This window comes from Natronincola peptidivorans, from assembly GCF_900111615.1.
GTDB classification, from domain to species: domain Bacteria; phylum Bacillota; class Clostridia; order Peptostreptococcales; family Natronincolaceae; genus Natronincola_A; species Natronincola_A peptidivorans.
Window position 1 is genome coordinate 1 of record NZ_FOHU01000019.1, and the last position, 49,438, is coordinate 49,438.

Genomic DNA, 49,438 nt, shown 5'->3' on the forward strand with positions numbered 1-49,438 from the left:
AGATACCGTTCTATCGACGCTTGGACACCAAATCCAGTATTAACAGAGGAAGGGTTGGACAGATTACAGGATGTTATGACAGAGGCTGGGGAGTTAAGCAAAAGAGTACCTTATGATGCAATTGTTGTCACAGAATTTGCTGAAGCTGCTATGAGGAATATACAATAGCTTCAATAAACAGCAAAAATCCACCTATCCATAAGGGTAGGTGGATTTTTATTTGTCTTTATATGATTTTGCTGCTGCAAAGTAATTGATAGGTTTTATGGTATCTAAGAAAGATTAGGTGCCGTATCCTTTGGTAGCGTAAGTCTCTGTGCCTGCCCGAATGGTAAATATCAATAATTCATCGGGTCGGCATGGAAACCGACCCCTACCGTTCTTCCTTAAGGACACTGCACTACACCGTGGGCCCAAAGGCATGCTCCACACACAGGCGCTTTATTTCCAAAGCAGTCTTCTTTATTTGATTCCACATTATCGCATCCTCCACAGCTTTGGCATGGAGAAAAATTAAATGTGTCTACACTATCTCTAAATGAAGAATACTCTTCAGAATTCCATATATCTAATAATGCCTGTTGGGTAATATCTCCTAATACATGCGCGTCTATTTTTCTATCACATCGTTCTAAATAGGTCACATGGTCATGCAGCAGCCCCATGCAGGGTGCTACCTTTCCATCCCATCGAATAAAAGTGCATCTCTCCTTTATAAACCTACAGCCTCTCTCTTGATTATGGATCGTATGGCCCATGGGGTTGATATTCCTATTACACCTATAAAGTAAATGCAATGCATCCTTTGTCGTCTCATTATAATCAAATTTAGGAACCCGTATTTCTGGTTCATTATGCGAAGTATAAGACACTCCCTCAGAGACAACTCTAGTACATAGCATCTCATCCAGCATATTACGATCATAAGGCAATACATTGCTGATTAAGGCCTTTTTAGCCCCTACCCTTGATATAAGTCGATGAAGATTCGCCAGCTCCTTCACATTTGATTTCATCGCTACAAAGGCTATCCCCAGCTGAATTTCGTGATCATAAGAATTGCTTATTCTTTTAAGCAGCTTTAATCTTTCTAAGACATCAGTAAAGCTTGCACCTTCTCTTACTTCATCAAATTTTTCATCATCCGTACCATCAAAGGAAATCCATAAAGTATCTAACTGCCCTTCAAACAATCCTCTAATCATCTCTTCATCTAAAAGGGTACCATTGGTGGTGATCTCAACCTTTACTCCAAGGGCTTTAGCTTTTTTTATCATATAGATTATCCTGCTATGATGTGTTGGCTCCCCAAATCCACCAAACATAATGGTTTGCAGGCCATTAAACTTTTTAAGCTGCTGAATGAGGCTGTCAAATACTTCTATATCCATTTCTCCCATTGTTTCGTTCCAAGTATTCCTAATACATGTCTTACAGCTTAGATTGCATTTAGCCGTAGGTTCAATGTATACCTTTGCTAAGCTGTGAATATTGGGAAGTATTTCTACTTGATTTCCCTTTACCATTATTTTAACATCATTTAAATCCGATAATCCCAGTTGGTTTAAAACTGCTTCTGGTAATACCAAATTACCTTTTTTATCCAGAGCTGCAGTTTCTTGAATTAGTCTTTTCTCTCCCAAAATCATGACCCCTCTCTTCCAATCATTAATGCTTGTCAATCCTTTCTTTATCCATTGAATTAGCTGCTTATTATTAAAACTAATTTTATTATATCATAGTTTTTTACTCAACATTAGTTTTATTTCGAAAACTATTCTGAATATTCTGTTGCAATTTTTGAACAAAGTCTTCCTTTGGAAGCTTTAATAGCATATCCACCTATTTGTATAATAGGTGGATATGTTATTTTTCTGACTCTTTTTTTGTTTTCAATAACCGCCATAAAAAGTATCCAAAGGCTGTAAACCCAACAATAATAATAATAGTACTATAGGACATAATAAGAAAGCTGGTCATTGCTATCACCTCAATAATCTAATTTATTCTACCCATCAAAAACAAATGATATAGTAATAGCATCTCCATATTCTATAGAATCATTTATAGATGATTTTGATGATTTTTTATAAGCCTGCTGGGGTTGGCACAGAGACCAACCCCTACGATGTAAAATCTATACTGCAAATCATATAATAATTAAGTTGAAATATAACACATTGAATGAAAACCAATAGTGTGCTATACTATATGTTAATTACATAATAGGTGATGGAGTTCACCTTTAAACACTGACATTAGAATTCTTTTAGAGATTCTATTTATCGAATGCAGTTAATGACTCCTATAAAACAATGATAATCTGTTTTATAGGAGTTTTTTGTTGTTTTAAAGAAAATGATATTGAACAGTGCTTGTCATGCTTATACTACTTATTAAAGCTAATTACATAAAGGAGACAGCTTTTGAAGCTGAAAATCTACATAGGATTGTATGTATATTACTGCCATTTGTAAAAAATAATATCGAGGTGATAATCATGCTTAAGGATTTAAAGAATCATTTGAATTTGTATATCAACTGCCTACATCAGATGAAAGATTTAGGAAAAGCTACTAGAAACAAACCTATAGTAAAAAAATGTGATGATCTCCTAGAACGTATCGAAGGATTAGAGTTTCATGTGGCAGTGATTGGACAGTTTAAAAGGGGTAAATCTACTTTGCTCAATTATTTTATTGGTGAAAATCTCCTGCCAACAGGAGTTGTTCCTATCACTTCTATTATTACAAAAGTAAAATATGGCACTAAGCCTCAGGCAAGAATTATATTTGAAGAAGATATAAAGGAGAATGTAGATATTCACCATATTGATCAATACATTTCAGAGCAAAAAAATCCTAAAAATATTAAAAAGGTTGCTGAGATGGAATTACTATTCCCAGCTGAAATACTAAAAAATGGGCTTGTTCTAGTGGATACTCCAGGTATAGGATCTACCTATAAGCATAATACAGAGGTATCCTATGGTTTTCTATCTGAAGCTGATGCAGCAATTTTTGTAATATCCTCCGATGCTCCTATTTCAGAGATAGAAATACAATTGCTAAGAGAAGTAAAAAAATATATGAATAAATTATTCTTTATTCAAAATAAAACTGACTATCTTTCTAAAAAGGAGCTAGAGGAAAGTCTGTCTTTTTCTATAAAAGTTATTGAAGATGCTATTGGGATAGAGCCTATAATTTATCCTGTTTCAGCAAAATTGGCCTTTGAAGGAAAAATCGAAAATAATCAAGAGAAGCTAAGGAATAGCGGGATGATACTGTTTGAAGAGGCATTAGGTGAGTTTTTATTAAATGACCGGGGAAACTACTTAATGAATAGCTATAAAACGAAGCTTATATCCTTCATGGATGATTTAGCTGAGAATATACATTTTAAACTAAACTTATTAAATGACAGTATTGACGCTCTAGAGGAAAAAATTATCCTATTTAAAGAAAGACTAAAGGCCACTTCATCCATGAAAAGAGAGACTATGGCAGTTGTTGAAGCTGAGTTAAAAGAAATAATCAAAATCTTTGAAGGGGAGCTGGTGTCCTTTAGGCAGGAACAATCAGAACTCATTAAGAAAAAACTGAAAAAAGCTGCAGAAGATCATAAGGAAATAGATTCAAAGGAGCTAGATAACCTGTTGAATCAACAATTAGAATTAGAGATAGAACAAGCTTATGAAACCTGGAATAAACAACAGGAAACCAAAATAAGAAAATCATATGAGGAAATAACCTCCCGCTTCACAGATAAACTCAATGAAACGATAGAGGAGATTAATCATGTTATCTATGATCTGTTTAAAATAAAAGTAGTTCAATCCATTGAAGATTTTCAATTAATCCAAAAAGATACCTTTTATTTCAAGTTTGGGGATTCAAGTCATCTTTTCTTTACCCCAAAGCTGAAGGATTTTTTATTTCTGCTTCCTAAGCAAATGAGAAATAAAAAAATTATTTCAGATATAGTTAATAGGGTGGAAAAGGAAATTGAAAAAAACGGAAATAACCTTAAATGGGATTACACCTGTAAAATTCGGGATAGTAAATATATCTTTGAAAGTGCTTTTGAGCAGCACATTCAATCTATTACTGAGGAACTAGTATCCACGATAGAAGCAACGGTAGAATTAAAGCAAAAGCAGGACCATAATGTAGCAGAAGAAATCCAGCTTTGCCTAGAAAGAAAAAGGATGCTCGAACAAATAAAGAATCAGATAGTAAGCTGAGCTTTTGCGCGTCCTATAAGCTCTAACGGATTCCTTGCCTTTGTTTAATAAATCCTGCCAGCATCATAAGGAGCACGCCAAATAGCGTTATAAAGAATCCCGTTTGTACATAAGTCATGCTAAATCCAAAGGATCTTTCCCATGTAATATTCATGATTCTAGGAAAGTTCATAAACTGAACAGCCATAAGAATAGCTATGGCAATACTTGATGCAATGATCCTATAGCCAGCTATTCTTTTAATCATGGTTAGATAGATTAAGATGCAAAAAATAATCATACCGGTGCTATCTAATATCCCTCTAGAATGCTTCCACTCTATACGAACCCAAGGTGAAAATAGTCCAATCATGGTAGTAGATATTCCAATTAGTAATAGTAATCTGCCTTCAATAAATTCCATAAATTTATTCTTATGAAGTGCCATTATTATTTTCCCTTCTAAAGATATTCTATCCTTTGATTTTATCTAATACTACATACATCAAAATCAGCCTTTATCGCCTCAATAATTTTTTCTAATGCTTCAGAATCATAGGGATGAAACTTACCCTGTCCCGCTAATACTGTTTCCCCATCCTTAAAATTTTGTAAATAGTATCGTTTACTCCCCTTCAAATATCCTGCTATTTCTAGGATATCCTCCTCAGTCAACAGCTCTTTGCATATGGTTGTTCTAAATTCATAGTCGATGATTGAACCCCGAATCATATCAATACTGGTCTTGATATTTTCAATAGATACCTTTCCTCCTGTAATCATCTCATACTTATGGAAGGGTGCTTTTATATCCATCGCAACATAATCAATAAGCTTTTCATCGATTAATGTCTGTAGCAGATGAGGATTTGTCCCATTAGTATCCAGCTTAATGAAAAAACCTTTCTCCTTGATTTTTTTTATAAAATTATATAAGGAGGCATATAGCGTTGGCTCTCCTCCAGAAATACATACCGCATCAATATATTTTTTTCTTTTTTCTAAAAAAGCAAAAATTTCTTCTTCATCAATCCTTTCTCCCTGACCCTTTACGATAGGCTCATTATGGCAGTATCCACATTGAAAATTGCAGGATGCTACAAAATACATAGTGCAAATTTTTCCTGGATAATCAATAAAAGAAGTTTTCTCATGACCAATAATACGCATTTTTAAACGCTCCTTAATTTCTCTCTAATAGTATTATAGAAAATCCATCCTTCTCATAGAAGTTAGTCTTGGTATTTTGGTGGTGGTGAAACAATGGAAGCTATTGCTGCTAGTATAGGAAATATCATCATCAATAGTAGAATTTCTTTATATCCTCCAAGTATGTCATACGCAAATCCAAAGGGTAGAGGTCCTAAAGCGGATCCAACAACCATAGCTGTCATAGCAATACCGCGGATGCTGCCAAGGTGCTTTCTTCCAAAATAATTAGGCCATAAAACGCCTGTGGTGACAGAATCAAAGGCTACAAATACACCATTAAATACTGCATATGCCATCAAAAGCTCCTTTGATGAACCATAAAGGATTACACCTATTGCTATTAAAAAAACAATAAAGTTTATGGCTTTAATATAATGCACCTTAATACGGTCTGCCAGATAACCAGCTAAAAAAGTGAAGGGAAACTGTATTATTGCTGTCAATCCCAATAATGATGCTGCAAAGGTGGAATTAAAGCCCTTACCCTCCATGATAGACACCATATGGAAGGTAATGCCAGTATTGACCATAGAGGGAACCACCATACAGAAAAGCATTAACCAAAAAGCTCTTGTTTTCATTGCCTCCTGTGTGCTCCAAGAAAAATCTAATGGTTGTTTTTCCCTTTCAGCATCCGTCAGGGCTTCTTTTGTACCTATTACCTCACCATCTGGTAACAAGCCTATATCCTCTGGTTTATTACGAATAAAAACCCAGCTAATGGGCGCCATAAATCCAATAAGTAAAAATGTCCATACTCTCCAAGCAATAGCAGTGCCAAATTGTAAAATTAGCCAATTATTTAGGGGTGGTATAGCAGCAGACCCTAACACACCTCCAAGAGCCATTAAACTCAAAGCTACTCCTCTTTTTCGTATAAACCATTGCGGCACTAGGGTTGCTGGCAATAATGACATAGACCCTTGCCCAAAAAGTCGCAGAAATAAAAACCCCACCAAAAGCATCAATGGATGCCGTACAAAGCTCATCCATAAACATGCTATACCTAATAAAGTAGCTATACAAATGAACATCTTACGATGTCCTTTTTTATCTATCACCTTGCCTATAAGAGGCAGTAAAAATCCTGCAATCAATGTTCCAGCTGAGTAAAAGCTAGAAACAAGAGAGCGACTCCACCCAAAGGTTTCTATATAAGAATTAATAAATATTGATACACTATAGGTTTGGCCAGGACCCGAAAAAAATAAACCTAATGCTGCCAATGCTACAATCAACCATCCATAGTCTAAGGAAGTTTTTCTATAGCTGGGTTTGTTTAATGTTTTTACCTGCAAGCTGTCTCCTCCTAAAGGGTTATAATAAAAAATTCTAAATATGTTTTATCCAAAAATCAATTATCAATATTACTAAGTATATATAATTGTAGAGAGGAAAACAAGTTGAAGCTTATCAGCCCTGATTTGTTTTTTCTCTTGTGAGAGAGACCGTTACCTCATTTTTACTATATTAGAAATTCACACAAAAGATTTCCTCAAAAAAGCTAGCTAAATAAAATATATCTAGCTAGCTCAAAGATTATATATTATGAAATTGCAGCTTCAAAAAATTCTTCTGCCTTTTCATCCTCCAATTTTAACGAAACTGCACAATCAAACTCTTTTCGGTCCTTGTATTCTTCTCTTTTGCCTTTGTTCCATGCCTGCACTGGCCTATGAAAGCCAACAACTCGTGTCCATATTTCTGTCTCTGATCCACATGTTGGGCATATCGGCTGTTCTCCTGTCAAGTAGCCATGGTCTGAGCATATAGAGAAGGTTGGTGTTATGGTTATGTATGGGATGCTACTGTTTTCCATGACTTTTTTGATTAAGGTTTTACAGGTTTCTACATCTTCAATTGCTTCTCCTAAAAAGCCATGTAGTACTGTTCCGCCAGTATATAAGGTTTGTAGCTTTTCTTGCAGCTCTAGAGCTTCAAAGATATCCTTTGTATGTCCAACTGGCAATTGGGTAGAGTTTGTGTAATAAGGTTCATCTTCTCCTTGAGTATATATTTTGGGATATATCTTTTTATCCAGTCTTGCAAATCTATAGGAAGCTCCTTCTGCTGGAGAAGCCTCTAGGTTCCATAGGCTGCCGGTTTCTTCTTGAAAAATCTGAATAACACGATTCATGAACTCCATGATTTCTACTGCAAATTCATTTCCTTCTTCTGTAGTAATATCTACACCAATGAGGTTCATACATGCTTCGTTCATTCCATTCAATCCTATTGTTGAGAAGTGATTTTTAAAGTACTCATCTGTGGCATCCTTCACTCCCTGTAAATAATATCTAGAATATGGATATAATCCAGCGTCCATGTATCTTTCCAATACCAATCGTTTTGATTCGCAGATTTCCTTGGATAGCTCCATAAGCTCTCTTACTCTTTTCTTAAATTCCTCTACAGTGTTGGCTGCATAGCCTATTCTTGCCATGTTTAAAGTTACGACGTTAATAGATCCTGTTAGTGGATTAGCACCGAATAATCCTCCACCACGCTTTCGTAATTCCCTATTATCCAACCGTAATCGGCAACACATTGATCGAATGTCTTCTGGTGCTAGATCAGAATTCAAGAAGTTTGCAAAGTAAGGGGTGCCAAATTTTCTTGTCATCTCCATGATACAGTTTACTACTTCAGTATCCCAAGGAAAATCCTCTGTTATGTTTACAGTAGGGATCGGGAAGCTAAAGGCTCTTCCTGCTCCATCTCCCTCCATCATTACTTCACAGAAGGCTTTATTAAACATATCCATTTCCTGCTGGAACTCTCCATAGGTTTTTTCCATGTTTTTGCCTCCAATAATAGCAGGCTGTTTTTTTAATAATGGATGAGGTGAAATATCTAAAGTAATATTGGTAAAAGGCGTTTGAAAACCAACTCTTGTTGGTACATTTAAATTAAATACAAATCGCTGCAAGCTTTTCTTTACCTGTTCATAATTTAATTCATCATAGTAAATAAAGGGTGCCAAGTAAGTATCCAGACTAGATACTGCCTGGGCTCCAGCCGCTTCACCTTGAAGAGTATACAGCAAATTCACCAGTTGTCCCAAGGCTGATTCAAAATGTTTTGGAGGTTTAGATTCTATCTTTCCTTTTGCTCCCTTAAAGCCTTGTCTTAAAAATGCTTCTAAATCCCAACCACAGCAATAAGGTGCCAATAAGCCTAAATCATGTATATGTAAATCTCCTCTAATGTGAGCATCCCTTAGTTCCTTATTATATATTTTGTTTAACCAATATTTTGTACTGATGCTTTCTACGATATGATTATTTAGACCTTGTAAAGAAAATCCCATATTGGCATTTTCATTTACTCGCCAATCCTCAAGATTTACATACTCTTCTATCATTTCTTCAGCATCCATAAAAAGGTTTTTTACTTCTCTTATCTCCTCATGCTTCTTTCTATAGATAATATATGATTTTGCCGTCTTTGCATGGCCCTCTTCAATTAGAACTTTTTCTACTATATCTTGAATATCTTCTACTGAAGGAATACCGGCTCTATAGGTTTCACTTATAATATCTACTACTATCTTTGTTAGTTTAGTAGCAGTCATTTCATCTTTGCCTCCAACAGATTGTGCAGCAGCAAATATTGCATTTTTTATTTTATTGCTGTCAAAATTTACAATCTCACCATTTCTCTTTTGAACTTTTATTACCCCCATAGTAACCTCCTATTGTACTTTATTTTTTCTTTTCTACTATATATTGTATATAATACATTATTTACTTTTTTTTAACAATAGAACTTTAGACACAAAAATAACAAATTTTTCATATTTTCTACAGTATCCGTCTTTATTCTCATTATCTTATTGTTTTATCGTTTGATTTTTGTTTTTTCTAAGGAAATCTTGTAGAACTTTGTAATTCACATAAAGAAAGGGTGTATAGTACACCCTTTATTCCCATTTTGGTCGATGAAACTCATCATTATTCTCCATAATTCTTTGTCCTTCTGTTTCAGAAACTATATAAACATCTATTCCATGCTCTTGATATTGTTTTACTTTTTCAATAGCTTCATCTCTTGACATTACATTCTCTAGTACTCCATTCTGTGTGTAAAGCATATATCTGTCCTTCACTGCAATTCCTCCTTTATTATATACTTAATCTTAGTATTCCTCAAATTCTATAATATAGACCTAGATATAAAAAAGTCCACTTACCTTATTTTTACTCCAGGTAATGGACTTTTTTGAAGAATACTCATTTATTCGTCTTCTCTAGGTCCTTCTTCTAAAGCTATCTCTACTGCATCTTTAAAATCACTTGTTGTTGCTGTTGCTCCAGTTACTACATCTACTGCTTCAATGTCCTGCACCTGAATAAGCTGATCCTCTAATGCAGGATAGGCTTCCTCAGCACTTATTCCTGCTACGCCTTCCCATCTTTCATTATACTCTTCATCCTCTGATTTTAGTTTGCCTTCTTCATCTACTTCATCATAGTCAACTTCAACAATTCTTCCATCTTCTACAACGAATTCAACAAAGCTTGTCCATCCTTTTTCATTAACCTCTAGTTCTCCTCTATAATTACCATCCTCATAATCCATTTCTCTTGCTTCAGGCGTTTCTTCTGGTGTTTCTTCTGGGGTTTCTTCAGGTGTTTCTGTTGGAGCTGGAGGAGCTTCCTCTGGTGCGCATCCTACTGTAGCAACAACAACCATAAGTATTACTAGTAGTAAAACAAACACTCTTTTTGTCATTATGACCACCTCTTAAAGTATTATTTTTAGAAAATAACTCTTTAATGGTAGTTTGTACAAAACTGCTTCCTCTATGCGTAAATGCAATTGTCTATATAAGGTATTTATGGATTATTTAAAAAATAATTGCTTTTCTTTCAAATTGAAAGCTCCTATTAAAAACATCATGAATCCATAAGTTATCATGCCAAAAAGTATGGCTAATAGTGTGGCTGCAGCCTCATATTGAAACCAAATATAGCTGTGATGGAAGCTAAGTATAACAGCTGCTGCCATAGCAAGGGTGCTAAAAACAGGCTTTATAATCACTTCTTTGATAGAAATTTTCAAAGTAATGCTTTTTCTGATTTCTAGATAATTTAGAAACATTACAGTGCAATAACCGCATACGGTTCCAATAACCGCTCCTATGATATGGAGATAGGTAGCTAAAAGAAAATAACTGACGATTACTTTTATAGTCACTCCAATGAATAAATTTCTTACAGGGACAAAAACTTTATTCATTCCCTGCAAAATACTAGTTAAAACTTGAGCAACAGAAATAAAAAGCACATTGAAAGCTAAAATTTTTAATATATCTCCCCCAGCTTCAGTTTTCCCCCATAATAAATGGATAATTGGAGAAGCTAAAAGAGCTAGCCCTACTGTTGCTGGCAAAGCAATCATCAAAGTTATTTTAATACCAGTTTCCGCCTTTTCCCTTAACTCCTTGATATTTTTTTTGCTATTTGCTTCTGATATAGCTGGTACAAGGCTGGCGGCCATTGCCATACTAAAGGTAAGAGGTACATTCATCAAGGTTCCTGCTTTGCCCGTCAATCTCCCATAGAGAATGGTAGCTCCTTCTGGTGTATATCCTCCTTGCAGTAATCTTCCCGGTACAATGATAGAATCCATTAACCCCATCACAGAGCTTAATATAGCACCTATGGTGATGGGTATAGCCAACCAGATGAGTCTTTTCATAATGGATGTCACTTTTTCTTTGTTCTTATTATAGGTATAGGTAGAGTAATCTATTAGGTTTTTTCTCCTCTTTAGATAGTAAAACAACAGCAGAAGAGCTCCTAAAAATGCTCCTGCAGTGGCTCCAAAGGAAGCTGCACCGGCAGCGTAGCCAATTCCTTTGTCAATGTATAGATAGGCCAATCCTACCCCAATAATCACCCTTCCTATCTGCTCTATAATCTGGGATAGAGCTGTTGGCATCATAATTTGCATCCCTTGAAAATATCCTCTGAAGCAGGACATAATCGATACAAAAAAAGGTGCTAAGGATAAGCCTACTAAGGAATAATAGGTTTCCTCTGGCCAATCCAGTAGTTGGATAATAGATTTTGCTCCAAAGTATAAAAAGCATGAAGAAAAGATTCCAACGGAGATAATCATAAAAAAAGAAACCCTAAATACCTTTCTGACGCCTGCAAAGTCTTTCATTGCCATTTTCTCAGAGATCACTTTTGAAACTGCTGCTGGCAAGCCAATAATAGAAATTGATAGCATAATCGTATAGATAGGGTACGGTAAACCAAATAATCCCATCCCTTCATCATGAATCAATCTTTGTAATGGAATCTTAAAAAAAATGCCTAAAAACTTAGCAGTTATTCCTGCAACTCCCAGTACAACTGCCCCTTTAATCAATCTATTATTTGACATAAATGTACTCCCTCACAATGAAATATTCTATTTATATATATTCCAGTGGGGAGTACCATTATGATTTTCTTTAATTTTCTTTAATCTTCTTTAATTTTTTTCCAATGATAAAACCAGAATCCACCGCCTACAATCATGGCTGCACTGCTATAGGATAAATCCCTTATGTTACGAGCTTTTCTTCTAGCATTTTCTTGTTCTAGATACGCCTCATAACGTTTTTCTATTTCCTCCTGAGATAGTTGGGGTTCTTGTCTTTCTCTGTCAGGTCCATAAACAACAAACCTTTGTTGAAAATCCTCTAATGTTTGGTAATAGTGGGCATCCTCTATAAGTAAATCAACAACCCTATGAATCGTAAAAATTGTACCAAATATAAATATTACTAATGTGACGAGGCATACTAGATAAAGATAAAGACTCCTTAAGCTTAAATTTTTTGTCATGCCCAATAATCCACCTCCTACTATTATAATAACAATAATAATGCCAATACCCAGTAATAGTAATAAAGAGAACGCTATATGACCACCTACTTTCTTTACTGTTCTATGATGTCATTGTATCTCTTGGTATATTTTATGTCAATGCAATTTATGGTAAATACAGCATGCAATAAAAGGAAGGAGCTATGTATAACAATGCTGGAAAACATTATTATAAAGCAAAAAAAACTGCTGCTTGCTTCTCTTCAGCAATTGATTCAAATAAATAGTGTCGAGGCAGAAGGAAAAAAAGGAATGCCCTTTGGCCAGGGTGTAGATGATGCATTGAGATTTGCTATTGAGTTAGGCGAGAGCTTTGGCTTTTCTACCGTATATAATGAAGGGTATTACGGTTATATTGAGATGGGTGAAGGTAAGGAACTGGTAGGTATGCTAGGTCACCTAGACGTAGTACCAGTAGAAAAACCTGAGCTTTGGACCTTTCCTCCCTTTGGTGGTGAAATTGCCAATAATAGAGTCTATGGCCGAGGTTCCCTTGACGATAAAGGTCCCATCATAGCTGCTCTTTATGCTATGCATGCCGTAAAAGAAGCTGCTATTCCTTTAAAGAAAAGAGTTCGATTGATACTAGGTACCAATGAAGAAACCGGTTGGAAATGTATCAAGAAGTATCTTGAAGAAGAAGAAATACCTCAGTATGGTTTTGTTCCTGACTCTGATTTTCCATTAATCCATGGGGAAAAAGGACTTCTCCAAATTAAGCTTCAAATAGATGAAGGAGCTTCTTTTTCTATGGTGGGGGGCGGGGCATTAAATAGTGTTCCTGATAGCTGCAGCTATACTGGAAATCAAATAGAGAAGCTGGTAGAAGCTCTAAAAGCTACTGATTATAGCTATACTCAGCAGGGAGATACTATTACCCTTCAAGGGAAAACAGCCCACACAGCTAAGTGCTGGGAAGGTATAAATGCCATTACTCAAGCTGCTTTGCTTTTGAATCAGGAGAATATAAGTGCACCCATCATTGACTTTATTGCAAAGGAGGTGGGAGAGGATATTTATGCTAAAAATATGTTTGGCAATTATTATGATGATATTTCTGGAAAGCTGACCTTTAATGTGGCTAAAGTTAAAGTTGATAATCAGCAGCAGCAGGTATATGTTGATCTTCGAATTCCTGTTACCAAGGAAAAAGAAGAGGTATTATCCATATTAGAAAAAGTAGTTTCTTCCTATGGATTACAAATGGAGGTTTTATCTTTTCTTTCTCCGCTCTATGTATCAGAGGATCATTTTCTGATAAAAGCCCTAAGAAATGTTTATGAGGAAGTAACGGGACTAAACAGTACCCCTCTCACCACTGGAGGAGCCACTTATGCTAGAAGCCTTCAAAACTTCGTTGCCTTTGGTCCTCTTTTTCCTGGAGAAATAAAAATGGCCCATAAGACCAATGAGTACATCGATATTGACAGCTTAATGAAATGTACTTTGATTTATGCAAAAGCTATAAGTCGCTTAGGACAATGAAACAGATACAAATTAATTGAATGAAAAAAAAACAGCAGCCACAGCGTATGTAAAAATACGTAAGGGTGCTGGTTTTTAATAGTAACAAATTTGGACTTAAATTTTTCTAATCAGTGCTCCGCTGCATTGGTTATGGTAACCACCATGCTTACTTCTCCAGAACGCTGAGCTTCGTCAAATAGTCTTTTTAAGCCATTCCATACTTGCTCTTGATTCCCATGAAGATGCGTAGCCATTGACCCTACATTATACTCTACACCTGCTTGATTTAGTGTGTCGATGGAATTATTAATCACTGCACTTGCATCTTTAGTTTTCAAAGGATATAAGGTAACTTCTGCATGAATCATAGTTCAACACTCCTTTTGTTATTATTCTCTAATAGTATGGAAGGAAAAGTGTCTCTTTATCCATGCTTTCCTACAAAAATTTTACCCATTTACTAGGTTTCTAGTCCAACAAGCTCTTTAAACTCTTTTACTTTATTTCTACTGATAGGTATTGGTTTATCCTCGTATCCTCTCATTTTTACCTGTAGGCTGTTGTTAAACCAAAGGACCACTTCATTGATCTCATCAAGATTCATCAAGTAGCTTCTATGAGGTCTGAAAAAACCATGCTTTGTTAGACGGTCCTCCCATTCTACCATAGAAAAGGAGGTGGTGAATTTTCCTCTTTTACTGACTACTTTGGTATTTCTATCCTCTGTCTCGATATAAACAATATCCTTTAAGGACAAAACAAATAATTTGTCATCCTTTTCTAAGGTAATCTTTTGATTTTTATGTTCCATCAACAAATGTCTTTCCAGTAGCTCCTGCACTTGATTTAATGCCATCTCAGGAGAAGCCTTTAAATCTTTTTTAAGCTTTTCTACTGTTTTCATGAAGCGATTTTCATCCACTGGCTTTAGTAAATAATCAACTGCAGAGTATTCAAAGGCATCAAGAGCATATTGATTATAAGCAGTAACAAAAACAATCTTAGGTACCTTAGATAGCTTTATTAGTTTCGCTGCTACATCAAAGCCTGTCATATCCTGCAATTGAATATCTAGAAATACTATGTCCGGCAACTTTTCTTTACATAAAATAATGGTATCCTCTCCATCTGAGGCTTGTCCTATCACTTCAAAGGCTGAATACTGATTTAAGAGATTGATGAGATTTAGTCTAGCCGGCATTTCATCATCTGCTATGATAACTTTATAGCTCATGCTACTATTTCCTCCTTTACCTCAGAAGAATAGCGGCCCTTTACGTAAGGGATTTTTATTAATACACTGGTTCCTTCGTTATAAGTGCTCTTAATTTGCAATTTATATTCTTCGCCGTATAAATTAATTAAACGTCTATTTACATTCATTAAGCCTATACAATTGGTATCTGATTGTTGATTTAGCAGCCCCTTTAATTCTTCTGCTTCCATACCAATCCCATCATCAATTACTTCTAGCAGGATATCCTCATGATTTTTTCTGCATCTTATTGTAACAGACCCTCCACTTTTCTTAGGCAATATACCATGTACTACTGCATTTTCTACAATTGGCTGTAAAATTAATGGAGGAAGCTTGCAGACAACGTTCTTCTGAATATCATATTTCACTTGTAGTTTATCACCAAATCTTGCCTTTTCTATTTCTAAATAGGAGGCGATATGCTTCAGCTCCACATCCATATCTACCATATCCTGATTATTGCTTAAGCTTTTTCTAAAAAGCTCCGCTAAAGATATCAATAACTGCTTTGCTTTTCCTGAATCAAATTGTATAAAAGAAACGATGGTGTTGATGGCGTTAAACAAAAAATGTGGATTGATTTGGGCCTGCAATGATTTTAGCTCTGCTTCTGTAATAAGCTTGTTTTGATGCTCTACTCTACTTAACTCAATTTGTGTAGAAAACAGCTGTGCCAATCCCAATGCTAGCTCTGTATCAATGGAGGTGATACTATTTTCCTCTGTTCTATAAAGCTTCAGTATCCCCACCACCCTATCTCTTTCTTTCAAGGGGACAACAATAGCAGACTTTAATGTACAATCGTTTTTTATACATTTTATACTGTCTTTATCATTAATAATCTTGTATTGTCCAGTTTGAATCACTTCTTTTGTAGCTTCTGTCTGTAAATCAAAGCCTTGGCAGTGATGATCCTCCCCTATACCCTTATGGGCTAAGATTTCATGACGATTGGTAATGGTTACAGCAGCTACATCAACAGATTCTTTTATAATACCAACAACCTTCTGAGCTACTTCATAATTTAATCCCTGTCTTAGATAGGGCAGGGTTAAGTTAGCAATTTTCAGGGTTTTTTCTGCTTGACTTGCAGCAATCCTATCATATTCAGTATAGATATTTTCTATAATGCCGATAAATATGGCAATACCGAAGGAGTTTACTACCACCATAGGGAATAATATTATTTTTACTAGCTGCAGGGCATCACCAAAAGGACGAGCGATAAGTAAAATAATGATCATCTGAATAAATTCTGAGATCACACCTAGCAAAAATGCCCACTCCCACTTTGGAGATTTGTTTCTAATATAATAATGGGCATAGCCTCCAAATAATCCTTCCACTATAGTAGCAACTCCACAGGCTACGGCTGTAAATCCTCCAATATCAATTAAAAATCTGTGGCCACCTGCGATTAACCCTGCCATAAAACCTACCATAGGTCCACCTAATAAAGCTCCCACCATCACCCCAACGATTCTGGTGTTGGCTAAAGCCCCATTAATAGGCACGCTGGAGTAGGTTCCCATGATACCAATGGCACCAAATACAATAGATAAAAAGATTTTATCCATGAAGGTGATATTCTTTTTAATAATCAACTTTCTAAAAATGCCAATTTTTGAAATAATAACAGCCAAGATAATGATGATACCTAGTTTGTTTAATAAGGAAAGCATCATTTCGCCAATAATTAAAATCATCTCATCACCCTCCTTCATAGATTTATTATACTATATTTTCTATAGAGAGCATTACTATTATTAAAACCGTCAGATATTTTTTTGTCAAATATATGTTATCTCTCCCTGCCAGCCAAGCTGCTTCAGATGCTCCTCTAGTAACCTTCTACATAAAGCCAGCATCTCCTTTGTATGGTTAGAGTTTATTAACATAACCTCTGTAGACCCTTGATTCTTAGCTTTCCTTAGCAGATTTTGTTTTTGTAATAATCTTTTCAATTGGTTTGCAGTTCCTTTATTTCCATCCACTAAATCCACTGATTTGCCCAATGCTTTAATGATCTCCTCTTTGATAAAGATATAATGGGTGCATCCTAAAACTATAGCTGCTATCCTTTCATTTTTAATGGAGGTAAAAAGATCTTCTAAATAAGCTTGAAGTGTTTCTCCTTTGCCTCCATTTCTTTCAATGATTTCTACTAAGCCTGGGCAGGGCAGCTTGATAATCTCGTTTTTATTATGAAAGCATTGAATTAAGTCATTAAATTTTTTCTCCCTCAAAGTAACTGGTGTAGCCATTACAACAATCTTTCCTTCATTTTTTAAAGCTATCGCTGGTTTTAAAGCCGGCTCCATTCCAACGATAGGTATATCTATAGTGTTTCTCATATCCTCGATGGCACCACTGGTAGCAGTGTTACAGGCAACTACTAAGCCTTTGATTCCCTTTTCTAAGATTTTATTGGTCACATCAAAGGATAATGCCTTTACCTCCTCTGTCGGTCTTACTCCATAGGGGGCATTTTTTGAATCTCCATAATAAATATATTTTTCTCCCGGCAAGGTAAAAATTAATTCTGCTAAAACACTTATGCCTCCAACACCCGAATCAAATACGCCTATGGCTAAATTGCTATCTAACTCCATCGTTGCCTTCACCTACCTATCTATGGTTTTCTAAAATATATGCCAATCAGAAGTACTGCTCTATTGTACTACTCTATTATTGTCTTCTTCAATTATTTTAATCTCTTTAGCATTTCTTCCCTTTGTTTTTCAAAACCTGCTTTGCCTAAAAGTGCAAACATGTTTTTTTTGTAGGTCTCTACTCCAGGCTGATCAAAGGGATTTACCCCTAGTAAATAACCGCTGATCCCACAGGCCTTTTCAAAGAAATACACAAGATAACCAAAATAATAAGGACTTATCTCAGGAATACCAATGATTAGATTGGGTACACCACCATCATTATGGGCTAAAAGTGTGGCTTCAAATATGTTTTTATTAACATCATCTACTGTTTTTCCTGTCAAATAGTTTAATCCATCTAGATCCTTTTCTTCTTGGTGGATGTGAATCTCCTCTTCTATATTTTCTATATGCATAACTGTCTCAAAAATATTCCTTCTGCCTTCCTGTATGTACTGTCCCATAGAATGTAAATCAGTGGAAAAGCTTACTGCCGCAGGAAAAATCCCCTTTTGATCCTTTCCTTCACTTTCTCCAAACAGCTGTTTCCACCATTCCCCTATAAAAAATAAGGATGGTTCATAATTTACCAGTATTTCTACTGTTTTTCCTTTATTGTATAGAATATTTCTAACAGCAGCATATTGATAGCAATGATTTTCTTCAAGATTTAGGTTATCAAAGGTTTTATAGGCGTCATAAGAGCCCTTCATAATAGCTTCTATATCTATCCCTACCACAGCCATAGGAAGCAAGCCTACTGCTGTTAAAACAGAATATCTTCCCCCCACATCATCAGGGATAACAAAGGTTTCATAGCCTTCTTCATTGGCTAGAGTTTTTAGCGCTCCCTTCTCCGCATCCGTGGTGGCATAAATCCTGTTTTTTGCACCTTCTTTACCATATTTCTTTTCCATATACTCCTTCAACACTCTAAAGGCAATGGCAGGCTCTGTTGTAGTCCCAGACTTTGATATCACATTTAAAGAGATATCTTTATCTTCAATCACCTCTAATAAATCTTTTAAATATCTAGCACTCATGTTATGTCCAGCAAAGTAAACTTCAGGGGTTTTTCTTTGATGGCTAGGTAAAAGATTATAAAAGCTATGGTTTAACATTTCAATTGCAGCCTTAGCTCCTAAATAGGATCCTCCAATTCCTACAACAATCAGCACCTCAGAGTTTTCTTGAATCTTCTTTGCTGCCTTTTGAATTCTTTGAAATTCCTTTTTATCATAGTTTTCTGGAAGATCTAACCACCCTAAAAAATCCTTCCCTGCTCCGGTTTTTTCATGCAGCATTTTATGTGCTACATGTATCATAGGCTCCAATGCGGTCAGTTCCTGTTTTCCTACATAATCCAAAGCCTTGGCATAGTCAAAAGTTATTTTTCCCACGATACTACCTCCTAATAATTGTTAATTATTTTATATAATAGTTTTCCCCTTCAGTGTATTGCTAAAACTCTCCCTTAAACCTGCCACAGTTCAAGCACTACATCCACCAAATATCCTGGGCTACAATCCAGAGAAAAAAGCTCCCTCTAGATAACCAAACTAAGTGACTAACTCAAAAGTTATAAATCAAACTTTTGGTTATCTACTTATGAATTAAGTCTCATTTTATTATACCAAAAAAAAGGAAAAATCCTACAACTAATGTAGGATTTTCAATATTTTTATAATTTTTCTCCACCAAGACCTATCTTTAGTTTATTCACCTTTACTTCTTTTTTTGACCTAGCTACAGCCATGTCAACCGCTTGCACAATTCCTTGGCAGCATGGAACCTCCATATAGGCTACTGTAACTGATTTAAGGTTATTTACTGAAATAATATTAGTCAATTTATCTATATAAAACTGAAGATCATCTAGCTTAGGACAGCCTACCACGACTGCTTTTCCTTTTAATAAGTCTAAATGATAGTTTGGATATGCAAAGGGTACACAATCTGCTGTTACTAATAAATCAGCATTTTCAAAATAAGGTGCATTTACTGGAACCAGTTTTAATTGTACTGGCCATTGTTTTAATTGTGGTTTGATTTTCACTTCAACGTCTCCACTGCTTACTACAGCCTCTGCAGCAGCAGGTTCTTCATTTAGCTTCATCGCTCTACTGCCAGGACATCCACCACCATGGCCATGTTGGTGTTGTCTGCTAGTACTAGGTGCTGGTGTTTTCATATCATTGTTGGAGCATCCACAATCGTGATCCTTAGAGTGACTATGAGAAGCTGCTTCATTGGATTTCAAGCTCCTCCCTTGAGTATTCAAAAACTCTTCTACCGCCTCTTCATCAAATTCTTCTGCATCTCTTTCTATAATTTTTAATGCATCCTGAGGGCAATGTCCTAAACAAGCTCCTAATCCATCACAATAAATATCACTAACTAGCTTAGCTTTACCATCGATGATCTGTATAGCTCCTTCAGCACAGTTTGGTACACATAAACCACAACCATCACATTTTTCCTCATTAATTTCTATGATTTTTCTAAGTGCCATTTTAATCCTCTCCTCTACTTTTTATCTTATGCTTATTTTACTATAGGAATAGATGATGGTATGTGATGATTCTCACAAAAACTAGTGCATTCTATCACTTTTTTCTGATTTTTTTATTGCTCTCTAATATATTTACCACATAGGGGACAGTAAACTATTTCTTCATCAAACTCTTCCTTACATTTTGAACAATATTTAATCCTTTGAATTTTTATCACTAGCCTACGCAAGGTTTCAATATCATTTTGCAGATAATTTATTTGATCAAAATATTTGTCTAAATCTTGTACGTTGATGTAATTTTCTCCCCGCAAATGTTGATAAACATGGCGCCCTAGCTCTTCATATAATCCTTGAATCTCTCTTTCTCGCTTACTTATATTTAGGTTCAGCTTGTTTACTTCTATGATCTCTGAGGATTTTTTTCCCAGTTGTTCTACGGATTGTGAAACAGCATCAGAAAGTTTGTCTATTATATTCATTGACCTCCCTCCTATCTTATCCTTTATTATATTTTTATTCAAAATTTCTACTTTTGTACCTTAAAGTTCACCTTTTACTTTAAGAAAAAAATCTTTTTCTTTCAACCTTTAACAGTTCGAGTTAAACCTTTACTTTAACTCTAGAAATTTTTACAAAAAAAAAGAAAATCCTTTTCCTTAAGGATTTTCAAAACTTGTTTTTAAAAAGTTACCTGTTTTTCTATTTTATTAACTCTCTGATATCTTTTGTTTCGTGATTTTCATATTCTATTACTTTTCCTTCCCAGGTTCGAATCGTTACATAATCTCTGCCTCTAGAAATTAGATAATCTGGAAATAGCGGTGTTTTTCCTAGTCCCTTTGGAGCATTTAAAATAAAGGTAGGAATTGCCATGCCTGAGGTATATCCTCTTAAATATTCCATTATTTCAAGGCCGTCGTCTACAGAGGTATTAAAATGTGTGGTTCCTGCTACATGCTTAGCATGAAATATGTAGTATGGTCTTACTCGACATTTTAACATCTCATGATTTAAAACCCTCATTACATATTTATCATTGTTGACGCCGTTTAACAAAACTGCTTGATTTCCAAGAGGTACACCTGCATTAGCCAATCTTTCACATGCAGCCTTTGATTCAGCTGTTATTTCAATGGGATGATTGAAATGGGTGTTTAAATAAACCGGATGGTATTTTTTAATCATTTCACAAAATTCTTCTGTTATTCTTTGAGGCATTGTTACCAAAGTTCTGGTACCTAATCTCACGTATTCAACATGAGGAATTTCCTTTAGCTGCTTCAATATCCACTCTAGGGTCTCATCTGTAAGACATAAAGAATCCCCTCCAGTTACCAAAACATCTCTTATCTCTTCACTTCGTCTAATATAATCTATGGATTCTTGAATGATTGCCCTTGTCTTAGATACATCTTTTTCTCCAATATTTCTTCTTCTTTGACAGTGTCTACAATACATAGCACATTCATTAGTAACATTAATGATTAATCTATCAGGATACCTCCTGGTGATGCTTCCTGCTGGATTAGTAAATTCCTCTGCCATTGGATCAAAATCATTACATAGATCTTCCATCTCTTTATAGGTAGGGATTGACATTAGCTTAATGGGATCATATTTATCTTTAGGATTAATTAAGCTTAAGTAATATGGAGAGATACCCCATCTGAATTTTTTTCCTACTTCTAATATCTGTTTTTTCTCTTCTTCAGTTAAATCTATTATTTTGCTCAAGGTTCCCACATCAGCTATTCTGTTTTTTAACTGCCAATGATAATCCTTCCAATCTTCTTCTGTTCCACCTAAGAGTTCAAGTATTTTTTTCTTTCTAGCTTCTAAAGCCTCTTGCATTTCTAATCCTTTGTCAATTTCTTTTCTAGCTTCTAAATAATCATCGATTCTACCTTTTAACTCAGCGGCTCTTTTTAAAGATGTTTCCCTTCCTTCAGTATTCACTCTTAGCACCCTTTCTATTTTCTATAATATTTATATAATGCTTAGTATAACCATAAAAAAATGTTTTTGCAAGTAAAATTTCATTTTAAATTTTTTATGAAATTTATATTTCATTTATTGCAGATATCGTTTTCAAATTAACAATGTTTTTTCTCTAAACAATCTAGAAGATATTTAAACTGTTGAAAAAGTGAAATAATACAGGAAAAAATTAAGATTGTCATTCTGAGTTCTAGGGAAAAATCTTAGTATTTAAAAGGCTTTACAAATTCTTCATTGCACTGCGTTCCATTCATAATTACTGGAATATGCGCCTTTTTTGCAAAATAAAAAGTGACTTTCCGCCACTTTTTTTGTTTTGTTACTTTAATTTATTTACTAGCTCCCCGATTTTCTCTATGGTGCAGGTAATAACATCACCAGTTTTTAAATATTTAGGTGGATTAAAGCCCATCCCTACTCCACCTGGTGTACCAGTGGCAATGATGTCTCCAGCTTTTAAGGTCATCCCCTTAGATAGATCACTGATGATATAGGGAATATTAAAGATTAAATTGCTGGTGTTAGAGTTTTGTCTTATCTCATCATTGACCTTGCAAGCAATCTTTAAGTTCAACGGCAAGGGTAATGTACTTTTATGTATGATATAAGGTCCCATAGCTGTAAAAGTGTCTAAGCTTTTTCCTTTAATCCATTGAGCATGCTTCTTTTGTAAATCTCTAGCAGAAAGGTCGTTCAGGATGGTATATCCAAATATATAGTTCTCGGCTTCTTCAATGGGAATATTCATCCCTGTTTTTCCGATAATAATGGCTAGCTCTACTTCATAGTCAATTTCTGAGGTTGCATTTGGATGACTATTGATTTCATCCATAGGTCCGATAATATCTGTCGCCATTTTCCCAAAATAAACAGGTGCCTTTGGTGTCTGAGCTTGATCTCCCATAGAGGCTTTTAGTTCTTCCACATGGTCTTTATAATTTAATCCAAGACAGATAACACTTCTTCTTGGTTGTGGGATAGGGGCACATAATTTTACATCTCCAATTTTTTCCATACCTTCAGCATCTTTATTTTCCTGTAAATAACCATTGATTTTTTCTAGCATTACTTCATCACAATTCTCAATAAAATCCAGCATACTTACAGAGAAGTCCTCCCCTAATATGCTGGCTACATCTATGATTTTACTTCCTTCATCGTATAATACACCTAATCTTTCCTTGCCTTCTTTTAAATAAGTTGCAAAATACATTTGATTCTTGTCCCCCTTTTTTTGTATATTTTAATTAATTGTACATGAAGGATGGTGTATCTTCAAGTCTATTTTTCAAATAATTCTTACATTACTAAGGTACCGTCTTCCTGCTCCACCATAAGTAGGACCTGTCTTTGCTCCCCATCCCTTGCATCAATATACACTAAGTAGTTATCCTCTCCAAATTGGACTTTAAACTCATAGCATAATATCTCTTTTTTCCCTGGAGTAGGAATCATAGCTAGTCTAGCATTTTCTACCTCAACTGCACTGGAGAGTCTTTCTCTTGCTTCCTCCTCTGAAATCTCAGGTTCAGGAATATCCCTTTCATGGTGATTGATTAGGAATCCCTCAGTTTCAAAGCCTATGATGTCTCCATTATCCAGTGCTACTTTAACTTTGATTAAGTCTGTATATACAATAACATCCTCCTGTTCATATGCAAAATTAATCACACTTTGTCCTTCATAGGTGGTTGTATAGGTGGCTACCATGTCTTCATACCCTTTTTCTACTAAAAACTCTTCTGCCGTATTGATGGCTTCCTCCAGTCCTAATTGACTTTCTCCAATATCTCTAGGATTAAGATACCAGACAATTTTTCCCCCTGTCTTGCTGATGGCCATGGACACCTCTTGTTCACCATTTCCATTTCTAGTGCCCCTTAGATAATATGCAGGAATTGATGTGTTTTCTATTTCTCCTACTACTTCAACATCTCTGACCTTTTCCTCTCTAAAGCTGTCTGCTACAATTTCTAATGCTTGATTTTGGTCAATAGTTTCTCCTTCTAATCTTGGTTGAACATCCTTTAGATGTTCAGAGAATGGTCCATCATAGATTAGTTCAGGATACTCCTGAGTTCTTTCCTGGAAATTTATTAAATTAAATTTTTCCATTCTGTCGTTTAATTGTGCCAGATCTCTATTACCCTCTCTTCTTAAGTCTCCAAAGTTTATTCCACCTGCTGCTATATCCTGCTGCAGCTCTATCAGCTGTCGTGACAGCATATTGGCATAGCCATGAAGCTCCGTTAATGTTCCCATCTCATCTTCATCTAGGACAATGCCCTCTAGACTTTTATTTACCATAGCAGTACAATAATCCCCCAGCTGATTTAAAAATCTTTCTGTTTGACGGATTGCTCCATGATCAAAGGGTAATTGGGTTAATTTGTCCTGTGCCATATAGGCTTGAAAAACTGTCTCATTTAAATATTTTACTAAATCGTTGCTGGAACCTGATACCATAGCCTTTGCTAAATCCACCTGTGCATTTTCTACATGTCCTATCAAATCATAATATTGTCTTTGAAACTGTAAATCCAAGTATGTATGATAATCATTTCTTTCATTATATTGATAGTAGCCCCAAACACCCGTTGCCATAAGAGCTACTGCTAGAACCGTAGGTAAAATATATCGTCTCATCCTATCACTCCTTTCTAATTGCCAAATACATGCCTGCCGATTCTCAGGGTAATGGTTCTTGTCCATATCCATCGGCTAGTTGCTGTGGCAGGGTTCCAAAAATATAAAGCTCCGCCAGTTGGATCCCATCCATTTAAAGCATCCCTTGCAGCTCTATAGGCAGAATCATTTGGCGCTTCATTGATGGTACCTCTTTTTACAGGTTCAAAAGCGCATGGTTGATATACCACCCCTGCAAGGGTATTCGGGAAGTCAGCGCTTCTTATTCTGTTCAATATCACTGCTCCTACTGCCACCTGCCCTTCATAGGGCTCTCCTTTAGATTCTGCATGGATGGTTCTAGCTAATAATTCTACATCATCACTTCTTGAAACACCTCTACTAACTGGTGCGGCAGGGGCAGATGCTGTTGCTGCCATCCCCAAAGCATTTCTTGTTTGAGGTCCCACGATGCCATCTACTGTTAATCCATTTTGTCTTTGAAAAAATCGAACTGCTTCATAGGTTTGAGGACCAAAGGTACCACTTATAGGACCGTCATAGTACCCCCATCGACTTAATCTGTTTTGTAATTCTGTAACCTCTGCCCCACTTGATCCCCAGGATAAATTTTGTGCATAGGTATTTTTCGGTACAAATATAGTCACAGCTAGTACAATCAATATCATGATTAAAGGAATAATCTTTCTCCTTTTCATTTTTTTCCTCCTTTACTTTTTCATTGGAATACTACTATTTTTATCTGAAGTAGCGTAAATTATCCAAAAAAAAAGTAGACCATCAGATGATCCTTTGAAAAAATAAAAAAACTCAGCTTTTCCAGCCTATATTACTATAAGTTAGAAAGCCGAACTTTTTTTATAACCCTATAATAGCGATAGCAATGCTAAAATATACAATCAATGCTAAAGCATCTACAATCGTAGTAATCATTGGTCCTGCCATAATAGCAGGATCTAGCTTCATTTTTTTTGCTGCAATTGGCAGTGTCCCTCCTACAACCTTAGCCATGATAATGGTTAATACCAATGTGATAGACACTGTAATAGCAACAGCTACACCAACTTGACTAATGAACAGCATCCTAAAGAAGTTGATTGTACCTAGGGAAACCCCCACCACTAAGCTGACTCTAAATTCTCTCCAAAAGACTTTAAGATAATCCTCCAGCTCTATTTCCCCAAGAGCCATCCCTCTGATAATCAATGTGGAGGATTGAGAGCCGGCATTACCAGCGGTATCCATCAGCATAGGAATAGAGGCGGCTAAAACAGCTACTGCAGTTAATATATCCTCAAACCGGCCAATGATTCCCTCGGTAAACATAGCAGTTATCATCAATATAAATAACCAAGGGATTCTTCGTCTTGCTAGAGAAAAGATCCTTGAATGAAGATACTCCTCCTCACTGGGTTCCATTGCCGCCATTTTTTGAAAGTCCTCTGTCGTCTCTTGATCAATAACATCCATTATATCATCAATGGTTATTATGCCAACAAGTCTATCTTCTTTATCTACAACTGGCAGTGTTAATAAGTCGTATTTTTTAAAGATACTAGCGATCTCCTCTTGATCATCTAGGGTTTTGGTAGCAATAAAATCTTCATTCATTACTTCAGAGATTAGTAAATTATCATCAAATAGTACCAGCTTTCTTAAGGATACAAGTCCCTCTAGCTTTCTTTTTTCATTCAATACATAGCATGTATAGATTGTTTCCTTATCGGGACCGGTTTTTTTAATATGCTCTAATGCTTCCTTCACTGTCATTTCTTTTTTTAAGTCAACATACTCGATGGTCATCAAGCTGCCAGCAGAGTTCTCAGGATATTTTAAGAACTGGTTGATTAGCTTTCTTTCTTCTTCAGTAGCGGAGGTTAATACCTTCTTTACAAAATTTGCAGGCATTTCTTCCAGGAAGTCAATCATATCATCAAAGTATAACTCATCAATAATTTCATTTAATTGATTTTCATGCATAACATCTACAATATGCATCCTTTGTTGAGTGGATAAATGGGAAAAAATTTCTGCTGCTTCATCCTTCCCCAACAATCGAAATAAAATAATACTATTTTTCTTATCTAGTTCGTCAAACGCTTCCGCTACATCTGCGGCCCTCATTTCTTTTAGCTCTTCTTTAAGTAATGCAAGCTTTTTCTCTTCAATTAATTCCAAAAATCTTTCATGCATTTTCTCACCTCTCTTGGTTTAGAGAAGGAGGTCCACCAAAAGTGGTGAAAATTCCCTCCCATTGTTGATTTTTATTGTCTTAAATAAAGCACTTTGACTCCCGTCGGGGATTGAGTCCATTTCCACCACCACCTTTAATTTATATTCTTTTCTTTTCCAATCTTTTCTAATCTTTAGAAATTTATCTTATCCTTTCTCATATTTACATTTAAGATCAAGCCTAATGCTATCATATTAGAAAGCATAAAGGTTCCTCCATAGCTTACAAAAGGCAAGGGTTTCCCTGTCACCGGCATTAATCCAATGGTCATAGCGATATTGGCAAAAATGTGAAAGGCTAGCATAAAGGTAAGACCTATAACTAAATAAGCACCAAAATCATCTTTTGCATCCTTTGCAATATTAATACATTTTATAAGCATAATAGCATATAAAAGGACCAACACACCTGCTCCTAAAAATCCCAGTTCTTCTGCCAAAACAGAAAAGATAAAGTCTGTATGTTTTTCTGGTAAAAATCCATATTGACTTTGGGTACCATTAAACAGTCCTTTTCCAAAAAACATTCCGTTCCCTACTGCTAATCTAGACTGTATTGCATGATAGCCCTTGCCCATAGGGTCAAGCTCAGGATTTAAAAATGTTAAAATTCTATCTTTTTGATAATCCTTTAAAAAGCCAAACCAGGCAAGAGGCACACTAATCATGCCGATAACCCCGGTAGCAAATATATATTTGGTGTTTAACCCTGCAATAAAAATCATGCCAAGGGTAAAAAATGCAAAAGCCATAGTGGTTCCTAAGTCTGGCTGACGTGCAATTAATACCATGGGTACAGCTGCAAAAGCTAATATTTTTCCTAAAGTAGATAGCTGGTGCATAGTTTCTTTGTTATCGTCTATTATTCTTGCAAGAAAGATAATAACACCAAGCTTAGCAAAATCTGATGGCTGAAACTGCAAGCCTCCTATTCTAAGCCATCTATTGGCACCCCATAGTTCTTGACCTGTACCAAATAATAAAACCGCCACTAATAAAAGGTTGGAAAAAATATATATTGGTATATATAATTTACCCAGTGTACTATAGTCAATGAATAAAATAAAAATGATTGCTGTTAATCCCATAATAATAGATGAAATCTGTGTTCTCATAAATCTCTCATAGCCTAAACTATAGGTAGCACTACTTATCATTATTATACCAATGATACATATCATTAAAACAACGGCTATTAAACTATAATTGATTTTCTTTATTAATTTATTCTCAATCTTCAAGATTCATTCATCCTCTTCTATTATAATTACATTAAATTAGTCCATAGAATACTTGTCATTACAAGTATAGGTTACATAATTAGTTTACTCTAATGATTATTTTTTTTCAACCTATATTTTTGCAAAAACAAAAGCGGAGCACTGGCTCCGCTTTTGTTTTTTATTTGTCACTAAACATAAGGTTTATTATCTACCACTCATATTTCTTTCAGCTTGCTCGATTAATTTCTTAACCATATATCCGCCAACATAACCATTTTGTCTAGCTGTCAAGTTACCTTTATCTGTTGCCTCATAGTTAGTTAAACCTAATTCATTAGCAATTTCAGTCTTCATTTGATTTAATGCTTGGCGAGCTTCTGGAACTACTAATTGATTTCTTCCAGTATTGTTATTATTTGTAGCCATTTTATGCCATCCTCCTTCCTTGATAGTGAATTTGTAGTGTTTAACTACAATACTATTATCTGTAGTCTCTATGCTTTTACTCATTGAAATATTTAGAACCAAACCTAATATTTTAAAACAATGGAATAATATGTATTTAAAGAAACTCAAAAAAAGAACAGGTGCCAATGTAACTAGCACCTATCAAAGGATTTCTATGGTTTCTTGTTTAATAGAATTTAAAGGAACCACTGAATAGTAATATTACCACTACAAACACTAAAATTAGGTTTTCATCAAATTTGCCCCAGAATCCTCCTAATCCTCCTTGACCTATTAGTAAGAAGATTAAAAGGATTATTAAAATGCTATTTTTTCCTCCGAAAATTCCACCAAAAAAGTTGCTTAATACATCGTTATTTTTAGTCATTTCACTCATTATATTCACTCCTTTAAAGTAAAATTAATCTCGTTCTTATTCTATAGTATGTTTTTTCAGCAAAGATGTGATAGTTACAAAGACTTTTTTATAATTTTATTTTATTTGTGACTTTTGTCATTTTAAAAACATTTGTAAATGGTTATTATAAATATAACTTACTTTATCATTGCTTTTTATGAAATGGTTATTGCTCTGATTTTTTTATATTAAAAACTATATTAGGAGGTAATAAAATGAGTGCATTTTTAGGTCCGATTCACCATTGGTTGTTTAAAAAAATCTTACTGTTTGAGGAGTTAGAAAAAAAAATCATTATGTCTTTATCTTCAGCCTATGATAAAAATATTATAGATGAAATCAGTAAGGAGATGCAGCAGCAATATGGTGCTTTCATTCCACAAGAACCATTAGAAGCATTAATTGATACAAATAATATTCATGGATGGCTACAGGAAAGAATCACTGTTGTTGAGTTAAGACAATCAGCTGTTATAAAAGCTTTTCTTTCTAAGTTGGGGGAAGAAGCTCTAGCGATTATAGAGAAAGAATACATACATCAGGGAAAGCAGCTTGGTATGGGTTTAGCTCATTCATCAGCTGTATCAAATGCCCCTTCTATCTATAAAGAAATAAATAATTATTTGCTAGAAGGTATGCCCTGTGACAATGTAAACAATGTAGTATCTTCAACAGAAGAAGCGATACAGTGGAAGATCACTCAATGCCTACATAAGCCTTATTGGGATAAAGCAGCAATGGATGCTGAGATTATGTATAACCTTCGCTTTCATTGGATAAAGGCATTTGTTGAAGCGGCTAATCCTAGGTATACTTATACTGTAGATAGCTCCAATCTCAATGGTGTTTCTCTTCATTCTATCATTTTGCTATAAATCCTTATTAAATCCACGTTAGAAAGCCTTCATTTAAGTATTGAAGGCTTTTTTATTTGCTTTTTTTTACAAATATAATTCCTTCACCTTTTGTAGATACTATAAAATGAAAGAAGACTATACTTTAAAAAATCAGATGGAGGTATTGAATATGACAACCATTAATAAATTAGAGCAGGCTTTAAACAGTGCTAGAAGCTTACAGTCTGATTTAAAAACCTTTTCTATGGATACAGAGGATCAACAGGCAAAACAGATGTTCAATCAATTGTCCACCAATCTAGAAAATACTGTGCAAATGCTGCAATCCCGTGTGGATTTTGTAAATAGTGAAGAACCTCAGTATTTACAGCAATCCATGGGTATGCAGCAACAGAACAAGCAGCAGCAAAATCAACAAAAAAATCAGCAAAGCAAACAACAACAAAATAAGCTTCAATAAATAATAGAATGGAGGTTGCCATGGCAGCCTCCATTTTATTATTTATCTACTATTTCTATTCCAACGCTTGAAACCTATCATAAATTTGCTGAAAATCTAAAGGACCAACGATAATATCAATGATTTTTCCTTCTGTATTAATAAGATAGGTGGTTGGAGTAAATCGCACTTTATATTCAAAGCCACTTTCAGCAGTCTTATCCATCAATACTGGGAAACTATAATCTCCTTTTTCAACAAATGTATTCACAATTTTTTCATCTTCTAAGAGACTTACAGCTATTACTACAGTATTGTTGTTTTTATTAGCTTGATGAAACTCATCAAGTTGCGGCATTTCTGCTGCACAAGGAGGTCAGGTTGACCTAAAAAAGTTCAACACAATATTTTTTCCTCTATAGTCCCACAAACTTTCCTCTTGATTTTTTGTGTTTTTCAGTGTAAAGTCTGGGGCAATATTTCCGATTGTAACACCTATAACCTCATCCCTTTCAAGCCCTTCCCCTGCTGTCTGTTGGTTATGGGTTATCCCTTGATTGTCTATAATCTCCAGATTATCGGATTCTTCTATAGTTCTATTACTGGTATTGAAATAAACTAATCCTCCAATAATCATTAATGCAATCATAGAAAAGAAAATCAGCGTTTTTTTCATTCTGTATCGCCTCTCTTTATTGTATTGTTATGAACAAACCATAACTTTCATCGTATCTTTTCTCTCAAAGGCTAAGCTTCATTATTTTTAGGTTCTATAATACTATATAGTGATGATTAAATAAATATGATTCTAAAAGCAAAGAAAAATCTTTATCAATAATTAGCTTTTTCTTTGCAATAAAGATGATAGGTTTGCTGTAATCTATTAAAAGCATGGATAGCTAAGTCAATGTCTTCTGGCTTTGGCTCTAAAACAGTGATCCATTGGAATATGTTTATATATTTATCCCATTTTGTAGTTTTTGAAGCAATTATTTTTGCTGCCTGAATAGCTAATAAAAAGATAACAAGAAGAGATAATAAAGAATCAATATTTAACAACCATAAAACAGAATACAATACTACTGTAATAACCGCTAGATTTGTACCGCATTTTTTATTGAATCTAGAGGATCTCTTTACTAAAAAATGATTTATATAGCCAAACTCTAAGTAGCAATTGATTACTTTATGCTCCGCACCATGATATTGAAGAACTTTTACTATTCTTTTTTTGTACAATAAAATACCTGCTGCCAGTATAGCATATAGCCAATAACGAGAGATAGACAGCGAAAAAAAGCTGTCTAAGGATGGAAGGTGAAAGATTTCATCTAGTACAATCAGGGTAAGACAGGTCCCCATCAATACTTTATGTTTTATATTCATAATCTTCCATTGATAGTACATCACCAACAAACCACCTAAGAAGAACCGACCTTCCAGTTTTCTTAACCAGCCTTTAGGTAGAATCCAATCTATTTCATAGGTAATTGCTTTTTTTCTTTTTATTGCTCTTATTTTTATTACATCACAAAAAAAAGTGATGCCATTAGTATGGGAATAACCGCCTAGTTTCATCTTCTCACTCCGAGCTTAATATTAAAATATATCATTACCATTATAGCCTATAATAATATTTTTCAAAAGTCTTTAAGTATTTTGACTTATATCACAGCTGAAAATGCTATCGATGGTTATACTATAATTAATAAATCTATTAATTATTAGGAGGTATTTACAATGAAAGCAGTAAAAGTACTTATGGATGAGCATCAAAATATTTTAAGAATGCTAAAGGTGATAAGAAAGCTATCTCTACAAACTTTTGAGACAAAGGAAGTATATTATAAGGGTTACTATGATGCCATTGATTTTATTAGGAATTATGCTGATAAGTTTCATCATGGTAAAGAGGAAGATATTTTGTTTGATAAAATGTCCAGTGAATTAGGTACTGCTATAAAGCAAGGACCTATCTTTGGTATGCTGGCGGAGCATGATTTAGGTAGATTGTTTGTTAAAACCTTAGAGGAGGCTTTAGATGCAGCCAAACAAGGCTCAGAGGAGGCCAAGCTGGACATTGTAGCAAATGCCATTGCCTATACCGACCTACTCTATCGTCATATTGATAAAGAGGATACAGCTATTTTTACCTTTGCTGATAACAGCCTTGATTCTGACATGCATCAAGAAATCGACAACCTCTTCGAAGCAGCTAAAGAAAGGCTGGATAGCGAAGCTACAGAGAAAAAGTATGTAGGTATGCTGGAGGATTTAGAAAAATATGTTGATAATTTAGACGTATAACAAGGGCGACCAAAGGTCGCCCCTACTGAAGACAAAGCATGAAGTTCTAAATCATTTTATAAGCTATTGGTCCATTTGCCACAGCGGTCTCCCCACATGGCTATTACTTGCTTGTCTAACTCTACTTTAATCACTTCACAATTATTGGAGCATCCTCCGCATTCAAAGGTGGAAGGAATAAAATCTAAATCAGCTGCCTTAAATCCTCTAAAATTGGTAGGATTTTCACTTTCTGCAATAAATTCTTTTGCTAAAATCGCTGCACCTAAAGCCCCCATAATGTTAAAATGCTTCGGTATGATTACTTCATGGCCAATTTCCTTTTCAAAGGCAGTTTTTATGCCTTTATTTGCTGCTACACCACCCTGAAAAACAAACGGTGGTTCTAATCTTTTCCCTCTTCCCAGGTTGTTAATGTAGTTTCTTACTAGAGCCTCACAAAGACCTTTGATAATTTCTGCTTTTGAAAAACCAAATTGCTGCTTTGCAATCATATCTGATTCTGCAAAAACTGTACATCTCCCAGCAATTCGTACATCTCTCTCAGCAGATAAGGCCATATCACCAAATCTTTCAATGGGGATTCCCAGTCTTTCTGCTTGATGGTCCAGAAATGAACCCGTACCTGCAGCACAGACAGTATTCATGGCAAAATCTATAACCATTTGATTTTCTATAATAATAATTTTAGAATCTTGACCGCCAATTTCAAAGATGGTTTTAACATCAGGCACCACTTGAGCTGTTGCTGTGGCATGGGCAGTTATTTCATTTTTTATTACATCTGCCCCCACCATAACCCCTACCAGCTGTCGTCCGCTGCCAGTGGTTCCTACCCCATTTACCTTTGCATCCTGCGGCAAATGCTTTTCCAGCTCCTTCAATCCATTTTTTACTGATTCTAGAGGTTGTCCATTTGTTCGAATATACTGGCTGTGGACAACTTCATTATGATGATCTAAAGCAACGATATTGGTGCTTACAGAACCCACATCTATTCCTAAATATATTTCCTGCAACCGATTCATCCCCTTATGATATTTTCTTCATTTTTTTCCCTTTGATTAAATCTAAAAATGCTTCTATCCTCGTTAAATTATTGGCAGTTCCTGCTTGTTCATCAATAGATAAAGTTAGAACCGGTATCCCAAAATCCTCTGTTATTTTAGGGACAATGCTTTGTGATATCAATTCTGGCAGACAGCCAAAGGGCATTAAATGAATGACTCCGTCAAACCCTCTTTCACTAAAATCTACGATATGCCCTACTGTTTGCTTAGCATGACCCCCTATTTGTATAGGGATATATCTTTCACCCTTTTTTAGTATCTCTATCTCATGGGTACGATTAATAAACTTTGGTAAAGCATTATAGTTTATCCACTGGGTTAAATATTGAGAACGCTCTACCTCTGCCCCTAATGAACCTAGCAATTCTTCAATTTTCATGTTGATGGAGGCCTCCATAACAACATAAATCTCTCCTACGATGCCGATTCTTATTCTCTTTTCTTCTATTCTATTGATCTGTTTGATTCCATCCAGCAATGCTTTTCCTTGAATAAAGGCTTCCTCTATCTCTTTACTGCTATAAGCTTTATCAAAGATATCCTGTATTTTTTCCCATACCTTAGTGGTCTCACCTTTTTTAAGCTCATAGGCTCTTATGACCTGTACCTGTTTTTCTAAAATGTCCATTTTTTTCAGCATAGTATAAACCAGCTTAAACGATTTTCCTAACCTATACCATGAGCTACTACCTTTGACTTTTAAAACATTCAGAAAAAACTTTTTATAATCCCTAAACATAGAATCAAAGACAATGAATTCTACATTATAATCTTCTTCCTCCAAAATACGACTATGAACCCTTTCATAGAAGCCTGCCCTGCATGGACCATGGCCTCCAGAGGTAATAATGGCTTCTGCTCCTTTTTCTACTGCTTCCATATAGCTGCCCATGATTACCTTCAGTGGAAAGCAAGCAAACTCTGGACTATATTTTACACCTAGATTTATGGTTCTTTGACTAGGCTTCGGAGGCATGATTACTTCATGTCCTAGCAGCTCTAACAGCTTTTTATATATTACTGTCGTCCCCATATACGGAAATGACACCTTCATCCTCATGCACCTCTTTGCACATTAATTTTTTTTCTTTTTATCATGTCTACAAATGCTTCTATCCTGGTTTGGAGATGATTTTCTCCTGAATGTTCATCCACCCTTACTGTCATAAAGGGCTTCTTGTAAATAGAAGAATCCAGCTCCAGAAGTTTACCCAGCAAAGAATCTGGTCCACATCCAAAGGCAGTTACATGAATCATACCGTCGCATTCTTCATCATGATAGAAATGATACCCTGCAGCCAGCAGCTTATCGCTAAATGTCCAAAACAATGTCTTAGGCATACACTCCAGCTGACGATTCATATCTTTTTCCTCTAGCATTTCAAAGGTCTTTACCTTTACTCCCATCGCTCTTAGCTTATTAAGGATATCCATACTGATGAAAGGATCATAGATGTTATATACATAGCCTAACAAGCCTATGGTTACATCCACCTTCCCCTCATTTAATGTTTTATATTTTTCTTCATCTGCCTGATTCAAGACAATAGCAGCAGCCTCAGTAGCTGAATATCCTTTTCTACAATATTCTCTAAACCTTAACCATACTGCTTCTGCCTTGGCTAATGCATTTTTATTTTGTCTGTGATTTAATGATAGTTTTGTACCAAATATATTTTTTTTGAACGACTCTGCAATATTGTCACTTCTGGTATCGATATAAGGCATAATCAACTTTTCTTCAATACCCTCCATAGAGTGGCGAATCATATCTGGCAATCCCATAAACTTAGGACAAAAAAATTGTCCTTTCTTTATAGATACAAATCTTGGAACAAAAATCCAATCTACCTCTTGCTCCAGCAGTGTAATAACATGCCCAAGATATACCTTGATGGGTACGCAGATTTCTGGTACTGAAGCTTTTATTCCCTTGTCTATAATAGATTTTGTAGTAGCAGGTGTCAGTACTACCTCTAACCCCAGTTCCTCAAAATATGTTTTCCAAAAGGGGTAATAGTAAGCATAGAGCAAGCTTTGGGGAATCCCTATTTTCACAATGCAAACCTCCAGTCATTTTCTCTTGAATCATCCCAGTGTCAAAATACCATTAATAATCCTATATATATTCAATATACATATTGAGAAGCAATAATATGTCTTTATTTCTTTTGAATCCCTTCCTTCTAAAGTAATATAGATAATTGATATTTTAATAAAGAAGTATTCCACACAAATTTTTTATTTCCTCTCGGCGAAGAGGAAAATTTTGAAAAAAATTTATTCTGTTCCTACCAATAGCTTGTCAATCATTGTTGATACATTTTCTGATTCAATTATCTCGATAGTATTCTTCATGGAGTTTTCTACTCTCCAAATAGCTTGTTGATTATTCAGATTATAAAAGGATTTGTCTTCTAATGCATCAGCAACGGGTATAATTTCATAAAATGTTTTTCCCTGGGCGATATATCTATGTACCCAAGTGGGGACATAGGAGACTTTTTCTATTGTTACAAGATCTTCTTGAAAATCCTTTTTTATCTTTATATTGATAATTATGCCGTCTTCAGTAAATCTATTGTTTAATATTTCATAGCGTTGATTCGATATAAAATTTCCCATGGAGTATACTACCAGGGTCTTACCTTCTGTAGTTTCTATAAACTCCACTGGTTGTACCACATGAGGATGGCTTCCTAAAATGATATCCACCCCATACTCTGCAAGTTTTTCAGCTATGTATCTTTGATAATGGTTTGGCTGTCTATGATATTCTGCACCCCAATGGAGATAGAATATGATTATTTCAGCCCCCATAGCCTTCATTTCTTTGACTTCCTGTTTCATTTTTAGTAGATCTTCATCCAAGGAATCATAAGAAAAAGTGTTTATAAGGGATTCTACCTCTTTAGGTACTATTAATCCATTTAAGGTTTTAAAATCTCCATAAGGAGGACTCTCATAGGTATAAGCTGTCAGCCCAATCTTTATTCCTTTTATATCCTTCATGATAAAATTATTTATATCTTCACTTCTTCTGGTGCCTACTACCATCAAATCTCTATTTTGTAATACATCGATGGTTCTCAGCATACCGCTGCTGCCAGTATCAATAGTATGATTGTTGGCGGTAACTATCACATCAAATCCAGCTTTTTTTAGAGCATCTGCCAAAGCATCCGGCGTATTGAATTTAGGAAAGCTAGAGTATCCTTTCTCCTCCCCACCAAAGGTGGTTTCTAGGTTGCCTATTGTCAAATCTCCTGCCTTTAGATAGGCTTCAATAAATTGAAAGTTATTGGTGAAATCATAATCACCGGTTGAAGCATTGTGTTGGGCTCTCAATTGTGGTCCATGAACCATAATGTCTCCTACTGCTGATATCACTATTTCTACAGGAGGGGTTATTTCTTCTTCAGTATATTCTATAAAATCTTCAGACTCAACTGGTGTTGGTATGTATGTGTGTTCCTCACTACTGCAGGAGGTAAAAAGCATCGTTATTAGTAACAATGCTAATAATAGCAGTCTCTTCTTTTTTAGTGCCATGATATAAATACTCCTTTTGACCAAATTTTATTTCTTTAATTTCTTTTCCCTAGTATTTGAAAAGACTCCATTATATTCTGGAGTCTAAACTTTCTTCATGAGATGTCTTATTATAATAGCTGGGGCTTTGTATTATGAAAAGAAGCTAAGGTTTTTTCTAGTAAAACAATCTTCTCTTTGAGATATTTTGCTTCTAATCCTTCTTGATTTTCCTCCTGCAGCTTCTGTTGAAGGTTGGCTATATCTAAGATTAAGTATCTTATAGCTCTTTCCTGCAACTTTCTACTGTCCTTCATTAGATGTTGCTTTAACCTTGATTCATTATTATCTTTGTGTTTAAGTAAGCCTTTTACTATTTCATAAGAAATCATACCCAAGCCTATGGCCTTAAGATAATCCATATTGGATAATCTTTTAGTAAAAGTCTGTATAAAAGAAGATTTATTCTTTTTTACCCCTTCTATTACATAAATGGCTGCTATAGGAATACCTATGGCTGTAGCTGTTAAAATTCTTTCTTTTCGCTTATTTCCATCATAAAGTTCAATAACCTCTTCTTCAGAAAAACTTCTATCCTGCTGGTATTCTTCAAAAAAGAAATCCATCTGTTCTTCTGTTATTTTGAAAAATACTTTTATTGTATGGAGCAATTTTTTTTCTTCAGGAGCTTCATAATAATCAGCCTTCATTATAATGATCAGATCCTTCATCAATGAAAATCTCACAATATTTCTTTCTTGATCATTTAAGTCCTCAAGTAAACCTTCACATAAACCCATTATTTCATCATGATTTTTACCTATATCTTCTAGCATAGTCAGCCTTTCCTTATGGAGAAGCTTAAACCTTGCCGCCATCCTATACAGTTCCATCATTTCTAATTGATTTATTTCCTCATCTATCGCAGCCATTATAGCTAATATATTGAAATAACGCAACTTTGTTTCTACTGACATGGCGGATATATCTCTTATCTTTTCTTTCATCATATTTTTCACCTTCATTTATTATAGTAGATATTAATGTAGTATTCTCCAGCTTTTATTAAACTCCTTCATTTTTCTTCCATATCTCTCAATCTAAATTATTTTAATGATTTTCCAATGAAAGGCTTCCATTCTCTCGTCCTTATGTTATAATAAATCCGTGATAATAAATTATTTGCGGAGTAGATGATAAAAATGATAAATAAAAAAGCAATTCAAAAGAGAAGAATGATGAGTTATTTTATTGAAGCTGCCAATCAAATCATTGAAGAGGAAGGCATGGAGGGAGTTACTGTTAGAAAGGTTGCAGATCTTGCAGGCTATAACAGTGCTACCCTCTATAATTACTTCGAAAATCTAGATCACTTAATCTTCTTTGCTTCTATGAAGCATTTAAAGGAATATGCCTTAAATTTACCTGTTTATCTTAAAGGTACTAAAGATTCCTTAGATAAATATTTTCGTATTTGGCAGTGTTTTTGTTACTATTCCTATAACAATTCTAAAGCCTATCAATTAATTTTCTTTGAGAAATTCTCTACCACTTTAAAAGATGCTATTAAAGAATATTATGAAATTTTTCCTGAGGAATTAGGAGACCAGTTAGATGAACTGCTTCCCATGCTGCTGGTACAGAATATCTATGAAAGAAACTTGTCTCTATTAAAGGCTTGTGCTGCTGAAGGTCTACTGGAAGAAATGCATCTAAAAGAAATCAATGAAATGTCCTTATTAATATATCAGGGTATGTTTAATAGCGTCCTAAAAAATCAAGTAGATTATTCAATGGAAGAAGCGGTGGATAGAACTCTGAAATATATTAAACAAACAATTGCTTCTTATAATATATAGCGTTGATGATAAAAAGCAGTTCCTAGACCTTTTCCAGAAACTGCTTTTTCTAATTTTCATCTTTTCTTACAATGTCAATTGTAAAAGCTAGTGCATGCCAGCAAATGCTCTACATTCCTTAGCACAGTGGAAGCAGATTCGAGCACATTCTTGGGATTCCCTATCAGGAAACTTTGCACATTCTACACCACAGACTTCACATATATAGGCACAGAAGCCTGCTATTCCCCTAGCGAAGCTGCTATTTCTAGCAATAAATTTTGCTGTCAAGGTGCAAATATCTGCGCAATCCCTTAGTAATTCTAATTGTACTTTTCTCATAGTCACATCGTGCCTTCTTTTTAAAAATGTCGTCATATGTTCACACATTTCTTCACATCTTTGTAAAGTATCTAATATACCTTGATGATGGTGGTGATGATGGTGATGATGATGACCGCCATGATACCCTCCATGATAATGCATAGGATGTGCTCCCCGATTATTTTCCATTTTCATTCTCCCCCCTCACTGGAACAAACTTCCTTTTGCATTACAAATATATTCTGGACCTTTCATATGTGTGAAACATTATTAAAGAATATTACATCTATTTACATGCTATGTCATCTCAGCTACTTTAAGTCTCCTCTTCTTGATTAAGTGGTTTACCAAAACTATGATCATCATTACCACCAACTGTGCTGCAAATAGCTGCAGCTCTGTTATGGGGAGAATATTAGCTAATTCTATGGAATAGGCATATATAAATGTAGTGATTAGCTTGGCCACTGCTGCTATAGATATAAAATTTTTAAATGGCATTTTACTAATTCCTGCCCCAGCACATATAATATTGTCTGGCAATACTGGTAAAATGAATAATAGCCCAATAATAACCTCTCCATTTTTCTTAACTAGTCTGGTATATTTATTAAATAATTCTTCTTTACCTAGTCGCTTTACTATTATTTGTTGAGCATATCTTCCCATAAAATACATAGCTCCAATACCACCCAATATGCCAATATAACCTATTAAAAAACCCTTTAAAGGTCCTAAAGTTAAGCTCCCACCTGTGATCGTCACCATTTCTGGAGTGAATAGTATTATTGGTTGAATAAAGGCAATTAAAAAGTATATTATACCCATTTTGTCTCTCCTTTGCGCTGAACTATTCTCTAATAAATTTCTTTTGTGTTAAAACCTACAATAATTGTAGTGTTTACAACACTTATCTAAAAAGATTATTAAGGGAGTCTCCCTTTTATCTAGCTTTTTATAGCATATTTTGTTCTATATTACTCTCTTCTTCCTAAATTAAGCACTTTTAATTTTTTGCATTTTCATCATTATGACAGCAGCTTTGATTTTCTTTATCTTGATTTTCCCCTCTACGTTGATGTCCACCACAGCAACCACCTCTTTTCATCATGAAAATCATTAAGCCAGCCACCAATGCTACAACAATTAAATCACCCATATATATCCTCCTTACCCAAATAATTTTAAAAAATACCTATCAGTTAATGAATATTTAATCCTCCAACGGTGAATATCCCCACTGTTTTTTCCCTCCCACTGCATTGTCCATTATAATTTACACATGCAATACTGATGCCAAGTTATAATAAGGAAAAATAAATAATGTAATAATAAAGTCAAGCAGATCATTGAAAACTAAAATAATAGAAAGAAAAGAATAATTTATATGATAGGTTTTTGCCAGAACTGGATATATATTTATTAGTTGAACCATCACAGAATAGCCATAGGCATTATATGGCAAAAAATGGTAAAAATGATGCCATTAATATTTTAGATTAAAGATATACTAAGGAGGAAATATCCGATGAAGAGTATCAGCATAAAAAGAAAACGTTAAGAGAGTAGAGGAGGCTTATAAATGTCAAATAACAAAAAAGTCTTGATTGTTGGTGGTGTTGCTGGAGGTGCATCTGCAGCTGCACGTTTAAGACGTTTAGATGAAAATGCAGAAATTATTTTATTCGAAAGAGGAGAATATATCTCTTTTGCTAATTGTGGTTTACCTTACCATATCGGCGAAGTAATCCAAGAAAGGGATGCCCTATTGCTTCAGACACCTGAAGGAATTGCTTCAAAATTTAATATGGATGTACGTGTTTTCAATGAAGTAATTGAAATTAACCGTAAGGAACAAAAAGTTCTAGTGAAAGACTTAAAAAATCATCAGGTTTATGAAGAGCCCTATGATTATTTGATTTTATCTCCCGGGTCTACTCCTATTAAACCACCTATTCCTGGGATTAATGAAGCGAAAAACCTCTTCACCCTATGGACAATCCCTGATACTGATAGAATTAAGTCCTTTGTTGATGATAAGAAACCAAAATCAGCAGTTGTCATTGGTGGTGGATTTATTGGAATAGAAATGGCTGAAAACTTAGCTCACCGAGGCATCAAAGTGTCCCTGGTGGAGATGGCTGATCAAGTGATGGGACCAATTGATTATGAGATGGCCGCTATCCTTCATAATCATATGAAAGACAAAGGTGTCGATCTTATTTTAAAGGATGGTGTGAAATCCTTTGAAAAAGAAGGAAAAGAAATTGTACTGCAAAGCGGCAAAAAAATAAATACCGACTTAATCATCTTCTCAATTGGCGTGCGACCACAAAATGAATTAGCTAAAAATGCAGAATTAAAAATAGGTAAGGGAGGCGGTGTTCAAGTAAATGAATATCTTCAAACCTCCGACCCCCACATTTATGCTGTAGGTGATGTCATTGAAGTGACAGATTTCATTACAGGAAACCCTACCATGATCCCATTGGCTGGTCCAGCTAATAAACAAGGTAGGATTGCTGCCAACAATATTCTGGGGAAAAAAGAAAAATATATCGGAACAATGGGAAGTTCAGTGGCAAAAGTATTTGATATGACAGTGGCTTCCACTGGAAATAATGAAAAGAGTTTGAAAAAGCTAGGTATTGATTATGAGATCATCCATATTCACCCTGGTTCCCATGCTGGTTATTATCCAGGAGCCTTTCCAATATCCATGAAGCTTTTATTTGATAGAAAAACCGGTAAAATATTTGGTGCTCAAGCTGTAGGTAATGAAGGTGTTGAAAAACGTATTGACGTCATTGCCACCGCCATCAGGGCAGAACTTAAGGCCTACGACCTTAAGGATTTAGAACTAACCTATGCTCCTCCCTACTCCTCCGCTAAAGATCCAGTGAATATGTTAGGTTTTGTAGCTGACAACATGGTTAATGATTTCGTTGAGACATTTCAGTGGTATGAAATAAATGACTTACTGGATAATGATGCCCTAGTGGTTGACTTAAGAGAAGAAATTGAAAGGGATTTAGGAAATATAGAAAAGTCTATTCATATCCCATTGGGAGAGCTTCGTCATAGGTTGAATGAAGTTCCTAAGGAGAAAATAGTTTATGTATATTGTCAAGTAGGAATTAGAGGGTATCTAGCCGCTAGAATTTTAATGCAAGCAGGCTACAAGGTAAAGAACCTAGATGGAGGATACAAAACCTATGAAGCTGTTTATAGGCCTGATACACCTTCAGATTGTGTCATTAAAATAGATGATGATGGTATTGCTAGAAAAGATTGTCCTAAGTAAGCAATTAAATCTAATATTCAAATTAATGCTTTTGGGCTACAATGTTACAGAATTATTATCTAGGTCTTTAAAGGGATGAAGGAAGCAAAGGTCTAGGCTTGAAAAAAGAAATTTCAAGCCTAGACCCTTTTTATCCTTTTTTTTATATATCACCTGATTCAACAAATCTATCTTAATCAAATTTTTCATCCGTGGTAAGTGCTTTGTATAAGGAAATCATTACAAGTATCATTACAATAACAAAGGGAAAGGCTGCTGCAATAGACCCAATTTGTAGTGTTGTTAGACCTCCTGCTAAAAGTAAGGATAACGCTAATAAGGATTGTACTAAACCCCATATAATTTTTTTCTTATTACTTGGATTTAAATCTCCTTGGGATGTCATCATACCTAATACAAAGGTTGCTGAGTTTGCTGAGGTAATGAAGAAGGTACATAATAGAACTACAGCGATCAATGAAATAATACTTCCCAAAGGATATTGTTCTAAAACTACAAACAATGCAGTTTCTGTTACTTTTACTGCTTCCACTGCTGTTTCGGTGCCTAAGTTAATGCCCATTGTTCCAAAGACTGCAAACCATACAAAGGATGCTAGTGAAGGAGCCACAATTACACCCAGAACAAATTCTCTGATGGTTCTACCCCTAGAAATACGTGCAATAAAGGTTCCTACAAATGGCGCCCAAGCAATCCACCATGCCCAATAAAACACAGTCCATGAACCTATCCATGTATTATCACCAAATGGCTGAATATTAAAGCTGTCATTGATGAATTCACCAGCATACGTTCCAATTCCATTAATGAAGGCATTAATCATTGTCACTGTAGGTCCAACAATAACAGATAAAACTAGTATTCCTATAGCTAATAGTAAATTAATATCAGATAATACCTTAATACCCTTCTCAATACCACTAACAGCTGTCCATATATAGATAAAAGTAACAATAGCAATAATAGCAATTTGTACCGTTGTATTAATAGGCAGCCCAAATAGATAATTCATACCACCATTGATTTGCAGGGTTCCTAATCCAAGTGAGGTAGCAACTCCTGCTACAGTTGCAAATACTGCTAGTATATCAATAGTTTTTCCTATAGGTCCTTTTACTCCCGCTTCCCCAATTAGAGGTTCAAATACACTACTGATTAGACCCGGCTTCTTTTTTCTATATTGAAAATAAGCTAATGCCATTCCAAAAATACTATAGTTTGCCCAAGGATGAAATCCCCAGTGCATAAAGGATGCTCTCATAGCAAAATTAGCGGCCTCTGATGTTCCTGGTTGGATTGTCCCATTAGGTGCCATAAAATGATTTAATGGTTCTGCTACCCCCCAGAATACCAGCCCTATACCCATTCCAGCGCCAAATAGCATTGCAAACCATGAAGAGTTTTTATATTCAGGTTCTGAGTCATCTGGACCCAGCTTGATTTTTCCATATTTACTAAAGGCTAAATATAATGCAAATGCTACAAATAAGAACATCGATAATAAATACATCCAACTAAAATTATTTACAATAAATTCAAATAATCCATTAGCCGCATTACCAAAGCTACCTGGGGAAGCAATTCCCCAGGCAACAATTGCAAATACAACTATTAAGGATATATGGAAAACTGAGTTGTCTTTTTTCATTTTATCCATATAATTAATCTCCTTTATAGTGTTTTATATTTATGGTTTTAAATCTTTACCTTGAAAACAGTCTGCTCTTGAACCTCAGTTTCTAATGCCTCCAAAGCTACACCTACTCTATGATGACGAAGCTTGTACTGTTGCTCCTTTGGCGTTTCTGGATCTCCTAGAGGATATGGTATGGAGATGGTTGGTACCATTCTATTGGCTCCAACTGTCTTTGCAACTGGAATAAGGTTTGCCATCTGTACTATAGGGAAGCCTGCTTTTTCGATTTCTTTTACCATCGTTGCACCGCAACGTGTACAGGTGCCTCATGTGGAGGTCATGATAACTGCGTCCACACCAGTCGCTTTTAGGTCTTCTACGATTTCCTTTGCCATTCTGGCTGCTTCTCCTTGAGTTGTTCCTGTTCCAACAGTTGTATAGAAATCTTTATGAATACTACCTATTCTTCCTTCTTCTTCATATGCTCTTAATGCATCTAAAGGTACAATTACATTGGGATCTGCATCCGCTGCTGCTGGGTCAAAGCCTGCATGGATAGTTTTAAATACACCTGCTTCTAATCTATCCATACCTGTCATATCGTATTTACCCCATCTTGTTGCTGATGCTGACTGGATTCTGTCTGGATTTTCTACTGGTACAATCCCTCCGGTTGTTGCTATAGCAATTTTCATTTTGCTTAGATCTTTAATAGCTGGTGCTATTGGTACTAAATCTGATGGAGGAATTGGCAACTCTGTTTGGAAAGCTTCTCCCTTTATCTTTTTTAGCAGCATATCGATGACTCTGTCGGTTGCTGGCACTCCAGACTCTAGCCATACTTGGTGTCTTACGCCTCTGCCATAGTAGCCTTCCTCTTCAGCTGGTAAAAGAGTTTCTCCTGTTAATATTTTCTTCCCAAAGTCCGCCATTGCTTTTACATCTTTTCTCATGGCTGCTGCACTGGCACCACCTTTGAAGATATACATTTCTTTTTTGAACATTTCTACTCCAGGGTTTTCATCGTTCATGGAGCTGATTACTGGTACGCCAAATTTTTCTTTTACTGCTTTTGAGATATGTCCACAGGCACTTCCATATCTTCCTGCTCTAAAGGCTGGACCTGCAAAGAATATATCAAATTCTTTCCCCTCTAAAAATCCTAGTATAGCCTCTACTGCTTCTTCTTGTCTAGAACCCATAAAGTTGTCTCCGCAGATGATGGTATGGGTTACTTCTGCTACTTCTCCCAGTTGTTTGTTTAGTTCCATTGCTGGGCCAACTAGACCTTCTCTTATCTCTGGTGCATGATCTGCTAGTTCTTCTCCTCCGATTTGCCCAAAGAATTGGTTTAAGTATAGAATTGCTTTCTTTTTCATCTTCTCCACCTCCTTAGTATTCCACCATTGTTTTGGTTGACCATCCTGCCACTCGGTCTCCACAGAACATTGCGTTGTTTTCCATAATGATTGAACCATCTTTTCTTACTGATGATCCTAGTATTTCATCATCTGACCAGCCTCCAGATAAACCGTCTCTTGCTAATGCTTCTAATTCTCCTATCACAGTTTCCATTGGCGGCAGTTCTATTAGTTGGGATACGTTGCCACAGGATACGATGGCATTTGCTTTTTCATCTAAGGTTACTAGTGGTTGGGATGCTCCATCTCTTCCTGTACATTCGTTTGTTAGGCCTATTGTTTTTACCCCTGCATCTTCTAATGCTACGATACATGCGATAAAGTCTGCGTCTGGATTACCATAGCCCTCTTCTGCTACAACTGCTGCTTCTGCTCCTAAGGATTTTGCTATTTGTGCTACAAACAGTGCTGCTCTTTCTTTTTGTTCTAGGGCAACGTTTAGGTTTGACATGATAACCCCTAAGAAATTCACTGTTTTTCCATGCTCTCGATAGAGTCGTTTAATCATTGGATAGTTTTGAAAATCATAGGTTGACCATTTTGATGAACATGGCATAAAGCTTCCTGAAATCATGGCACCATCTAATACTTCGTTTGGATGCATGTAGGTTGGTACCATATGGTTACAATCCCATCCATAGACTAAATCATTGTAGCCTGCTTCTTCCATTTGCGATTGTGGTTGTAGTACTAATACTACATTTGGCAATGCCTGTACCTCTTGTGGTCGCTCTGTAATTGGACCTAACTCATAGGTTTCTACTTCCTCTGGCTGCAGCTCTGCTACACAGCTTCCTATATATTCTGCTAATCTCATTCCTGCCCATCTTAATGCATGATTTTTCTTTTGCTGCTCTCTTTTTTCAAAGTCTTCATCTGTATCTGCCACAAGGCATATATTTTGTAGTTGTGAAAATAGTGTATATTTTGCTCCTTCTCCACTCATGTCAATCAATCCATCTTGAAAGCCTCCCCAGTGCTTACCTACTACTAAAACACTGCAGTTTTTTAAGGCGAAGGTTTTTCCATTTCCTGCTGCAGATAATTCTCCTGTCACTCCTGGAAATACTGCCCCTCCTCCTACTCTGTGTCTTGGTTCAATGGCTTCCTTTACTGGTACGATTCTTGTTTTGTCTCCTGGCTTTGCTATCAAAATGTCTGCTTCTGTGATGTGATCATCTTCTTTCACTACTGCAATTGCTTCTTCTTTGTTAATGGTTAAAATTCCATTTGCATAGGAGGTTTTCTCTCCAAATACGATGTCTTTTACATAGAAATTCCCTATTTCTAGCTTCATTTCTTTGCACTCCTTTCATATCATTCATTTTCATTAAGGATAGTCTTTTTATGTAGTTAGCTTTCATGATCTAAAAGGTTATTGTTAATTTGCTAACTATGATAAATTATATCATGCTTTTGTCGAAAATACAAACGTGTTTATGTATTAATCAAGTTTATATTATAAATTTATTTTAGTATTTAACTTCCTGTATTTTCAACTTTTTTCGCTTCATTCTGTTGATATGGTTTTACCCTAGTCTTATTATCTACATCAAAATCTTTTTTATTTACCCTCTATTAAAGATCCTTCACATTGTTCAGGATGACTAATCAAGCACTTATTCCTATCCAAAGGATAATCAACATTAGTTTTTAACAGGGGATTTATTTAAAGTATTCATAGTTTTATGGATAGAATTTTGGATTTTTTCATGAAATTAGTATATTCAATACAGTTTTTCTATTTTTTTGTTTATTTTTCTTCAAATATGCTATAATAAATGAATCATTTTAAAAAAATATTAGATAGGTGACGTATATGTATAAGAGAAAAATACAAAAAAGGCGAATGATGAGTTATTTTATTGAAGCCGCCAATCAAATCATTGAAGAGGAAGGCATGGAAGGAGTTACTGTTAGAAAGGTTGCAGATCTTGCAGGCTATAACAGTGCTACATTATATAATTACTTCGAAAATCTGGATCATTTAATCTTCTTTGCCTCTATGAAATATTTGAAGGAATATGCTATAAGCTTGCCTCAGCATGTGAAGAACACTAACAACTCTTTAGATAAATATTTTGCTATTTGGGAGTGTTTTTGCTATCATTCCTACAATAGACCTAAGGTCTACCAGGCAATTTTTTTTAATGAGTTTAGCAGTTTATTCAAAAATGCTATAAAAGAGTATTATTGTATTTTTCCTAATGAGATTGGTGAGCAATCAGAGGAACTTTTACCTATGCTCCTTAGCCAGAATATCGTTGATAGAAATCTTTCTATTCTTAAAACTTGTGCTTCAGAAGGTCTTATTCCACCCCATCACCTTGAGGACATCAATGAAATGACCCTATTGGTTTATGAAGGCATGTTTCTAAAGGTGGCTAATGGTGAAGTAGATTATTCTGTTGAAGAAGCTGTAGAACGTACTTTGAAGTTTATTAAGCAAATCATTTATTCCTACTGTGAGTCGGCTTGCAGCAATACAAGTGGTAAGCTATTTGCATAAATCATCTTAAATCAAATAAGAAAGATAGAAAGCCTCCCATTATAGGAGACTTTCTATCTTTCTTATTCTTCATGACCTTAACAATCAGGAGCTTCTCCTGCCACAAACCCTGCTTCTTTTAGTGCAGCTATGGCTGTGTTCAGCTTTTCTTCGCTTACCATAATCACGGGGCCTGTACAACCCATACCGCTTTCTGCGTAGATACTTTTTTTCCATAGGGCTTCAACTGCGTCTTCTAGGTCCATGATGTCTATGCCGCTGATGGAACCGGTTACGACTTCTTTTGGTGGGGCTGTTACTTTTTCTTGTGTGTCTTTAACTTTTTTGTTGTCTTTTGTTAGGCTTTTTAGTATTTCTGGTAGTTTGGCTTTGTTGGCTTTTTCAAATTCTTCTTTTGCTACTTCTTTTAGGTTGCCTTTTACCAGCTCTGCTGCGTATTGTATGGCGTTGGCTACTACGGGTACGCCGGAGGCTCTGGATAGGATCAGGATGGTTCTTTGTTGTTCTTCTCCTATGCCGGGGCCATAGCCATAGCCAATGGATTCGTAGTCACCGCCTGTTGTGTAGGCGGAGAAGATTTTCATAAAGACGTTGCCTGTCAGGGTGTCTTGTACCATAACGTCGGGTGTACCGGCTAGTAGGTCGTTGCCCCGCATGATGCTGCCGCCGTCACTGCGCATGGATTCTGTCAGGTTGATGTGGTATCCATTGTTTTTTAGTTCTTTTAATGCTTTTTCTACTTGTCTTGCACCGTCTACGTTCAGTATGCCGACAGTTGGGTTTTTTATACCGTTGGCTTTGGCTGTGATGATGCCATATAGTGCGTTTTTTACCATGGCTTCTACTCGATGGGGTGAGGAGGTGCCGGTGGTGGTGGCGATAAACATTTCTTTGCCTCGACCAGGGGTGATGACTTTTCCTACTGTGGAGACACCGATGGGAAAGTTGTAGTGCATGGTTACGCAGCCTTGGATGGTGCCATCGTCCAGTAGTTTTTCCATGGTTTTATGCATTTCTTCTTCG

At 35.5% G+C, this 49,438-nt stretch carries 47 protein-coding genes and 1 riboswitch; of the genes, 8 read left to right on the forward strand and 39 right to left on the reverse strand.

Annotated elements, in window-relative coordinates; genetic code table 11:
• Positions 1-386: 386 nt before the first annotated feature.
• Entirely contained in the window at positions 387-1,643 is a 1,257-nt protein-coding gene (locus BMX10_RS15015; RefSeq protein WP_330387944.1) for a radical SAM/SPASM domain-containing protein, read from the reverse strand.
• Between the two features lie 131 nt (positions 1,644-1,774).
• Positions 1,775-1,906 (reverse strand): hypothetical protein, encoded by a 132-nt coding sequence (locus tag BMX10_RS18500; protein ID WP_280140782.1) that lies wholly within the window; start codon positions 1,904-1,906, stop codon positions 1,775-1,777.
• Between the two features lie 313 nt (positions 1,907-2,219).
• Positions 2,220-2,315: riboswitch (Fluoride riboswitch) on the forward strand.
• Positions 2,316-2,380: 65 nt separating this feature from the next.
• Here BMX10_RS18500 and BMX10_RS15020 point away from each other — a divergent pair.
• Positions 2,381-4,246 carry a dynamin family protein gene (locus tag BMX10_RS15020; protein WP_139176472.1) on the forward strand — a complete coding sequence of 622 codons (1,866 nt, stop codon included), beginning with the start codon at positions 2,381-2,383 and terminating at the stop codon, positions 4,244-4,246.
• Positions 4,247-4,268: 22 nt separating this feature from the next.
• Here BMX10_RS15020 and BMX10_RS15025 read toward each other — a convergent pair whose 3' ends face one another.
• The 8 genes from BMX10_RS15025 to BMX10_RS15060 form a co-directional block, all read right to left on the reverse strand.
• Complete coding sequence (locus BMX10_RS15025; RefSeq protein ID WP_090446131.1) at positions 4,269-4,673, reverse strand: hypothetical protein; 405 nt, start codon at positions 4,671-4,673, stop codon at positions 4,269-4,271.
• A gap of 38 nt (positions 4,674-4,711) precedes the next feature.
• The gene (locus BMX10_RS15030) at positions 4,712-5,395 is read right to left on the reverse strand and encodes an anaerobic ribonucleoside-triphosphate reductase activating protein (protein ID WP_090446133.1); all 684 of its coding nucleotides are present in this window, start codon (positions 5,393-5,395) and stop codon (positions 4,712-4,714) included.
• Between the two features lie 62 nt (positions 5,396-5,457).
• The gene (locus BMX10_RS15035; protein ID WP_090446135.1) at positions 5,458-6,735 is read right to left on the reverse strand and encodes an MFS transporter; all 1,278 of its coding nucleotides are present in this window, start codon (positions 6,733-6,735) and stop codon (positions 5,458-5,460) included.
• A 248-nt stretch (positions 6,736-6,983) separates the two neighbouring features.
• The gene (locus BMX10_RS15040; protein ID WP_090446137.1) at positions 6,984-9,122 is read right to left on the reverse strand and encodes a ribonucleoside triphosphate reductase; all 2,139 of its coding nucleotides are present in this window, start codon (positions 9,120-9,122) and stop codon (positions 6,984-6,986) included.
• Positions 9,123-9,359: 237 nt separating this feature from the next.
• A complete protein-coding gene (locus BMX10_RS15045; protein ID WP_090446139.1) occupies positions 9,360-9,545 on the reverse strand; it encodes a hypothetical protein in 186 nt (61 codons plus the stop codon).
• 128 nt (positions 9,546-9,673) lie between these two features.
• Positions 9,674-10,171, reverse strand: a complete 498-nt coding sequence (locus BMX10_RS15050; RefSeq protein ID WP_090446141.1) for an FMN-binding protein — start codon at positions 10,169-10,171, stop codon at positions 9,674-9,676.
• Positions 10,172-10,282: 111 nt separating this feature from the next.
• Positions 10,283-11,833 (reverse strand): putative polysaccharide biosynthesis protein, encoded by a 1,551-nt coding sequence (locus BMX10_RS15055; protein ID WP_090446145.1) that lies wholly within the window; start codon positions 11,831-11,833, stop codon positions 10,283-10,285.
• 80 nt (positions 11,834-11,913) lie between these two features.
• Positions 11,914-12,279, reverse strand: a complete 366-nt coding sequence (locus BMX10_RS15060) for a hypothetical protein (RefSeq protein WP_139176474.1) — start codon at positions 12,277-12,279, stop codon at positions 11,914-11,916.
• A 195-nt stretch (positions 12,280-12,474) separates the two neighbouring features.
• On the opposite strand from BMX10_RS15060, the gene BMX10_RS15065 reads away from it, so the two are divergent.
• Complete coding sequence (locus BMX10_RS15065) at positions 12,475-13,806, forward strand: M20 family metallopeptidase (RefSeq protein WP_170834849.1); 1,332 nt, start codon at positions 12,475-12,477, stop codon at positions 13,804-13,806.
• A gap of 110 nt (positions 13,807-13,916) precedes the next feature.
• Here the strand turns inward: BMX10_RS15065 and BMX10_RS15070 are convergent, their stop codons facing one another.
• The 15 genes from BMX10_RS15070 to BMX10_RS15140 form a co-directional block, all read right to left on the reverse strand.
• On the reverse strand, positions 13,917-14,156 hold the full coding sequence (locus BMX10_RS15070; protein WP_090446152.1) for a YkoF family thiamine/hydroxymethylpyrimidine-binding protein: 240 nt from the start codon (positions 14,154-14,156) through the stop codon (positions 13,917-13,919).
• A 92-nt stretch (positions 14,157-14,248) separates the two neighbouring features.
• A complete protein-coding gene (locus BMX10_RS15075) occupies positions 14,249-15,022 on the reverse strand; it encodes a LytR/AlgR family response regulator transcription factor (RefSeq protein WP_090446154.1) in 774 nt (257 codons plus the stop codon).
• Entirely contained in the window at positions 15,019-16,752 is a 1,734-nt protein-coding gene (locus BMX10_RS15080; RefSeq protein WP_244272736.1) for a sensor histidine kinase, read from the reverse strand. The genes BMX10_RS15075 and BMX10_RS15080 overlap by 4 nt, the downstream gene beginning before the upstream one ends.
• 84 nt (positions 16,753-16,836) lie before the next feature.
• Complete coding sequence (gene murI / locus BMX10_RS15085) at positions 16,837-17,658, reverse strand: glutamate racemase (protein ID WP_090446156.1); 822 nt, start codon at positions 17,656-17,658, stop codon at positions 16,837-16,839.
• A gap of 92 nt (positions 17,659-17,750) precedes the next feature.
• Entirely contained in the window at positions 17,751-19,100 is a 1,350-nt protein-coding gene (locus BMX10_RS15090; protein WP_090446158.1) for a glucose-6-phosphate isomerase, read from the reverse strand.
• A gap of 281 nt (positions 19,101-19,381) precedes the next feature.
• The gene (locus BMX10_RS15095) at positions 19,382-20,212 is read right to left on the reverse strand and encodes an ATP-binding protein (RefSeq protein ID WP_090446160.1); all 831 of its coding nucleotides are present in this window, start codon (positions 20,210-20,212) and stop codon (positions 19,382-19,384) included.
• A gap of 113 nt (positions 20,213-20,325) precedes the next feature.
• On the reverse strand, positions 20,326-20,694 hold the full coding sequence (locus tag BMX10_RS15100) for a hypothetical protein (protein WP_090446162.1): 369 nt from the start codon (positions 20,692-20,694) through the stop codon (positions 20,326-20,328).
• A 220-nt stretch (positions 20,695-20,914) separates the two neighbouring features.
• On the reverse strand, positions 20,915-22,171 hold the full coding sequence (eam, locus tag BMX10_RS15105; protein WP_090446164.1) for a glutamate 2,3-aminomutase: 1,257 nt from the start codon (positions 22,169-22,171) through the stop codon (positions 20,915-20,917).
• A 361-nt stretch (positions 22,172-22,532) separates the two neighbouring features.
• On the reverse strand, positions 22,533-23,426 hold the full coding sequence (locus BMX10_RS15110; RefSeq protein WP_090446166.1) for a fumarylacetoacetate hydrolase family protein: 894 nt from the start codon (positions 23,424-23,426) through the stop codon (positions 22,533-22,535).
• 86 nt (positions 23,427-23,512) lie between these two features.
• On the reverse strand, positions 23,513-24,859 hold the full coding sequence (gene ypeB, locus BMX10_RS15115; protein ID WP_090446168.1) for a germination protein YpeB: 1,347 nt from the start codon (positions 24,857-24,859) through the stop codon (positions 23,513-23,515).
• Positions 24,860-24,873: 14 nt separating this feature from the next.
• Positions 24,874-25,557, reverse strand: coding sequence for a spore cortex-lytic enzyme (gene sleB / locus BMX10_RS15120; protein WP_090446170.1), 684 nt, complete (start codon positions 25,555-25,557; stop codon positions 24,874-24,876).
• A 160-nt stretch (positions 25,558-25,717) separates the two neighbouring features.
• A complete protein-coding gene (gene mgtE, locus BMX10_RS15125) occupies positions 25,718-27,052 on the reverse strand; it encodes a magnesium transporter (protein WP_090446173.1) in 1,335 nt (444 codons plus the stop codon).
• A 173-nt stretch (positions 27,053-27,225) separates the two neighbouring features.
• Positions 27,226-28,332 carry a rod shape-determining protein RodA gene (gene rodA, locus BMX10_RS15130; RefSeq protein WP_090446175.1) on the reverse strand — a complete coding sequence of 369 codons (1,107 nt, stop codon included), beginning with the start codon at positions 28,330-28,332 and terminating at the stop codon, positions 27,226-27,228.
• 186 nt (positions 28,333-28,518) lie between these two features.
• The gene (locus BMX10_RS15135; RefSeq protein WP_090446178.1) at positions 28,519-28,740 is read right to left on the reverse strand and encodes an alpha/beta-type small acid-soluble spore protein; all 222 of its coding nucleotides are present in this window, start codon (positions 28,738-28,740) and stop codon (positions 28,519-28,521) included.
• A 208-nt stretch (positions 28,741-28,948) separates the two neighbouring features.
• On the reverse strand, positions 28,949-29,158 hold the full coding sequence (locus BMX10_RS15140; RefSeq protein WP_090446181.1) for a hypothetical protein: 210 nt from the start codon (positions 29,156-29,158) through the stop codon (positions 28,949-28,951).
• 236 nt (positions 29,159-29,394) lie between these two features.
• Between BMX10_RS15140 and BMX10_RS15145 the strand changes: the two genes are divergently transcribed.
• Positions 29,395-30,054: a hypothetical protein gene (locus BMX10_RS15145; RefSeq protein ID WP_090446185.1), complete on the forward strand. Its 660-nt coding sequence runs from the start codon at positions 29,395-29,397 to the stop codon at positions 30,052-30,054.
• Positions 30,055-30,205: 151 nt separating this feature from the next.
• Positions 30,206-30,496 (forward strand): DUF1657 domain-containing protein, encoded by a 291-nt coding sequence (locus BMX10_RS15150; RefSeq protein WP_090446187.1) that lies wholly within the window; start codon positions 30,206-30,208, stop codon positions 30,494-30,496.
• Positions 30,497-30,551: 55 nt separating this feature from the next.
• On the opposite strand, the gene BMX10_RS18370 is transcribed toward BMX10_RS15150, so the two are convergent.
• Both BMX10_RS18370 and BMX10_RS15165 read right to left on the reverse strand, forming a co-directional pair.
• Positions 30,552-31,151, reverse strand: a complete 600-nt coding sequence (locus BMX10_RS18370) for a peroxiredoxin family protein (RefSeq protein ID WP_330387946.1) — start codon at positions 31,149-31,151, stop codon at positions 30,552-30,554.
• A 155-nt stretch (positions 31,152-31,306) separates the two neighbouring features.
• Entirely contained in the window at positions 31,307-32,053 is a 747-nt protein-coding gene (locus tag BMX10_RS15165; RefSeq protein WP_090446194.1) for a DUF1385 domain-containing protein, read from the reverse strand.
• Positions 32,054-32,215: 162 nt separating this feature from the next.
• Between BMX10_RS15165 and BMX10_RS15170 the strand changes: the two genes are divergently transcribed.
• On the forward strand, positions 32,216-32,782 hold the full coding sequence (locus BMX10_RS15170) for a hemerythrin domain-containing protein (protein ID WP_090446196.1): 567 nt from the start codon (positions 32,216-32,218) through the stop codon (positions 32,780-32,782).
• Between the two features lie 56 nt (positions 32,783-32,838).
• On the opposite strand, the gene BMX10_RS15175 is transcribed toward BMX10_RS15170, so the two are convergent.
• The 5 genes from BMX10_RS15175 to BMX10_RS15195 form a co-directional block, all read right to left on the reverse strand.
• Complete coding sequence (locus BMX10_RS15175) at positions 32,839-33,801, reverse strand: acyl-CoA dehydratase activase (RefSeq protein ID WP_090446198.1); 963 nt, start codon at positions 33,799-33,801, stop codon at positions 32,839-32,841.
• 13 nt (positions 33,802-33,814) lie between these two features.
• Positions 33,815-34,906: an acyl-CoA dehydratase activase-related protein gene (locus BMX10_RS15180; RefSeq protein ID WP_090446200.1), complete on the reverse strand. Its 1,092-nt coding sequence runs from the start codon at positions 34,904-34,906 to the stop codon at positions 33,815-33,817.
• Between the two features lie 2 nt (positions 34,907-34,908).
• The gene (locus BMX10_RS15185; protein ID WP_090446202.1) at positions 34,909-35,910 is read right to left on the reverse strand and encodes an acyl-CoA dehydratase activase-related protein; all 1,002 of its coding nucleotides are present in this window, start codon (positions 35,908-35,910) and stop codon (positions 34,909-34,911) included.
• A 222-nt stretch (positions 35,911-36,132) separates the two neighbouring features.
• On the reverse strand, positions 36,133-37,404 hold the full coding sequence (locus tag BMX10_RS15190; RefSeq protein WP_090446205.1) for a CapA family protein: 1,272 nt from the start codon (positions 37,402-37,404) through the stop codon (positions 36,133-36,135).
• Between the two features lie 110 nt (positions 37,405-37,514).
• Positions 37,515-38,390, reverse strand: a complete 876-nt coding sequence (locus tag BMX10_RS15195) for a hypothetical protein (protein WP_090446207.1) — start codon at positions 38,388-38,390, stop codon at positions 37,515-37,517.
• A 195-nt stretch (positions 38,391-38,585) separates the two neighbouring features.
• On the opposite strand from BMX10_RS15195, the gene BMX10_RS15200 reads away from it, so the two are divergent.
• Positions 38,586-39,242, forward strand: coding sequence for a TetR/AcrR family transcriptional regulator (locus tag BMX10_RS15200; RefSeq protein ID WP_244272737.1), 657 nt, complete (start codon positions 38,586-38,588; stop codon positions 39,240-39,242).
• An 87-nt stretch (positions 39,243-39,329) separates the two neighbouring features.
• Here BMX10_RS15200 and BMX10_RS15205 read toward each other — a convergent pair whose 3' ends face one another.
• The 3 genes from BMX10_RS15205 to BMX10_RS18105 all read right to left on the reverse strand — a co-directional run bounded on the left by BMX10_RS15205 (position 39,330) and on the right by BMX10_RS18105 (position 40,704).
• On the reverse strand, positions 39,330-39,734 hold the full coding sequence (locus tag BMX10_RS15205; RefSeq protein WP_208976161.1) for a four-helix bundle copper-binding protein: 405 nt from the start codon (positions 39,732-39,734) through the stop codon (positions 39,330-39,332).
• Positions 39,735-39,842: 108 nt separating this feature from the next.
• Positions 39,843-40,373, reverse strand: a complete 531-nt coding sequence (locus BMX10_RS15210; RefSeq protein WP_090446209.1) for a TVP38/TMEM64 family protein — start codon at positions 40,371-40,373, stop codon at positions 39,843-39,845.
• 178 nt (positions 40,374-40,551) lie between these two features.
• Positions 40,552-40,704, reverse strand: coding sequence for a hypothetical protein (locus BMX10_RS18105; protein WP_170834850.1), 153 nt, complete (start codon positions 40,702-40,704; stop codon positions 40,552-40,554).
• A 423-nt stretch (positions 40,705-41,127) separates the two neighbouring features.
• Here BMX10_RS18105 and BMX10_RS15215 point away from each other — a divergent pair, with 423 nt between their 5' ends.
• Positions 41,128-42,849 carry a CoA-disulfide reductase gene (locus BMX10_RS15215; RefSeq protein ID WP_090446211.1) on the forward strand — a complete coding sequence of 574 codons (1,722 nt, stop codon included), beginning with the start codon at positions 41,128-41,130 and terminating at the stop codon, positions 42,847-42,849.
• A 172-nt stretch (positions 42,850-43,021) separates the two neighbouring features.
• Here the strand turns inward: BMX10_RS15215 and BMX10_RS15220 are convergent, their stop codons facing one another.
• From BMX10_RS15220 to BMX10_RS15230, 3 genes are read right to left on the reverse strand one after another with little or no spacing between them, the layout of a single operon-like run.
• Positions 43,022-44,506 (reverse strand): glycine betaine uptake BCCT transporter, encoded by a 1,485-nt coding sequence (locus BMX10_RS15220; protein ID WP_330387949.1) that lies wholly within the window; start codon positions 44,504-44,506, stop codon positions 43,022-43,024.
• A gap of 38 nt (positions 44,507-44,544) precedes the next feature.
• A complete protein-coding gene (gene grdH, locus BMX10_RS15225) occupies positions 44,545-45,864 on the reverse strand; it encodes a betaine reductase selenoprotein B (RefSeq protein WP_090446213.1) in 1,320 nt (439 codons plus the stop codon).
• Between the two features lie 13 nt (positions 45,865-45,877).
• Positions 45,878-47,203 carry a glycine/sarcosine/betaine reductase component B subunit gene (locus BMX10_RS15230; RefSeq protein ID WP_090446214.1) on the reverse strand — a complete coding sequence of 442 codons (1,326 nt, stop codon included), beginning with the start codon at positions 47,201-47,203 and terminating at the stop codon, positions 45,878-45,880.
• 522 nt (positions 47,204-47,725) lie between these two features.
• Here BMX10_RS15230 and BMX10_RS15235 point away from each other — a divergent pair.
• Positions 47,726-48,415 (forward strand): TetR/AcrR family transcriptional regulator, encoded by a 690-nt coding sequence (locus tag BMX10_RS15235; RefSeq protein WP_090446216.1) that lies wholly within the window; start codon positions 47,726-47,728, stop codon positions 48,413-48,415.
• Positions 48,416-48,492: 77 nt separating this feature from the next.
• On the opposite strand, the gene grdD is transcribed toward BMX10_RS15235, so the two are convergent.
• A partial coding sequence (gene grdD, locus BMX10_RS15240) for a glycine/sarcosine/betaine reductase complex component C subunit alpha (protein WP_090446226.1) occupies positions 48,493-49,438 on the reverse strand: 946 nt, incomplete at its 5' end.

What these genes read in the sequence shown, in the direction of transcription:
- BMX10_RS15020 (WP_139176472.1), top strand. Translation starts at nt 2,381, where the DNA reads ATGCTTATACTACTTATTAAAGCTAATTACATAAAGGAGACAGCTTTT.
- BMX10_RS15050 (WP_090446141.1), bottom strand. Translation starts at nt 10,171, where the DNA reads ATGACAAAAAGAGTGTTTGTTTTACTACTAGTAATACTTATGGTTGTT.
- BMX10_RS15060 (WP_139176474.1), bottom strand. Translation starts at nt 12,279, where the DNA reads ATGACAAAAAATTTAAGCTTAAGGAGTCTTTATCTTTATCTAGTATGC.
- BMX10_RS15150 (WP_090446187.1), top strand. Translation starts at nt 30,206, where the DNA reads ATGACAACCATTAATAAATTAGAGCAGGCTTTAAACAGTGCTAGAAGC.
- BMX10_RS15040 (WP_090446137.1), bottom strand. Translation starts at nt 9,122, where the DNA reads ATGGGGGTAATAAAAGTTCAAAAGAGAAATGGTGAGATTGTAAATTTT.
- BMX10_RS15205 (WP_208976161.1), bottom strand. Translation starts at nt 39,734, where the DNA reads ATGGAAAATAATCGGGGAGCACATCCTATGCATTATCATGGAGGGTAT.
- BMX10_RS15080 (WP_244272736.1), bottom strand. Translation starts at nt 16,752, where the DNA reads ATGATTTTAATTATTGGCGAAATGATGCTTTCCTTATTAAACAAACTA.
- BMX10_RS15030 (WP_090446133.1), bottom strand. Translation starts at nt 5,395, where the DNA reads ATGCGTATTATTGGTCATGAGAAAACTTCTTTTATTGATTATCCAGGA.
- BMX10_RS15220 (WP_330387949.1), bottom strand. Translation starts at nt 44,506, where the DNA reads ATGGATAAAATGAAAAAAGACAACTCAGTTTTCCATATATCCTTAATA.
- BMX10_RS15065 (WP_170834849.1), top strand. Translation starts at nt 12,475, where the DNA reads ATGCTGGAAAACATTATTATAAAGCAAAAAAAACTGCTGCTTGCTTCT.
- BMX10_RS15200 (WP_244272737.1), top strand. Translation starts at nt 38,586, where the DNA reads ATGATAAATAAAAAAGCAATTCAAAAGAGAAGAATGATGAGTTATTTT.
- ypeB (WP_090446168.1), bottom strand. Translation starts at nt 24,859, where the DNA reads ATGAGACGATATATTTTACCTACGGTTCTAGCAGTAGCTCTTATGGCA.
- BMX10_RS15025 (WP_090446131.1), bottom strand. Translation starts at nt 4,673, where the DNA reads ATGGCACTTCATAAGAATAAATTTATGGAATTTATTGAAGGCAGATTA.
- BMX10_RS15230 (WP_090446214.1), bottom strand. Translation starts at nt 47,203, where the DNA reads ATGAAGCTAGAAATAGGGAATTTCTATGTAAAAGACATCGTATTTGGA.
- BMX10_RS15075 (WP_090446154.1), bottom strand. Translation starts at nt 15,022, where the DNA reads ATGAGCTATAAAGTTATCATAGCAGATGATGAAATGCCGGCTAGACTA.
- BMX10_RS18500 (WP_280140782.1), bottom strand. Translation starts at nt 1,906, where the DNA reads ATGGCGGTTATTGAAAACAAAAAAAGAGTCAGAAAAATAACATATCCA.
- BMX10_RS15110 (WP_090446166.1), bottom strand. Translation starts at nt 23,426, where the DNA reads ATGTATTTTGCAACTTATTTAAAAGAAGGCAAGGAAAGATTAGGTGTA.
- BMX10_RS15095 (WP_090446160.1), bottom strand. Translation starts at nt 20,212, where the DNA reads ATGGCACTTAGAAAAATCATAGAAATTAATGAGGAAAAATGTGATGGT.
- BMX10_RS15180 (WP_090446200.1), bottom strand. Translation starts at nt 34,906, where the DNA reads ATGAAGGTGTCATTTCCGTATATGGGGACGACAGTAATATATAAAAAG.
- BMX10_RS15190 (WP_090446205.1), bottom strand. Translation starts at nt 37,404, where the DNA reads ATGGCACTAAAAAAGAAGAGACTGCTATTATTAGCATTGTTACTAATA.
- murI (WP_090446156.1), bottom strand. Translation starts at nt 17,658, where the DNA reads ATGGAGTTAGATAGCAATTTAGCCATAGGCGTATTTGATTCGGGTGTT.
- sleB (WP_090446170.1), bottom strand. Translation starts at nt 25,557, where the DNA reads ATGAAAAGGAGAAAGATTATTCCTTTAATCATGATATTGATTGTACTA.
- mgtE (WP_090446173.1), bottom strand. Translation starts at nt 27,052, where the DNA reads ATGCATGAAAGATTTTTGGAATTAATTGAAGAGAAAAAGCTTGCATTA.
- BMX10_RS15055 (WP_090446145.1), bottom strand. Translation starts at nt 11,833, where the DNA reads ATGTCAAATAATAGATTGATTAAAGGGGCAGTTGTACTGGGAGTTGCA.
- BMX10_RS15195 (WP_090446207.1), bottom strand. Translation starts at nt 38,390, where the DNA reads ATGAAAGAAAAGATAAGAGATATATCCGCCATGTCAGTAGAAACAAAG.
- BMX10_RS15140 (WP_090446181.1), bottom strand. Translation starts at nt 29,158, where the DNA reads ATGAGTGAAATGACTAAAAATAACGATGTATTAAGCAACTTTTTTGGT.
- BMX10_RS15210 (WP_090446209.1), bottom strand. Translation starts at nt 40,373, where the DNA reads ATGGGTATAATATACTTTTTAATTGCCTTTATTCAACCAATAATACTA.
- BMX10_RS15100 (WP_090446162.1), bottom strand. Translation starts at nt 20,694, where the DNA reads ATGAATATAATAGACAAACTTTCTGATGCTGTTTCACAATCCGTAGAA.
- BMX10_RS15135 (WP_090446178.1), bottom strand. Translation starts at nt 28,740, where the DNA reads ATGGCTACAAATAATAACAATACTGGAAGAAATCAATTAGTAGTTCCA.
- BMX10_RS18105 (WP_170834850.1), bottom strand. Translation starts at nt 40,704, where the DNA reads ATGGGTGATTTAATTGTTGTAGCATTGGTGGCTGGCTTAATGATTTTC.
- BMX10_RS15145 (WP_090446185.1), top strand. Translation starts at nt 29,395, where the DNA reads ATGAGTGCATTTTTAGGTCCGATTCACCATTGGTTGTTTAAAAAAATC.
- BMX10_RS15165 (WP_090446194.1), bottom strand. Translation starts at nt 32,053, where the DNA reads ATGAAACTAGGCGGTTATTCCCATACTAATGGCATCACTTTTTTTTGT.
- BMX10_RS15235 (WP_090446216.1), top strand. Translation starts at nt 47,726, where the DNA reads ATGTATAAGAGAAAAATACAAAAAAGGCGAATGATGAGTTATTTTATT.
- BMX10_RS15215 (WP_090446211.1), top strand. Translation starts at nt 41,128, where the DNA reads ATGTCAAATAACAAAAAAGTCTTGATTGTTGGTGGTGTTGCTGGAGGT.
- BMX10_RS15070 (WP_090446152.1), bottom strand. Translation starts at nt 14,156, where the DNA reads ATGATTCATGCAGAAGTTACCTTATATCCTTTGAAAACTAAAGATGCA.
- BMX10_RS15170 (WP_090446196.1), top strand. Translation starts at nt 32,216, where the DNA reads ATGAAAGCAGTAAAAGTACTTATGGATGAGCATCAAAATATTTTAAGA.